At 70.5% G+C, this 55,731-nt stretch carries 52 protein-coding genes and 3 pseudogenes (2 of these 55 only partly in view); 24 read left to right on the top strand and 31 right to left on the bottom strand.

What is annotated here, in order from left to right:
- On the bottom strand, positions 1-547 hold the 5' end (the start) of the coding sequence (locus ACFYY2_RS01490) for an MFS transporter (protein WP_388735469.1). The gene continues 917 nt to the left of window position 1, outside the view; the window shows 547 of its 1,464 coding nt (coding positions 1-547); the start codon lies at positions 545-547; its stop codon lies off the left edge, out of view.
- A 280-nt stretch (positions 548-827) separates the two neighbouring features.
- On the opposite strand from ACFYY2_RS01490, the gene ACFYY2_RS01485 reads away from it, so the two are divergent.
- The 6 genes from ACFYY2_RS01485 (at position 828) to ACFYY2_RS01460 (ending at position 7,114) form a co-directional block, all read left to right on the top strand.
- Positions 828-1,685 carry an RNA polymerase sigma factor SigF gene (locus ACFYY2_RS01485; RefSeq protein ID WP_388736795.1) on the top strand — a complete coding sequence of 286 codons (858 nt, stop codon included), beginning with the start codon at positions 828-830 and terminating at the stop codon, positions 1,683-1,685.
- Positions 1,686-1,886: 201 nt separating this feature from the next.
- Entirely contained in the window at positions 1,887-3,059 is a 1,173-nt protein-coding gene (locus ACFYY2_RS01480; protein WP_388736792.1) for a PP2C family protein-serine/threonine phosphatase, read from the top strand.
- A complete protein-coding gene (locus tag ACFYY2_RS01475; RefSeq protein WP_388735466.1) occupies positions 3,056-4,681 on the top strand; it encodes a CHASE3 domain-containing protein in 1,626 nt (541 codons plus the stop codon). Before ACFYY2_RS01480 ends, ACFYY2_RS01475 begins: the two co-directional genes overlap by 4 nt.
- Positions 4,678-5,121, top strand: a complete 444-nt coding sequence (locus ACFYY2_RS01470) for a response regulator (protein WP_327112058.1) — start codon at positions 4,678-4,680, stop codon at positions 5,119-5,121. Before ACFYY2_RS01475 ends, ACFYY2_RS01470 begins: the two co-directional genes overlap by 4 nt.
- Before the next feature lie 98 nt (positions 5,122-5,219).
- Positions 5,220-5,675, top strand: coding sequence for an ATP-binding protein (locus ACFYY2_RS01465; protein ID WP_388735464.1), 456 nt, complete (start codon positions 5,220-5,222; stop codon positions 5,673-5,675).
- Between the two features lie 251 nt (positions 5,676-5,926).
- Complete coding sequence (locus tag ACFYY2_RS01460; RefSeq protein ID WP_388735461.1) at positions 5,927-7,114, top strand: DMT family transporter; 1,188 nt, start codon at positions 5,927-5,929, stop codon at positions 7,112-7,114.
- Here the strand turns inward: ACFYY2_RS01460 and ACFYY2_RS01455 are convergent.
- Positions 7,084-8,349, bottom strand: coding sequence for a peptidoglycan DD-metalloendopeptidase family protein (locus tag ACFYY2_RS01455; RefSeq protein ID WP_388735459.1), 1,266 nt, complete (start codon positions 8,347-8,349; stop codon positions 7,084-7,086). The genes ACFYY2_RS01460 and ACFYY2_RS01455 overlap by 31 nt on opposite strands.
- Positions 8,350-8,559: 210 nt before the next feature.
- Between ACFYY2_RS01455 and ACFYY2_RS01450 the strand changes: the two genes are divergently transcribed.
- On the top strand, positions 8,560-9,639 hold the full coding sequence (locus ACFYY2_RS01450) for a LacI family DNA-binding transcriptional regulator (RefSeq protein ID WP_388735457.1): 1,080 nt from the start codon (positions 8,560-8,562) through the stop codon (positions 9,637-9,639).
- Between the two features lie 57 nt (positions 9,640-9,696).
- Here the strand turns inward: ACFYY2_RS01450 and ACFYY2_RS01445 are convergent, their stop codons facing one another.
- Entirely contained in the window at positions 9,697-11,040 is a 1,344-nt protein-coding gene (locus tag ACFYY2_RS01445; RefSeq protein WP_388735455.1) for an ROK family transcriptional regulator, read from the bottom strand.
- Positions 11,041-11,183: 143 nt separating this feature from the next.
- On the opposite strand from ACFYY2_RS01445, the gene ACFYY2_RS01440 reads away from it, so the two are divergent.
- From ACFYY2_RS01440 to ACFYY2_RS01420, 5 genes are all read left to right on the top strand, one after another.
- A complete protein-coding gene (locus ACFYY2_RS01440; protein WP_388735452.1) occupies positions 11,184-12,497 on the top strand; it encodes an ABC transporter substrate-binding protein in 1,314 nt (437 codons plus the stop codon).
- 10 nt (positions 12,498-12,507) lie between these two features.
- Complete coding sequence (locus tag ACFYY2_RS01435; protein ID WP_388735449.1) at positions 12,508-13,515, top strand: carbohydrate ABC transporter permease; 1,008 nt, start codon at positions 12,508-12,510, stop codon at positions 13,513-13,515.
- A gap of 28 nt (positions 13,516-13,543) precedes the next feature.
- Positions 13,544-14,383: a carbohydrate ABC transporter permease gene (locus ACFYY2_RS01430; RefSeq protein ID WP_388736789.1), complete on the top strand. Its 840-nt coding sequence runs from the start codon at positions 13,544-13,546 to the stop codon at positions 14,381-14,383.
- A 20-nt stretch (positions 14,384-14,403) separates the two neighbouring features.
- Entirely contained in the window at positions 14,404-15,762 is a 1,359-nt protein-coding gene (locus ACFYY2_RS01425) for a GH1 family beta-glucosidase (protein ID WP_388736786.1), read from the top strand.
- 151 nt (positions 15,763-15,913) lie between these two features.
- Entirely contained in the window at positions 15,914-16,303 is a 390-nt protein-coding gene (locus ACFYY2_RS01420; protein ID WP_388735447.1) for a hypothetical protein, read from the top strand.
- Positions 16,304-16,434: 131 nt separating this feature from the next.
- Here ACFYY2_RS01420 and ACFYY2_RS01415 read toward each other — a convergent pair whose 3' ends face one another.
- The 3 genes from ACFYY2_RS01415 to ACFYY2_RS01405 all read right to left on the bottom strand — a co-directional run bounded on the left by ACFYY2_RS01415 (position 16,435) and on the right by ACFYY2_RS01405 (position 20,867).
- The gene (locus ACFYY2_RS01415) at positions 16,435-17,574 is read right to left on the bottom strand and encodes a DUF1996 domain-containing protein (protein WP_388735445.1); all 1,140 of its coding nucleotides are present in this window, start codon (positions 17,572-17,574) and stop codon (positions 16,435-16,437) included.
- Positions 17,575-18,245: 671 nt separating this feature from the next.
- On the bottom strand, positions 18,246-19,382 hold the full coding sequence (locus tag ACFYY2_RS01410; RefSeq protein WP_388736784.1) for a S1 family peptidase: 1,137 nt from the start codon (positions 19,380-19,382) through the stop codon (positions 18,246-18,248).
- 186 nt (positions 19,383-19,568) lie between these two features.
- Positions 19,569-20,867, bottom strand: coding sequence for a carboxylesterase family protein (locus ACFYY2_RS01405; protein WP_388735443.1), 1,299 nt, complete (start codon positions 20,865-20,867; stop codon positions 19,569-19,571).
- A gap of 204 nt (positions 20,868-21,071) precedes the next feature.
- Between ACFYY2_RS01405 and ACFYY2_RS01400 the strand changes: the two genes are divergently transcribed.
- Positions 21,072-21,719 carry an HD domain-containing protein gene (locus ACFYY2_RS01400; RefSeq protein ID WP_388735441.1) on the top strand — a complete coding sequence of 216 codons (648 nt, stop codon included), beginning with the start codon at positions 21,072-21,074 and terminating at the stop codon, positions 21,717-21,719.
- A 105-nt stretch (positions 21,720-21,824) separates the two neighbouring features.
- Here the strand turns inward: ACFYY2_RS01400 and ACFYY2_RS01395 are convergent, their stop codons facing one another.
- The 11 genes and pseudogenes from ACFYY2_RS01395 to ACFYY2_RS01345 all read right to left on the bottom strand — a co-directional run bounded on the left by ACFYY2_RS01395 (position 21,825) and on the right by ACFYY2_RS01345 (position 35,048).
- Positions 21,825-23,327: a UDP-N-acetylmuramoyl-L-alanyl-D-glutamate--2,6-diaminopimelate ligase gene (locus ACFYY2_RS01395; RefSeq protein ID WP_388735439.1), complete on the bottom strand. Its 1,503-nt coding sequence runs from the start codon at positions 23,325-23,327 to the stop codon at positions 21,825-21,827.
- Positions 23,328-23,639: 312 nt separating this feature from the next.
- Positions 23,640-25,199 carry an ABC transporter ATP-binding protein gene (locus tag ACFYY2_RS01390; RefSeq protein WP_388735436.1) on the bottom strand — a complete coding sequence of 520 codons (1,560 nt, stop codon included), beginning with the start codon at positions 25,197-25,199 and terminating at the stop codon, positions 23,640-23,642.
- On the bottom strand, positions 25,196-26,005 hold the full coding sequence (locus tag ACFYY2_RS01385) for an ABC transporter permease subunit (protein ID WP_388735434.1): 810 nt from the start codon (positions 26,003-26,005) through the stop codon (positions 25,196-25,198). The genes ACFYY2_RS01390 and ACFYY2_RS01385 overlap by 4 nt, the downstream gene beginning before the upstream one ends.
- On the bottom strand, positions 26,002-26,955 hold the full coding sequence (locus ACFYY2_RS01380; protein ID WP_388735431.1) for an ABC transporter permease: 954 nt from the start codon (positions 26,953-26,955) through the stop codon (positions 26,002-26,004). Before ACFYY2_RS01380 ends, ACFYY2_RS01385 begins: the two co-directional genes overlap by 4 nt.
- The gene (locus ACFYY2_RS01375) at positions 26,952-28,544 is read right to left on the bottom strand and encodes an ABC transporter substrate-binding protein (protein ID WP_388735429.1); all 1,593 of its coding nucleotides are present in this window, start codon (positions 28,542-28,544) and stop codon (positions 26,952-26,954) included. Before ACFYY2_RS01375 ends, ACFYY2_RS01380 begins: the two co-directional genes overlap by 4 nt.
- 221 nt (positions 28,545-28,765) lie before the next feature.
- Positions 28,766-29,545 (bottom strand): annotated as a pseudogene (locus tag ACFYY2_RS01370) (class I SAM-dependent DNA methyltransferase); the annotation flags it as partial.
- Entirely contained in the window at positions 29,542-30,816 is a 1,275-nt protein-coding gene (locus ACFYY2_RS01365; RefSeq protein ID WP_388735426.1) for an MFS transporter, read from the bottom strand. The gene ACFYY2_RS01365 and the pseudogene ACFYY2_RS01370, both read right to left, overlap by 4 nt.
- Entirely contained in the window at positions 30,813-31,880 is a 1,068-nt protein-coding gene (locus tag ACFYY2_RS01360; RefSeq protein ID WP_388735424.1) for an enolase C-terminal domain-like protein, read from the bottom strand. Before ACFYY2_RS01360 ends, ACFYY2_RS01365 begins: the two co-directional genes overlap by 4 nt.
- Positions 31,877-32,962: a PLP-dependent cysteine synthase family protein gene (locus ACFYY2_RS01355; protein WP_388735421.1), complete on the bottom strand. Its 1,086-nt coding sequence runs from the start codon at positions 32,960-32,962 to the stop codon at positions 31,877-31,879. The genes ACFYY2_RS01360 and ACFYY2_RS01355 overlap by 4 nt, the downstream gene beginning before the upstream one ends.
- Positions 32,959-33,777, bottom strand: coding sequence for a hypothetical protein (locus ACFYY2_RS01350; protein WP_388736781.1), 819 nt, complete (start codon positions 33,775-33,777; stop codon positions 32,959-32,961). Before ACFYY2_RS01350 ends, ACFYY2_RS01355 begins: the two co-directional genes overlap by 4 nt.
- A 14-nt stretch (positions 33,778-33,791) precedes the next feature.
- Positions 33,792-35,048 carry an ATP-grasp domain-containing protein gene (locus ACFYY2_RS01345; protein ID WP_388735418.1) on the bottom strand — a complete coding sequence of 419 codons (1,257 nt, stop codon included), beginning with the start codon at positions 35,046-35,048 and terminating at the stop codon, positions 33,792-33,794.
- 213 nt (positions 35,049-35,261) lie between these two features.
- On the opposite strand from ACFYY2_RS01345, the gene ACFYY2_RS01340 reads away from it, so the two are divergent.
- The 6 genes from ACFYY2_RS01340 to ACFYY2_RS01315 all read left to right on the top strand — a co-directional run bounded on the left by ACFYY2_RS01340 (position 35,262) and on the right by ACFYY2_RS01315 (position 43,032).
- Entirely contained in the window at positions 35,262-35,720 is a 459-nt protein-coding gene (locus ACFYY2_RS01340; RefSeq protein ID WP_388735416.1) for a DUF5709 domain-containing protein, read from the top strand.
- 427 nt (positions 35,721-36,147) lie between these two features.
- Positions 36,148-37,971 (top strand): ABC transporter ATP-binding protein, encoded by a 1,824-nt coding sequence (locus ACFYY2_RS01335; protein WP_388735413.1) that lies wholly within the window; start codon positions 36,148-36,150, stop codon positions 37,969-37,971.
- Between the two features lie 437 nt (positions 37,972-38,408).
- On the top strand, positions 38,409-39,521 hold the full coding sequence (locus ACFYY2_RS01330) for an LLM class flavin-dependent oxidoreductase (RefSeq protein WP_388735410.1): 1,113 nt from the start codon (positions 38,409-38,411) through the stop codon (positions 39,519-39,521).
- A 218-nt stretch (positions 39,522-39,739) separates the two neighbouring features.
- A complete protein-coding gene (locus tag ACFYY2_RS01325) occupies positions 39,740-40,807 on the top strand; it encodes a Dyp-type peroxidase (protein WP_388735408.1) in 1,068 nt (355 codons plus the stop codon).
- Positions 40,807-41,604 (top strand): family 1 encapsulin nanocompartment shell protein, encoded by a 798-nt coding sequence (locus tag ACFYY2_RS01320; protein WP_388735405.1) that lies wholly within the window; start codon positions 40,807-40,809, stop codon positions 41,602-41,604. Before ACFYY2_RS01325 ends, ACFYY2_RS01320 begins: the two co-directional genes overlap by 1 nt.
- Positions 41,605-41,745: 141 nt before the next feature.
- Complete coding sequence (locus ACFYY2_RS01315) at positions 41,746-43,032, top strand: diaminopimelate decarboxylase (protein WP_388736778.1); 1,287 nt, start codon at positions 41,746-41,748, stop codon at positions 43,030-43,032.
- Positions 43,033-43,383: 351 nt separating this feature from the next.
- Here the strand turns inward: ACFYY2_RS01315 and ACFYY2_RS01310 are convergent, their stop codons facing one another.
- The 3 genes from ACFYY2_RS01310 to ACFYY2_RS01300 form a co-directional block, all read right to left on the bottom strand.
- The gene (locus ACFYY2_RS01310; RefSeq protein ID WP_388735402.1) at positions 43,384-43,740 is read right to left on the bottom strand and encodes a GNAT family N-acetyltransferase; all 357 of its coding nucleotides are present in this window, start codon (positions 43,738-43,740) and stop codon (positions 43,384-43,386) included.
- A gap of 34 nt (positions 43,741-43,774) precedes the next feature.
- On the bottom strand, positions 43,775-44,200 hold the full coding sequence (gene panD, locus ACFYY2_RS01305) for an aspartate 1-decarboxylase (protein ID WP_388735399.1): 426 nt from the start codon (positions 44,198-44,200) through the stop codon (positions 43,775-43,777).
- A 180-nt stretch (positions 44,201-44,380) separates the two neighbouring features.
- Positions 44,381-45,271, bottom strand: a complete 891-nt coding sequence (locus ACFYY2_RS01300; RefSeq protein WP_388735397.1) for an ATP-binding protein — start codon at positions 45,269-45,271, stop codon at positions 44,381-44,383.
- Positions 45,272-45,793: 522 nt separating this feature from the next.
- On the opposite strand from ACFYY2_RS01300, the gene ACFYY2_RS01295 reads away from it, so the two are divergent.
- Positions 45,794-46,234, top strand: coding sequence for a hypothetical protein (locus tag ACFYY2_RS01295; RefSeq protein WP_388735394.1), 441 nt, complete (start codon positions 45,794-45,796; stop codon positions 46,232-46,234).
- 9 nt (positions 46,235-46,243) lie between these two features.
- Here ACFYY2_RS01295 and ACFYY2_RS01290 read toward each other — a convergent pair whose 3' ends face one another.
- From ACFYY2_RS01290 to ACFYY2_RS01280, 3 genes are all read right to left on the bottom strand, one after another.
- Positions 46,244-46,411 carry a hypothetical protein gene (locus ACFYY2_RS01290; RefSeq protein WP_388735392.1) on the bottom strand — a complete coding sequence of 56 codons (168 nt, stop codon included), beginning with the start codon at positions 46,409-46,411 and terminating at the stop codon, positions 46,244-46,246.
- Between the two features lie 74 nt (positions 46,412-46,485).
- On the bottom strand, positions 46,486-46,893 hold the full coding sequence (locus ACFYY2_RS01285; RefSeq protein WP_388735389.1) for a hypothetical protein: 408 nt from the start codon (positions 46,891-46,893) through the stop codon (positions 46,486-46,488).
- Positions 46,894-47,029: 136 nt separating this feature from the next.
- Positions 47,030-47,503, bottom strand: a complete 474-nt coding sequence (locus ACFYY2_RS01280; RefSeq protein ID WP_388735387.1) for a hypothetical protein — start codon at positions 47,501-47,503, stop codon at positions 47,030-47,032.
- Positions 47,504-47,638: 135 nt separating this feature from the next.
- Here ACFYY2_RS01280 and ACFYY2_RS01275 point away from each other — a divergent pair, with 135 nt between their 5' ends.
- Positions 47,639-47,866: a hypothetical protein gene (locus ACFYY2_RS01275; RefSeq protein ID WP_388735385.1), complete on the top strand. Its 228-nt coding sequence runs from the start codon at positions 47,639-47,641 to the stop codon at positions 47,864-47,866.
- Between the two features lie 91 nt (positions 47,867-47,957).
- On the opposite strand, the gene ACFYY2_RS01270 is transcribed toward ACFYY2_RS01275, so the two are convergent.
- The gene (locus ACFYY2_RS01270) at positions 47,958-48,212 is read right to left on the bottom strand and encodes a superinfection immunity protein (RefSeq protein WP_388735382.1); all 255 of its coding nucleotides are present in this window, start codon (positions 48,210-48,212) and stop codon (positions 47,958-47,960) included.
- A 214-nt stretch (positions 48,213-48,426) separates the two neighbouring features.
- Between ACFYY2_RS01270 and ACFYY2_RS01265 the strand changes: the two genes are divergently transcribed.
- Positions 48,427-48,609, top strand: a complete 183-nt coding sequence (locus tag ACFYY2_RS01265; protein ID WP_388735379.1) for a hypothetical protein — start codon at positions 48,427-48,429, stop codon at positions 48,607-48,609.
- A 318-nt stretch (positions 48,610-48,927) separates the two neighbouring features.
- Here the strand turns inward: ACFYY2_RS01265 and ACFYY2_RS01260 are convergent.
- Positions 48,928-49,799, bottom strand: a protein-coding gene (locus ACFYY2_RS01260; RefSeq protein WP_388735377.1) for an IS5 family transposase whose coding sequence is annotated in 2 segments (ribosomal slippage) — positions 48,928-49,421 and positions 49,421-49,799 — 873 coding nt in all. Because the reading frame shifts where the segments join, the coding sequence is not laid out codon by codon here.
- 42 nt (positions 49,800-49,841) lie between these two features.
- Positions 49,842-50,366 (bottom strand): GNAT family N-acetyltransferase, encoded by a 525-nt coding sequence (locus tag ACFYY2_RS01255; protein ID WP_382161049.1) that lies wholly within the window; start codon positions 50,364-50,366, stop codon positions 49,842-49,844.
- A gap of 436 nt (positions 50,367-50,802) precedes the next feature.
- Here ACFYY2_RS01255 and ACFYY2_RS01250 point away from each other — a divergent pair, with 436 nt between their 5' ends.
- Positions 50,803-51,642: an IS5 family transposase gene (locus ACFYY2_RS01250; protein ID WP_388735374.1), complete on the top strand. Its 840-nt coding sequence runs from the start codon at positions 50,803-50,805 to the stop codon at positions 51,640-51,642.
- On the opposite strand, the gene ACFYY2_RS01245 is transcribed toward ACFYY2_RS01250, so the two are convergent.
- From ACFYY2_RS01245 to ACFYY2_RS01230, 4 genes and pseudogenes are all read right to left on the bottom strand, one after another.
- Complete coding sequence (locus tag ACFYY2_RS01245; protein WP_388735372.1) at positions 51,637-52,002, bottom strand: hypothetical protein; 366 nt, start codon at positions 52,000-52,002, stop codon at positions 51,637-51,639. The genes ACFYY2_RS01250 and ACFYY2_RS01245 overlap by 6 nt on opposite strands.
- 236 nt (positions 52,003-52,238) lie before the next feature.
- Entirely contained in the window at positions 52,239-52,610 is a 372-nt protein-coding gene (locus ACFYY2_RS01240; protein ID WP_388736775.1) for a fic family toxin-antitoxin system, toxin component, read from the bottom strand.
- 490 nt (positions 52,611-53,100) lie between these two features.
- Positions 53,101-53,634, bottom strand: a complete 534-nt coding sequence (locus ACFYY2_RS01235; RefSeq protein ID WP_388735369.1) for an SMI1/KNR4 family protein — start codon at positions 53,632-53,634, stop codon at positions 53,101-53,103.
- A gap of 65 nt (positions 53,635-53,699) precedes the next feature.
- Positions 53,700-54,396 (bottom strand): annotated as a pseudogene (locus ACFYY2_RS01230) (DNA/RNA non-specific endonuclease); the annotation flags it as partial.
- A 138-nt stretch (positions 54,397-54,534) separates the two neighbouring features.
- Between ACFYY2_RS01230 and ACFYY2_RS01225 the strand changes: the two are divergent.
- Positions 54,535-55,384, top strand: a pseudogene (locus ACFYY2_RS01225) (IS5 family transposase).
- A gap of 303 nt (positions 55,385-55,687) precedes the next feature.
- Here the strand turns inward: ACFYY2_RS01225 and tatA are convergent.
- Positions 55,688-55,731: the 3' portion of a Sec-independent protein translocase subunit TatA gene (gene tatA, locus ACFYY2_RS01220; RefSeq protein WP_388735366.1), read on the bottom strand. It continues 232 nt past the right edge of the window; only the last 44 of its 276 coding nucleotides appear in the window; its start codon lies off the right edge, out of view; its stop codon occupies positions 55,688-55,690.

The raw sequence follows: 55,731 nt of genomic DNA, 5'->3' as shown, positions 1-55,731 counted from the left end.
GCGCCACCACGGAGAGCAGGGAACCGGCCACCGCCCCGAGCCAGAAACTTCCGTTGATGATCAGGTCCACCCGGCCGCGGTACTTGCTGGGGATCAGTTCGTCGATGGCCGAGTTGATGGCCGCGTACTCCCCGCCGATGCCGAAACCGGTGAGGAAGCGGAAGAGGAAGAACCACCAGGCGGAGAAGGAGACCGCGGTGAGCGCGGTCGCCGCCAGATAGACGGCGAGGGTGATGAGGAACAGCTTCTTGCGGCCGAAGCGGTCGGTGAGCCAGCCGAAGACCAGAGCTCCGCTGCAGGCGCCCGCGACGTAGAGCGCGGCGGCGATGCCGGTGACCTGGGCACCGCTGATGGCCAGTCCGCTCCCCTCCTCGGAGAGCCTGCTGGCGATGTTCCCGACGACCGTGACCTCCAGCCCGTCGAGGATCCAGACGGTGCCGAGCCCGATGACGATCATCCAGTGCCACCGGGACCAGGGCAGCCGGTCCAGCCGCGCGGGAATCCTGGTCGTGACCGTCCTCTGTCCTGCCGCGCCGATATCGCTCACGGCCCCTCCTTCTGCTCTCCGGAAACACCACTGGTGCCCGGAATGAGGCGCTCCTCACACGCCGCCGCGAATCAGCCGGATCAAATCACCTCGAAATACACAGAATCGCTCCGCTCGATGGCAGCACCTGCCGTGGACGGTCCGAGGACGTGGGGCGCCGGAGAAAAACTTCGTGATCGGCAGGCATGAGATCGGCGAAGCCGGGCATGCGCGGATCACCACATCGGGTTCCAGGGAGGGCGACACCATGACGGCAGTGCGAACCACCGAAGCGATCGGCATGGCGGCGACGCAGTGCGACGAGGCGGACAAGGGTTCCGGCGCGGCCGCTCTCCCGTGGATCGAGGACGCCGGCAAAGTGGCCCCGCAGGACGCGCGCGCGATGTCGAAGCTCTTCTTCGACCGGCTGCAGTCCCTGGAGGAGGGGACCCACGAGTACCAGTACGCCCGCAACACCCTGATCGAGATGAATCTCTCACTGGTGCGCTTCGCCGCCTCGCGGTTCCGCAACCGGGGCGGGGACGACACCGAGGACATCATCCAGGTCGGCACCATCGGCCTGATCAAGGCGATCGACCGCTTCGACCTGTCGCGCGAGGTGGAGTTCGCCACGTTCGCGGTGCCGTACATCGTGGGTGAGATCAAGCGCTTCTTCCGGGACACCACCTGGTCCGTGCACGTGCCGCGACGACTGCAGGAACTGCGGGTCGAGCTGGCCAAGGCCAAGGAGCTCCTGTCGGGCAAGCTGGACCGCGACCCGGCGGTCGCCGAACTCGCCGCGCACCTGGACCTCTCGGAGGAGGAGATCATCGAGGGCCTGGTCGCGGCCAACGGCTACTCGGCCGGATCGCTCGACACCCCGAGTGCCGACAGCGAGTCGGGCAGCGACCAGCGCGCCTACGCCGAGCTGCTGGGCGAGGACGACCCGGCCATGGAGAGCGTCGAGAACCTGCACACACTGGCGCCGCTGCTGCAGCAGCTGGACGACCGTGAGCGCAGGATCGTCCAGATGCGCTTCGGCCTGGAGATGACCCAGGCCCAGATCGGCGCCGAACTGGGCGTCTCCCAGATGCACGTGTCCCGCCTCCTGAGCCGGATCGTGACCCGGCTGCGGGCCGGCATGAGCGTCGAAGCCTGATCCCGGGCGCACGTATCCGAATGACTGAGGCCCGGCCTGACGGCGGGCCTCAGTCACATATGCTTCCTGCCGAAACGGCCGTGGGTGTCCCGAGCCGTACGTCGGAGGGGGTGGAGTGTGACCGAGCCGTTGGACACCTCTGCGCGCGTGGGGGAACTCAGCCGGGTCCCCGAGCAGCAGCGGACGTCGGCCCCTGCCGACATGTCCGTCTGGGACATCGACGCGGCGCTCCTGCTGGTCGAGGACGACGCGGGTGACGCGCTCCTCGTCGAGGAGATGCTCAGCGACAGCGAGCTGGACGCCCCCCTCACCTGGTGCAAGACGCTGGCCGAGGCCCGGCGGTTCCTTATGGCCTGCCGCACTCCGGTCTGCGTCCTGCTGGACCTGCACCTGCCGGACGTGAACGGCCCGGACGCGGTCCGCCGGCTCGTCGAGTCGGCGCCCGACGCGGCGATCGTCGTACTGACCGGGATGGCCGAGTCGGGGACCGGACTGTCCGCGGTGGCGCACGGCGCCCAGGACTATCTCGTGAAGGGCCGGATCGACCCCGAGGCCCTCGGCCGCGCCGTCCGCTACGCCCTCCAGCGCAAGCACGCCGAGCGCTCGGCCGCCGCCATGCGGACCAGCAGGCTGATCGAGCAGGAGAACGCCCGGCTCGAACGCGCCCTGCTGCCGATTCCGGTCCTGCACGACGAAGGCTTCCGGGTAGCCGCCCGCTACGAGGCGGGGCGCGCCCACGGACTCCTCAGCGGTGACTTCTACGACGTGGTGCAGACCGCCGACGGTGCGGTGCACGCGGTGATCGGTGACGTGTCGGGCCACGGCGCCGCGGAGGCCGCGCTCGGGGTCTGCCTCCGGGTGGCGTGGCGTACTGCCGTGCTGACCGGGGTCAACCAGCTGGAGAAGATCGGCCTGCTGGAGAAGATACTCGTCGCCGAGCGCTCGGACCCCCACGTCTTCGCGACGGTGACCACGCTGGTGTTCCCGCCGAGCAGGGACCGTGTGTACATCGCGCGCGCCGGCCACCCCGGACTGCTCCTGCGGCGCGGCACGGACGTCGACTGGGTGGAGCCCGACATGGGCATGGCACTCGGACTGCTGCCCGGCGTGGGGCGCTGGACGATCACGGAGCTGGAACTGGCGCACGGCAGCGAGCTGGTCCTGTTCACCGACGGCCTGTTCGAGGGGCGCACGGGGCCCAAGTCACGACTGGGCGAGGAAGGACTTCTGGCGATGGCTTCGAAGAACGGGGCACTGGAACCGCGCGCGTTCGTGGACTCACTGGTCGCGGAGGCCACCGCCGGCGCGGCACCGTACGGCGGACTGGCGGACGACGTGGCCGTGCTCCATCTGGGCTGGAGGGCCACCTCATGACCGAGGGCAAGGCGCCGGGGACACGGCCCGGTCCGATAGCGCGGCTGTCGGTGCAGAACTGGGTCCATCTGATCCTCGCCGGTTTCGTGGTGGTGGTCTGCGGGTGCCTCGTCATCGGCGGGCTCGTCCTCTCCCGCATCTCCGACCGGACCACGGACCTGGTGGACCGCATCCAGCCGGCCCGCTCCTCCTCCTTCCAGTTGCAGAACTCGCTGCTCGACCAGGAGACCGGCGTCCGCGGTTACGCGCTCACCGGCGACCCGTCGTTCCTGGAGCCCTACAAGGCGGGCAGGCAGGCCGAGCGGGAGCGGCTGGCGAGGGTCCGCGCACTGGTCGACCACCAGCAGCCGTACACCGAGGACCTGGACCGGATCGCCGCGGCCGCCCGGGAATGGCGTACCCAGCACGCGGAGCCGCTCATCGCCGCCGTGCGCGCGAGCGGGCCGACCGCTGCGTCGTCCGGCCCGATCCTGCGGAGCAAGGCGGAGTTCGACGCCCTGCGCGTCCTCTACAGGGCCCAGCAGGGTCATCTGGACGAGGCGCGCGACAAGGCCCGTGCCGAACTCGGTGACGCGCGCACGACGCGCGATCGGGTCCTCGTCGCTCTCCTCGCCGGCTTCGTGCTGGCCGTCGTGTCCCTGAGCCTGCTGCTCCACCGCGTGGTGGGCCGCCCGCTGCACGCGCTGACCGCCGCGTCGAACCGTGTGCGGTCGGGTGCCTTCTCGAACAGGATCGAGGTGAGCGGCCCGTCGGACGTCAGGGCGGTGGCCGCCGCTGCCGAGGACATGCGCCGGCGCCTGGTGGCCGAGCTGGACGAGTCCCAGGAGCGGGAGACGCTGCTCGCCGAACAGACCGCGGAGCTGCGCCGGTCCAACTCCGAGCTGGAGCAGTTCGCCTACGTCGCCTCCCACGACCTGCAGGAGCCGCTGCGCAAGGTCGCGTCCTTCTGCCAGTTGCTGGAGAAGCGCTACAGCGCCGAGCTGGACGACCGTGCCAGGCAGTACATCGACTTCGCGGTCGACGGCGCCAAGCGGATGCAGGTGCTCATCAACGACCTGCTGACGTTCTCCCGGGTGGGCAGGGTGCAGCAGACCTGGAAGCCCGTGGACCTGGGGAGCTCCCTGGACCGGGCGATGTCCAACCTGACCTTGGCCATCGACGAGTCCGGGGCCACCGTGGTCCGCGAGGACCCGCTGCCGGAACTGCTCGGGGACTCCACGTCCCTCACCATGGTCTGGCAGAACCTCATCGGCAACGCGGTCAAGTTCCGCAGGCCCGACGTGCCGTGCAGGATCACGGTCGGGTGCGTGCGGGAGGACGAGAACTGGCACCTCACGGTGGCCGACAACGGCATCGGCATCGCGCCGGAGTTCGCCGACAAGGTGTTCATCATCTTCCAGCGGCTGCACGGCAGGGACGAGTACGAGGGCACCGGGATCGGACTGTCCCTCTGCCGTAAGATCGTCGAATTCCACGGGGGCCGGATCTGGCTGGACCCGGCACCCTCCGAGGGCACACTGATCCACTTCACCCTGCCCGTCCTTCCGGAGGCACCCACGCACACCACGGCGGAACTGCTGGCCCCCGCCGCACTGACCCCCCGGTCGGGAGACGCTCCGTGAACGATGCCGTGAAGCCCATCGAGGTCCTGCTCGTCGAGGACGACCCCGGCGACGAACTCATGACCCGCGAGGCCTTCGAGGACAACAAGATCCGCAACACCCTCCACGTGGTGCGCGACGGCCAGGAGGCGCTGGACTTCCTCTACCGCCAGGGCGAGTACGCCGACGCCCCGCGTCCGGACCTGGTGCTCCTCGACCTCAACCTGCCGAGGTACGACGGCAGGCAGGTACTGGAGCGGATCAAGACGGACCCCGAACTCGCGCTGATCCCCGTTGTGGTGCTCACCACGTCCTCGGCGGAGGAGGACATCCTGCGCAGCTACAAACTGCACGCCAACGCCTATGTCACCAAGCCGGTCGACCTGGAGCAGTTCATCGGCGCGGTGCGCCAGATCGACGACTTCTTCGTGAGCGTGGTACGGCTGCCGCCGCGTGCGTAAGATCTGGAGGGATCCCCCGGAGTGGGATCTCTCGACGCGGGTAGACGAACGGCGAGAAGAGGTCCACGACCTCCCCTGCGGCGCCTTGGCTGGAGCACATGAACGAACAGGCCACTTCACGGCCGGATGACGCCTGTCAGAAGTCGCCGTCCTCCGAGGTTCTGCTCACCGCCGAGGTGTTCGACGGTGAGCCGGGGTGCATCGCGCAGGCCCGCGCCCTCGCCGACCGCTTCCTCTCACGACTTGTCGCGGAGTGGCTCGCCGTCGTCGGTGAGCACACGCGAAGCGACCTGATGCTCGCGGTCAGCGAGCTCATCACCAACGCGGACCGCTACAGTCACGGCCCCTACCTGCTGGAGCTCGAGGGGAACGCCCGGCGCATCAGCGTCACCGTGTACGACACCAGCACGGCGCTCCCGGTCCTCTACTCCCCCGACCCCGGACGCCTCGGCGGCCACGGCATGGAGATCGTGGTCGCGCTCTGCGACCGTCTCACCGCCGAGCGGGTGCCCGTGGGCAAGCGCATCCGTGCCGAGTTCCAGCTCAGCACCTGAGGACGCCCCGCTTTCCCGGCTCGCACGCTGCGGATCACGGGATCCGGGGCGATTTGCGTAGGTTTCACATACTTGGTGCTACGGTGCGGCCGCACGGCGTCACCTCCCGCCGGAACTTCTGAGCCCTGGAGCCAGGAGGGATACCGTCGAGAGGAGGACCCAGGAGTGATGTACGTACTACTGGAGCAGTACGCCGAATCGCCGCCTCAGGGACGACGACGCGGCGGCTCCGACGGGACATCGTGGTGTACATGAGTTCCCTCGCGCTTTCCGTGCTGCTGTCACTGGTCTCCGCGGTCGCCTACGCGGCCGGCGCGATCGTCCAGGAGCGCGTGGCCGCGGCCGGCGGCAGCCGCCCGTACGCGCCGTTGCGCAACCGCGCGTGGTGGGTGGCCGTGGGGCTCAACGGCGTCGGTGCGCTGCTCCACGTGGTGGCACTGGCGTACGGACCGCTCAGCCTCGTACAGCCCCTCGGCGCGCTGACGATCGTCTTCGCCCTGCCCATGGCCGCGGTCTTCGTGCACCGCAGGGCCGGCCGCACGGCGTGGCGGGGTGCGGTGATGGCCACGGTGGGCCTGGCGGGTCTGCTGGCCCTGACGGGGAGTGCGGGGTCGCACTCCCTGGCCGGACCGGAACAGTTCATGCTGGCGGCGGGGACCGCGGGCGCCGTGGTCGTCGTGCTCGTCCTGGCCAAGGGGCTGCACCGGCCCATGCCGCGCAGCGTGGTGCTGGCCACGGGCGCGGGGATCGCCTTCGGCATGGCCTCGGTGTTCACGAAAACCGTGGCGGTGGAGTGGACCTCCGGGTCGGTGCGCTCCGGGCTCCCCACCCTGCTGGTGATCGCGGGACTCGCGGCCGCGGGGCTGCTGCTCTCCCAGGCCGCCTACCGGGGCGCGGGGCTCGCGGCGCCGCTTGCGACGGTCACCGTGGTCAACCCGGTGGTCGCCGCCGCGGTGGGCATCACCCTGTTCGGGGAGCAGTTCCGCTACGGCCTGACGGGAACCCTGCTCGCCCTGGCCTGCGGGGCACTGGCCGCGGCCGGCCTGGTGCTGCTGACCACGGAGCGGGTGGACCGGGAGCGGCGCTCGCCGGAGCCCGCGGAGACCGCGGAGACCCCTGTCGCCCGGGCCCCCGCGCCCGCGGAGAGCGGGACGCGTGCGCCCGAGCCGGCGGACGGCGAGGCGGAGGAGGCCGGCGTGCCGGCCGCGGTGAAGCTCCCGGAGCCGGCGAAGCCGTCGGCTCGCTCCGGCACGCATCTGCCGGACCCCTTTCCGGCCCCCACAGCGCTCTCCCTGCCGCTGACGCTCCCCCTGGACCACGGCAGCGGGCGTGTGGAGTTCACCGGGAGACGGCCCGCCGCCGGGGGCCGCTCGCCACGGGGTGACTTAGCGGACCCTGCAGGGGCCGTTCAGACGCTGACGCCGCCGGCCCTGAGGTAGGCGAGGGGGTCGACGTCGGAACCGTAGCCGGGACCGGTACGGATCTCGAAGTGCAGGTGCGGCCCCGTGCTGTTGCCGGTGGATCCCGAGCGCGCGATCCGCTGGCCACCGCTCACCTGCTGGCCCGCGCGGACGTGGAGCGAGGAGAGGTGGGCGTACTGGCTGTACCGGCCGTCGCCGTGCCGGATGACGATCTCGTAGCCGTACGCGCCCGCCCAGCCGGCCGAGACGACCTTGCCCGAGGCCACGGCCTTCACCGAGGTGCCGGTGGGTACGGGGAAGTCCACTCCCGTGTGATAGCCGCTCGACCACGAACCCGCCTGGTGGTACGGGGTCCCGGTCCGCGCCGCCACGGGGGCGGTCAGTCCGGAGTGCGCCCGGGCCGTCTTCTTCCCGCTGCGGGCCGCGGGTTCCGGGGCGGCCTTCCGCGCGGTCTTCGGGGCGGTCCTGGGTGCGGTCTTCTCGGTGGCTTTCTGCCTCGGGGGCGCCTTCTCGGCTGCGGCCTTCCGCTGCGGTGCGGCCGTGGCCCGCTCGGGAGCGGCCTGCGGCGTCCCGGCGACGTCGAGGGACAGCCGCTGGCCCGGGAGGATGAGGTCGGGATCGGAGCCGACCACCGCGCGGTTGGCGGCGTACAGACGCTGCCAGCCACCCCGCACGCGCTCGGCGGAGGCTATGCCGGAGAGGGAGTCCCCGCGCGCCACCGTGTACGAGTCGCGCTTGCCGGGGACCGAGGTCGGGGACGCCTTGGCCGCCGCGTCGCGGGCGGTCTCCGGTGGTGTCCCGGAAGCCTTGTCGCGCGCGGTCCCGACGCGTTCGGCGCCGGGGCGCGACTGCGGGTGGACGTCGGGGGCGTCGCCGCCCCGTTCCAGTCCCGCGCGCACCGAACAGGTGGGCCACGCCCCCGGGCCCTGCCCGTCGAGCACCTTCTCCGCGATGGCGATCTGCTGGCCCTTGGTGGCCAGATCAGCCCGGGGGGCGTAGGCCGTGCCGCCGTAGGCGGCCCAGGTCGACCGGGTGAACTGCAGTCCCCCGTAATGACCGTTGCCCGTGTTGATGTGCCAGTTCTCGGTCGCTTCGCAGGCGGCCACCTTCTCCCACACGTCGGTGGAGGCGGCGCCGGCCGAGGCGGCGGTGAGCAGCGGGAGCGCGATGCCCGCTCCTCCGGCCGTCACCGTGAGCGAGGCACGGTTGATGCGGCTGGGCTGGTATCTGCGGTGCCGTCCGTTCGCGGCCATGATCAGGCTCCCCCACTGGCAGTAGGACACGTCGCAAGCGGCCAACTTATGGGCAGGCAAAGGCCGGTGACAAGTGAACGGCCGGTTCCCGCTCCGCACGCGCCCCGGCGCACGACCCCCGCGGCCGAACGGCTTCACGAGGCCGTCGCCGACGGGCCCTCACGGGAGAGCGCTCTATCCGGGCGGCCGCCCGATGCTATAAATGCGCTCATGACGGATGCTCTGCGGCCGGCCGGTGCGGCGCCCACCCTGGAGGACGTGGCGAAGGCCGCGGGCGTCTCGCGCGCCACGGTCTCGCGGGTGATCAACGGCGTGCGCAACGTCGATCCGGCCATCCAGGAAGCGGTGCGGCAGGCGGTCTCCGTCACGGGTTACGCACCCAACCGCGCGGCCCGCTCCCTGGTCACCCGGCGCACGGACGCCATCGCCCTGGTGGTGTCGGGAGCGGGGGCCGATCCCGACGACGGGGACGGGACCGTGCCGGCTCCGGAGGGGTCCTTCACCGCCCAGGTGTTCGCAGACCCGTTCTTCGGCCGGGTGGTCACGGGAGTCGTCAACTACCTCCGGCCACGCGGGATGCATCCGGTGCTGATGTTCGCCGAGAGCTCACGCGCCAGGGAGGAGGTGGTGTCGTACCTGCGTCAGGGCAGCGCGGACGGCGCGCTGATCGTGTCGACCCACGCGCAGGACCCGCTGCCGGGGCTGATCGCGGACGCGGGCCTGTCCGCGGTGCTGTACGCGCGTCCCGCCCTGCCGGTGGGCATGAGTTATGTGGATCTGGCCCACCGGGAGGGCGCCAGGCTCGCCACCGAACACCTGCTGGCACGCGGCTGTCGCCGGATCGCGGCCATCAGCGGGCCGCTCAACGTGCTCGCGGCCCAGGAACGGCTCGCGGGGTTCCGGGACACGATGGAGCGCCACGGCCACGCGTCGGCGCCCGCCGTCGAGGGGCAGTTCACCCAGGAGAGCGGTGAGGCCGCCATGACGCGGCTGCTCGCCGAACACCCCGATGTGGACGGGGTGTTCGCCGGGAACGACCTGATGGCGACGGGGGCCTGCCACGTGCTGCGGGAGCACGGCAGACGGGTGCCCGACGACGTCGCGGTGATCGGCTTCGACGACAGCAGCGCCGCCGCCGCGTGCAGGCCGCCGCTCACGACGGTCCGTCAGCCCGTCGAGGACATGGCGGCCGAGATGACCGGGCTCCTGCTGGACCGCCTGGCGGCGCCCGACCGCCCCGTCACATCGGTCGTCTTCGAACCGGTGCTGGTGGTACGGGACTCCGCGTAGGCCGCACCGTCCCCGGGCCGGCGCGAGCGAGCCCCGCCGATGCGCCTTCATTGCCGCTCAGCCCGTGGCCGTGCGTCCGCGGGCGCGCATCGTCGAGGCGGGTGGGCGCTCGGGCGCCTCGGCGGCGGGCTGCACGCGGACGGGCGCGGGGCGGGTTCCGCCGCGTGCCAGGAAATCGGACAGCGGCAGGGTCGCGGCCCCCACCGTGACCGCGTCGGGGCCCAGGTGCCCCAGGTCGATCGTGGTGCGGGCCACCGCGTGCCGGAGTGCGTACTCCTGGGCGTAGCGGCGGATGTCCGGAAGGAGATGGGGGCCGATCAACAGGCCGGCCCAGCCGCCGAGCAGGATGCGCTCGGGCAGGAAGAGGTTGACCAGGTCGGCCAGTGCCGCGCCGAGGCATTCCGCCGTCTCGTCCAGGATCGAGACCGCGACCGGGTCCGGGACGCCTTCGGCGGTGTCCGGGTAGGCGGCGGCGAGGAGGGCGGCGAGGGCCGTCTCGTCGTCCGCGTCGGGGGGCAGCGGGCCGCCCGCCTCCTGCCAGCGCTCGCGCATCGCCTCGGCGCCGGCGTAGGCCTCCAGGCAGCCGATGGAGCCGCAGCGGCACCGCCGCCCCCGCAGCTGCACCGTGGTGTGGCCCCATTCCAGCGCGGCGTCGGAGAGGTCCTCGTCGAGGATGTTCCCCCGGTTGACGCTCGCGCCCACGCCGGAGCCGATGAGGGCCACCGCAGCCGCGCCGGCGCCCCGGCCTCCGCCGAACCACATCTCGGCCTGCCCCAGCGTCTTGGCGCCGTTGTCGATGAAGAACGGCACCTCGGGCGGCACGTCCACGGCCTCCCGGAGCATCCGCTCGAAGGGCACGGCACTCCAGCCGATGGTCTGGCCGTGCACGACGGCGCCGGGGCCGCCGAGGGCCTCCGGGGCGTCGCGTTCGATGATGCCGGGCACCCCGATCCCGATGCCCAGCAGCATGCGGGGGTCGGCGCCGGCGTCGCGCAGGACGTCGGACACGCCGGTGCGGACGTGGCTGACGATGCGCTCGACGTCGTATCCGTGCTGGGCGAGCAGGCGGTCGGTGCGGGCGAGCTCCGTGAGCGTCAGGTCGAACAGCTCGATGCGGACCCGCGTCTCGCCGATGTCGATGCCCACGAACAGCCCGCTGTCCGGAGCGATGCGCAGCAGGGTGCGGGGGCGTCCACCGTCGGAGTCCACGATGCCGGCCTCCTCCAGGAGACCCTCCGAGGCCAGCTCGGCGACCACGTTGCTGATGGATCCCGAACTCAGCCCGGTCGCGGGGCCGAGCTCCTGACGGCTCAAGGGGCCGTCGACATACAACCGTTGCAAAACCCTCGCCCGATTGCCCCTTCGCAGGTCACGCACGGTCCGTCTGCTGCGCTCAGCCATGGTGCTCCCTTCGTCCCGGCAACATACCCCGGCCCCAGCACTTGACGCGCACTTTCTTCACCTCTTAAATCACATCTTAAATTAAGAGCGGAAGGGCAGTTCGGCTCCCGAACGCCGCCCTCCCCGGAAAGGGGCCACCTTTCATGCGTCACCTCAGAGCCGCAGCAGCCGTCACCCTCGCCATGTCCGTCGCCGCCGGAGTCACCGGCTGCGGGGGCGGGACGTCGTCGGCGGGAGGCAGCAACGAGTCCCCGAAGACTCTGACGTACTGGGCGTCCAACCAGGGTCCGAGCATCGAGGCCGACAAGAAGATTCTCACTCCCGAGCTGAAGAAGTTCGAGAAGGAGACCGGGATCAAGGTGAAGCTGGAGGTCGTCCCCTGGGCGGACCTGCTGAACCGGATCCTCGCCGCCACCACGTCGGGACAGGGCCCGGACGTGCTGAACATAGGCAACACGTGGTCGGCGTCCCTCCAGGCCACCGGGGCACTGCTCCCCTGGGACGACAAGAACTTCGAGGCGATCGGCGGCCGTGACCGCTTCATCGACTCGGCGGTCGCATCGGCCGGCAAGGAGGGCGAGCCGCCGGCGGCGGTGCCGCTCTACTCGCTGTCCTACGCCCTCTACTACAACAAGAAGATGTTCGCGGACGCGGGCATCACCACCCCGCCCGCCACCTGGGAGCAGCTCGTCACGGACGGCAAGAAGCTCTCCAAGGACGGCAAGTGGGCCCTCGGCGCCGAGGGCGCCAACCTCTCCAACAACATCCACCAGACCTTCGTCCTCGGGCAGCAGCACGGAGCCGACTTCTTCGACGCGCAGGGCAAGGCGGACTTCACGTCCGACGGCGCCGTGGCGGCAGTGAAGCAGTACGTCGACTTCATGGCCAAGGACAAGATCATCGCCCCGGGCAACGCCGAGTACGCCCAGAACCAGTCGCTGACCGACTTCGCCAAGGGCCGGACGGCCATGGTCCTGTGGCAGGCCGCCGCGACGACCTTCGCCGCCCAGGGCATGAAGCCGGAGGACTGGGGCGTCGCCCCGGTCCCCGTCCCGTCGGGAGCGCCCGGCGCCGGCAAGCAGACCAACTCCATGGTGGCCGGCATCAACATGGCGGTGTTCAAGAACACCAAGAACATCGACGGCGCCAAGAAGTTCGTGAAGTTCATGACGAGCGACGACGAGCAGAAGATCCTCTGCAAGACGTACGGGTCGATCCCGCCCGTCAAGGCCGCCCAGTCCGACGCCGCGTTCTCCGCTCCCGAGCTGAAGGTCCTGCGCGACACCCTCGCCACCAGCGCGGCCCCGCTGCCGCAGGTCCCGAACGAGTCGCAGTTCGAGACCGCCGTGGGTACGGCCGTCAAGGAGCTGTTCGCCGACGCGGCCGCCGGCACCCCCGTGACGACCGAGTCAGTCAAGGCGCGCCTCGAAAAGGCGCAGCAGACGATGCAGCAGTGAGGCACCTTTCATGACCGCCGTGACCACCGATCCCAAGGTCGACAAGTCGGACGGGGTGAGGAGCACGGGCACCGGGGATGCGCGCAGGAGACTGCCGCGCATCCCCGACCGGATCCGCCAAGGCGGACTGCCCTACCTCCTGTTGCTCCCCGCCGTCCTGCTCGAACTCCTGATCCACATCATCCCGATGCTCATCGGGATCGTGATGAGCTTCCGTCAGCTCACACAGTTCTTCATCAACAACTGGAGTGGAGCTCCCTGGAGCGGCCTCGACAACTACCGGATCGCCGTCGACTTCGACGCCCCGATCGGCGAGGCCCTGCTCCACTCGTTCCTCGTCACCTGCGTCTTCACGTTCTTCGCCGTCGGACTGGCCTGGCTGTTCGGGATCGCCGCGGCGATCATGCTGCAGGAGAGCTTCCGGGGCCGGGGCTTCCTGCGGGCCGTCTTCCTCGTCCCGTACGCCCTGCCCGTCTACGCGGCCGTCATCACCTGGGCGTTCATGTTCCAGCGCGACAACGGGCTCGTGAACCACGTCCTGCACGACCAGCTCGGGCTGACCGACCAGCCGTCCTTCTGGCTGATCGGTGACAACAGCATCTACGCGCTGATCATCGTCTCCGTGTGGAAGGGCTGGCCGTTCGCCTTCCTCATGCTCATGGCCGGGCTGCAGAACATCCCGCGCGAGCTCTACGAGGCCGCGTCGATCGACGGTGCCGGCATCTGGCAGCAGATCCGCAGAATCACGCTCCCCTCGCTCCGGCCCGTCAACCAGGTCCTGGTGCTGGTCCTGTTCCTGTGGACGTTCAACGACTTCAACACTCCGTACGTCCTGTTCGGGAAGTCGGCGCCGGAGAACGCCGACCTCATCTCGATCCACATCTACCAGTCGTCCTTCGTCACCTGGAACTTCGGCAGCGGCTCGGCGATGTCCGTCCTGCTGCTCCTGTTCCTCCTGGTCGTGACGGCCGTCTACCTGTTCTTCACCTCACGCGGAAGGAAGGGCGCCGATGCCTAGCCCCGCCCGGTCACGCGTCCGGTCCCCCATGGCGGCCCCCCAGTCCTTCCTCTGGACCCGCCGCATCGTCCTCACCCTGCTCGCGGGCTTCGTCCTGCTGCCGGTGTACGTCATGGTCAGCAGCTCGCTGAAGCCGCTCCAGGACGTGTCGGGGAAGTTCCAGTGGATCCCGAGAGACCTGACGATCCAGCCCTACTTCGACATCTGGGACACCGTCCCGCTCGCCAAGTACTTCGTGAACTCCCTGATCGTGGCAGGGGCGGCGACGGCCCTCTCCGTCACCATCGCCGTGTTCTCGGCCTACGCGGTGAGCCGCTACACCTTCCGCGGGAAGCGGGCGTTCACCGTCACGGTGCTCTCCACGCAGATGTTCCCGGGGATCCTCTTCCTCCTCCCGCTGTTCCTGATCTTCGTCAACATCGGCAACAGCACCGGCCTGGCCCTCTACGGCTCACGGGGCGGGCTGATCCTCACCTACCTGACGTTCTCGCTGCCCTTCTCCATCTGGATGCTGATCGGATACTTCGACTCCATCCCGAAGGACCTCGACGAGGCCGCACTGGTGGACGGCTGCGGCCCGATCCGCGCTCTGTTCCGCGTCGTGGTGCCCGCCGCGGTGCCGGGGATCGTCGCCGTGTCGGTGTACGCCTTCATGACGGCGTGGGGCGAGGTGCTGTTCGCCTCCGTGATGACGAACGACGCCACCAGGACGCTGGCGGTGGGCCTCCAGGGATACGCCACGCAGAACGACGTGTACTGGAACCAGGTCATGGCCGCCTCGCTCGTCGTCAGCGTGCCCGTCGTCGCGGGATTCCTGCTCCTGCAGCGCTACCTCGTCGCCGGGCTCACCGCCGGAGCGGTCAAGTGACCTACAAGGAAAGGCAGTCGGTGAACGACCTCAACGCCCTCCCGGCCGACTTCACCTGGGGCGTCGCGACGGCCGCCTACCAGATCGAGGGGGCCGTGGCCGAGGACGGCCGCGCCCCGTCGATCTGGGACACCTTCTCGCACACACCCGGCACCATCGACAACGGTGACAACGGCGACGTGGCGTGCGACCACTACCACCGGGTCCCCGAGGACATCGGGCTGATCAAGGAGCTCGGCGCCGGCGCCTACCGCTTCTCGGTGGCCTGGCCCCGGGTCGTGCCCGGCGGGGACGGACCGGTGAACAAGGCCGGCCTCGACTTCTACGACCGGCTCGTGGACGGCCTCCTGGACAACGGGATCACCCCGTTCGCGACGCTCTACCACTGGGACCTGCCGCAGGCGCTCCAGGACCGGGGCGGCTGGACCGTCCGGGAGACCGCGGAGCACTTCGCGGCCTACGCGTCCGTCGTCGTGGACCGGCTCGGTGACCGCGTGAAGGACTGGGCGACCCTCAACGAGCCGCTGTGCTCGGCGTGGATCGGCCACCTCGAGGGGAAGATGGCCCCGGGACTCACCGACCTCACGGCCGCCGTACGCGCCTCCTATCACCTCCACCTCGGGCACGGACTGGCCGTACGGGCGATCCGCGACCGGTCGCCCGACGCCCGGGTCGGCATCGTGAACAACCTCAGCCCGATCGAGCCCGCGAGCGCCGGAGCGGCCGACCTGGCCGCCGCCGTACGCGCGGACGGCCACGTCAACCGCTGGTGGCTGGACCCGATCCACGGCCGGGGCTACCCGCAGGACATGCTCGACCTGTACGGCGTCGAGCTGCCCGTGCAGCCCGGCGACCTGGAGACGATCGCGGCTCCCCTCGACTGGATCGGCCTGAACTACTACTTCCGCCAGATCGTCACCGCGGACCCGAAGGGACCCGTGCCGCACGCCCGTCAGATCCACCTGCCCGGGGCGCGGCACACCCACATGGACTGGGAGGTCCACTCCGAGGGCCTGGAGCAGCTGCTGATGCGGCTCACCGAGGAATACGGCGCGCAGCGCATCTACGTCACCGAGAACGGCTCGGCGTACCAGGACGTCGTCCTGGCCGACGGCTCGGTGCACGACCCGGAGCGCACCCGGTATCTGGAGGAACACCTGGCCGCCTGCGCCCGCGCCGTCGCGAAGGGTGCGCCGCTGTCCGGCTACTTCGCCTGGTCACTGCTGGACAACTTCGAGTGGGCGTACGGCTACGACAAGCGCTTCGGCCTGGTCCACGTCGACTACGCCACGCAGCGCCGCACGGTGAAGAGCAGCGGGCGCCGCTACGCGGAGCTCATCCGCGGGGTCTCAGGCGACAGGCCGAGCACCGCGGTGTGACTCGCTCGTCGGGTCGAACCCGCGCCCCCGGCCCAGCGGCACGGACCGCTGGTGACCGGGGGCTCCGTGCTCCCGCGCACAGCCGCAAAGCGGTTCGGGCCACCCTCCGGATGCGTGGGGAGCGGGAGGTCCCGGCACATATGCTCACCGTATGGAGCAGAGCGAAGTCCTCAAGCGAGTGATCGGCATCCTCACGGAGGCGGGCGAGATGCAGCGCCAGGCCGAGGAGGACACCGGCAGCGGCGACCTGGACGCGGGCGGAAGCATGGTGACGACCCTCCTCAACGAGACGATGCCGCACATCGCCATTCCCGCCGACGCCAGCGTCGAGGAGATGGCGGTCCTGGTCGGACGCGAGGTGGGCGGAGCCGTCGAGCAGCTCGTCGGCGCCTTCACCCTGGCCTTCATCGCACTGGCGCAGATCCACGACTCCGGGCAGCAGGACGTGAGCTCCACCGATGTGCTCCAGGACCTGGCACTGCGGGCCGAGGAACTGAGCTCCGACGACGAGGGCCCGGAGGGGTCCGAGGGGTCCTCCTGATCCGCCCGATCCGCCCGGCCCGCGGCGCTGGACGCCGGCCTTCGTCGAGCTGACCGTCCTTGGCGGAGAGCGCTCTCCCCGATGGGCGCGGATGATCCACGCCCACCGGGGAGACTCAGGGGGTCGGTGGGTCAGGGCAGTTCGTAGTCGGCGTTCAGCGCGGCTCCGGCGCCGGGGTTGTTCTGGTCGTAACCCCGGGCGTCGCACTGGAGTCCGCCCACGACGCAGTGGCGGACCATGGCGGCCAGCGTGGCGTCGTCCCAGGCGTTGAAGAAGTCGTAGTGGAAGGAGTGGCCGGTGCCGCTGGCCAGCCTCACCTGCGACATGTCACCGTTGACCGGCCAGGCCATCTTGAACTCGATCATCGGCAGGGCGACCGGGTGACTGGCGGGGCACACGTCCTGGTTGGCGCCCATCACGATCGGATAGGCCATGTGGGCCTGGTGGTTCGGCGTGTCCAGGTGCTTGCCGTCCCAGCAGCTGGGGGCCTGCATGCGCAGGTTGAGTTGCGTGTCCCGGCTCGTCGGGCACGTGGCCGGGAAATCGAAGTTGTGGTAGCTCTCACCGCACTCGTAGCCCTCGACCGTCCCCGGGTGGTCACGGAACTGTTCGACCGTCTGGGTCGGACTGCCGACGACGAAGCGCAGCCCCTTGGGGAACGGCCGCACGGTCCTGTAGTCCGTGACACCGGCCTTGTAGTAGATGGTCTGCGGACCGACCGGCCGCACCTCCTGGTCTCCGTTGTAGAGGGTGGGCATCCAGTACGCGGACCGGTCGCCCGGCGCCCTGCACACGGTGCCGCCGGCATCGAGCGACGCGGTGGTGCTGCTCTCGTTCGTCGTCGTGTTGCCCATGAAGGTGTGGTTGTGGGACTTGCCGGTCTGCCCCGGATAGACGATCGGGTCGACCGCTCCGGTGTGGTTGACCGAGCAGTTCGCCTGGAACTCGTGGAAGTAGCGATGAGGCGGGATCTCGGTGGACGGCACCACGCCGGTGACCGGCGGGATCGCCGGGATGTAGCCGTCACCGTCGGGGTCGTCACCGGAGGGAACGGGGGCGGCGGCGGCCATGGCGTGGCCCTGCGCGTGCTGTCCCGACCCCCCCTGCGCGACCTGTGAGACGGCAGCCGGTGAACCGGCTGCCGCCCTGGCACCACCGGATGCTGTCGCGCCGGCGTCCGTGATCGCGGTGAGACCCATGACCACGAGGGCCAGGGACGCGACGACGACGAGGGCGGACATCAGGGTGGTTCTGCTGAGTCTTTCGGCCATGCGGACCTCCGTGCCGCTCTGCGTCCGCGCACATCGGGTGCGCGGCGGGGGGAGAGTGGAGCTGGATGCTGCGTCGCGCGGGAGGCGCGCCCCAGGGGGTGCACCGCCGCGCGAGAGCCGGCTTGCTGAAAGCGCCTGGAGAGAACGCGCGACTGGAGAGCATGCCTTGCGGATACTGCGGGAGAGCGCTCTCCCAGGCGTTGCCAGTGTTACGTCGCTGCTGAGAACATGTCAAGAGTGGGTGAACTGAGGCCCCGCCGGGACGCAGGGGAAGCGCCGCGACTGCGGGCGCACGAAGGGACGTCACAAGGGCGGAAGGGAAGGGCGCCAACGGGGGAACCGTCCGGGCCGCGTCACCGGATGAGTGGCCGTCGGGGCGGGGACCGCGATGGGCGACGCGGGATCTCCGACGCCTCCACTCGACTCGGGGGTCGGGGCCCAGGGCACTGCGCCGGCAGCAACCGCGCAGGCGGGCGACGGAGGCAGCCCGCGCATGGGTCTGCTGCGGCAGGGGGCCACCCTGCTGCCGCAGCAGACCGGTCACGTCCGTCGGTTCGTCCGGAGCCGGCGGAGTCCTTGCGTCAAGCGGTGGTGCGTGAGGCGGTGGTGCGACGAGCGGTGGTGCGACGAGCAGTGGTGCGTCGAGCGGTGTCGCGTCAGGCAGATGTGCGTCAGGCCGTGTGGAGGGTCAGACCGTAGCGGTTGAGGATCTCGTTGACGGGCTGGTGCCACGTCTCGCCGCCGCCGCTGCAGTTGCCCCAGCCGCCGGAGGTGACGCCCTGCGCCTGGTCACCGCTGATGAACGAGCCGCCGGAGTCGCCCGGTTCGGCGCACACGCTCGTCTTGGTCATCTGGCGCACGGCGCCCTGGCTGTAGTTCACGGTCTCGTTCTTCGCGAGGACGTTGCCGCAGTGCCAGTGCGTGGTCGAACCGGAGCGGCAGATCGAGGCGCCGATCGGAGCCTCGTTCGAGCCGCGGACCAACTGGTCGGACACGGTCCCCCAGCCGAGGACCACCGGAACCGTCCACCAGCCGCTGCCCACGTTCACCCAGGCGTAGTCGTTGTCGGGGAACGACGAACCCTGGAAGTTACCGATGGCCGAGCCGTCCCAGCCTCTGACGGCTCCGCCCGCCTGGCCGCAGTGCCCCGCGGTGACGAATCCGCCGTGCACCGAGAAGCCTATGGAACAGCGGACGTTGCCGGTGTAGTACGGGTCGCCGCCGACGGTGCCCGCGGCGAAGGTCTGCGGGGCCTCGGCGGTCCGCTCCACCGTCACGGGGCCGGCTTCGCGGGCCTTCGCCACGAAGGCGCGGACATCGTTGTCACCCTCCTCGGACGCGACGACGTTCACCACGACCGTGTTCGCGCGGGGGTCCACGTGCCAACTGCTGATGCCCTTGGGTGCGGAGAGGGCGTCCAGCCGGCTCTTGACCGCGTCGAGCCGACGGGCCGTGTGGTCGACCACCCGGACCTCGGCCCCCGTGGCCCGGACCGCACGCGCCGTGGCGCCGTCGGTCACCGCGACCGTCAGCTTGCCGCTGCCCGAGTCGAACCAGGAGCCGCCGTACGCCGCTCCGGCAGCGGCGCGTGCCGTGCCCTCCAGCGCGGTCGCCGCCTTCTCGGCGGTGAGCCGCGTCTGCGCCTGGCTCTTCGTCAGCCCGAGGTCGCGCTGCATCGCTTCGATGATCCCCGCGGAGGCCTGCGGTTCGGCGGCGGCCGAGGGGGAGTCCGCCGCGGAGGCCTGGGTGAGGCCGGCCGCGGCCCATGTACCGATGATGAGCAGTGCGGAGAGACCGGTCCGCACCATCGTCGTGTGTCTCAAGGGAGTTGCCCCTTCTGTTGTTCCAGCTTCGTGGGGGTGGAACAGGAAGCACCCGAGAGCGCTTTGAGAGCGCTCTCAGAAGTGCCGCTACGGACTGTAGTGCAGTTCGATAGGCAGGTCCATGCCAATGACACGGGCGGATTCGGCGGACTTCGCCGCTCGGGCGGGCGCTCAGGGTGCCAGCAGCGGCAGCCCCGCGGCCAGCCAGGGTGCGCGAAAGGCGTCCGACTCGCCGGACGGCCCGGCCGACGTGTCCCAGATGCGCGTCCGGCCGTCGGACGGGGTGTACGGGGGCCACCCGGGATCACCCGTCTCCACGAAGGCGGCCCACGCCCGTGTCAGGCGCGCCGACAGCGCGTGGTCGGCGGGTCCCGGCGGGCCGCCGACGAGGAAGTGGAGGCTCTCGTCGCCGAGATTGCCGAAGGCGAACGGGATGTCGGCGCAGTGCCAGGCCCTCACCCTCTCGCCCCGGCCGCCGCGCTGCCGCACGAAGCGCGACAGGTGGACCCGGCCGCCCGCTTCGGCATGGGCGTCCGCGAGCCGGCTGCTGTATTCGCCGAACAGCATGTCTCCGTACACGGCCAGGTAGATGTCGTGAACCGGCGCGCCCGGCCGGAGCGCCCGGTAGCCGTCCATCAGGGCGCCGGGCAGTCCGAAGTCCGCCGCGAACCGGGTGAGCCGATCCTCGCTGTCCACCCGTGCGCAGCTTCCGACGGCATCGAGAAGCCAGTATTCCTCGCTCGTATGGCAGACCATCAGGTCGATGTCCCGGGCGGCCCCGCCGTACCGGGCGGTGAGGGGTTCGAGGGGCAGTGACGGCACTCCGGCCACCGGCCCGTAGATGGCCGGGCCGTAGTGGCGCTGCCCCGATCCGGCGTCCCGCCGGTAGCCGTCGGCCACCCGGTCCGACGCGTCGACGAGGACCCGCGGCGAGGCGGACAGCAGTCCCTCGTACGTCGCCGGGACCCCGGCCGCCACGGCGACCTCGGCGGTGGTGCCGCCCGCCGACCCGGGCGTGGCGCAGGCGTTCACGGGGCTGTGGAGGATGGCGCGGCGGAAGAGGCCGCGCGCTTCGTTGAGCGTGACGATGATGATTCCGTGGCCGGCGAGGGCAGTGCCGTCGAAGTCGGGCTGAGCGGAGGAGCCGAAGACGTAGGCGCCTCCGTGGATCCAGACGAGCACGGGGAGCGGGCCGTCGCCCCCGGGCACCCAGACGTTGAGGCTGAGGACGTCCTCGTCACCCGGAGACCACATCGGGGCGCCGGGCAGTCGCGCGGACTGGGGCGCCACCGGCCCGAACTCCGCACAGTCCCGGACTCCCTCCCAGGGCTCCGGCGGACGCGGGGCCCTGAATCGGTTCGCTCCGAAGGGCGGAGCGGCGTACGGGATGCCGCGCAGTACGACGACGTCCGGATCACGCTCCGCCGGCCGGCCCGCGACCGATCCGGCCTTCGTGCTGAACACCTTCATCCCGCTCCCCCGTTCGCCCCTGCCGTTCCCGCTTGAGCATCACATCGGGCGGGTACCGCCGGCCAACACCTGAGCGGCACCCATTGACGCACCTGCGATGTGAATCGCCCGGGTGGCGCCCGGCCTGTCGGCCCCGGGCCCGGCGCGCCGGTCGCCGATCCTGGAGGGAGTCCGGATCATTCGCACAGGAAGCCCGGTGACACCATGCTGACCGATCCGCCCCCGGTAGCCGGCGTACGCGTACCCGACACGAAGCTCGCGGTCGAGGCGACCGAGCTGGTACGGGACACGACCGATGACCTCGTCTATCACCACTCGCACCGCGTCTATCTGTTCGGTGCCCTGCGAGGGCGTGAATGGGACCTCTCCTTCGATCCTGAACTGCTCTACGTCGCGGCCCTGTTCCACGATCTCGGCCTCGGTGAGCGCTTCCGCTCCAGCGGCCGGCGCTTCGAGGTGGACAGCGCGGACGAGGCACGCCGCTTCCTGCGGTCCCACGGGGTTCCCGAGGACAGCGTGCGCCGGGTGTGGACCGCCGTCGCCCTCCACACCACGCCCGGGATCCCCGCCTTCATGGAGCCGGAGGTCGCCCTCGTGAGCGCGGGGGTGGAGTACGACGTCCTCGGTCTCGGCTACGGGGAGGTCTCCGACGCCGACCGCGCCGCGATCGTGGCGCTCCACCCCCGGCCGGACTTCAAGCGGCGGATCCTCGCGGCGTTCACCGACGGCATCGGGCCGAAACCGGAGACGACCTTCGGCAATGTGAAGGCGGACGTGCTCCAGCACTACGTCCCGGGTTTCGAGCGCGGCGACTTCGTCCGGACCGTCCTCGACTCACCCTGGCCGGAGTGAACCGCACCGGGCGTGTGGCAGAAGGGACGAGGCGCGGCCGCTTCGGCACGGAGTGAGGTGGGTGCCCCGGGCAGCACGACTGCTCGGGGTTCTGGTCACACTCACCTACCGTGGGGAGGGGAGACGCCGAGCCGCGCTGACGGTGGCGAGTTCCCGCACCGCGGCCATGTCGCTGAAGGGCAGCAGGGCGTCACCGACGATCTGGTACGGCTCGCTGCCCTTCCCTGCGATCAGGACGACGTCCTCCGGGCCCGCGACCGAGAGCGCGAAGGCGATGGCGCGTCGGCGGTCCGCCAGACGCTCGTACGGGGTACCCGTCCCCTCGATGCCCGGTGCGACCTGGTCCAGGATCGCCTCTGGGTCCTCGTTGCGCGGATTGTCCGAGGTCAGGACGCACAGGTCGGAGTACGTCCCGGCGATCGCGCCCATCTCGGCCCGCTTCGTGGTGTCCCTGTCCCCGCCGCAGCCGAAGACCGTGATGATCTTGCCCTGGGCGAAGCCGCGGATGGTGCCGAGTACCTTGTCCAGGGAGTCGGGGGAGTGCGCGTAGTCCACGATCACCGAGGTGCCACCGGAGGTCGTGACACGTTCGAAGCGGCCCGGGATCTGCGGCATGCGTTCGAGCGCGGAGACCAGCCTGGCCAGATCGTGCCCGAGGAAGTGGCAGGCAGCCACCGTGGCCAGGGCGTTCGCGACGGAGAACCGGCCGGGGGCCGGGATGGCGGCGGGGTACTTACGGCCGCCGTGGTGAAGCGTGAAACGGGTTCCCGAAGCGTCCACGACCAGATCGGTGGCTCGGTAGTCGGCCTCGGCGTCGAGGGCGTACGTGGTCACCCCGCCTGGCATCATCGTCGCGATGCGAGCACCCACCGGGTCGTCGGAGTTGACGACGGCGTGCCGGCAGAGTCCCTGGAAGAGGCGGAGTTTGGCGTCACGATAGTTCTCCATCGTGCCGTGATCGTCCAGGTGGTCCTGGCTCAGGTTGGTGAAGACACCCACGTCGATGAAGGTGCGGTCGACCCGGTGGGTCAGCAGGCCCATCGATGTGGCCTCGAGTACCACGGTGCCGACCTCGCGATCCCGCATGCACCCCAGAAGGTACTGCAGGTCAGGGGACTCCGGGGTTGTCAGCACCGAGCGGGGCATCGGGATCAGTTCGTCGCCGATCCGGCTTCCGGCGGTCCCGATGACCCCGGCCCTCACACCTTGGGAGATGCGCAGCACGGACTCGACCATGTACGAGACCGACGTCTTCCCGTTGGTGCCCGTGACAGCCACCATGTCCATGCGCCGCCCCGGTTCACCGAAGAAGCGGGACGCGACGACGGCGGCTGTGGACCGGACGTTCGGCACCTGCACCACACAGGCCCCTTCCACCGTCCCCGGCAGCACATAACCGTCCTCCACGATGACCGCCGCCGCCCCTCGGGCCAGGACGGGGGCGACCGTGCCCGGACCGCCTTCCAGGTGGCCGGGCACCGCTATGAACAGCGAGCCCGGCACCGCCCGGTCCGCGTCGAAGGCCGTTCCTGCCGTGATGTGCGTTTCCGCGGGGTCGCCCTGAAGGATGCGGTGGTTCTGTCCGGCCAACAGTTCGCTCAGCTTCACAATGGTCCCTTCGAGGGTGGCTCGGGCCGTGCTGCGGCCGTCGCCCGAGCGCGGCAACGGCGGTACGCCGAGCTGCGGTGGTGACGTAAAGCGGGTACGACGTCGACGCGTTGTTCACGAGGAGGGCGCGGGGCACGGCGGAAGGGCAGGGCGCCGGGTGAGTGACCTCGGAAAGTCGCTAGCCGTGCCCGTGGAGGGCGGTACGGCGGTCTGCGAGCACGCCGGGGGCGGCCTGGTGCAGGCCCTTCCCACTGACGGCGGTGCGACTCATGTCGCCGAGTGTACGTCCGGAAGGGCGTGTGGGATTCCGCTTCAGGATCGGGCGGCCGCCCCCAGCATGCCCGCCGCTTCGAGCAGGGCAAGGGTGAAGGAGTGGCGGGGGGTGGTCAGGATCTGCTCCCGCGGCCCTTCCTCGACCACCTTCCCACCGTCCATGACCACGATCCGCGTCGCCCGTGCGGCCGCGCCGAGGTCGTGCGTGATCAGCACGACGCTCAAACCGTCCCCGTCCCCGTCGCCGGCGCCGGCGATCCCGGCGAGCAGGTCCAGCAGTGAGCGCCGGGTCACGGGGTCGAGTCCGGAGGTGATCTCGTCGCAGACCAGCACCCGGGGCCGGGCCAGTAGCGCCCTGGCGAGGGCGGCCCGCTGCAGCTCCCCACCGGACAGCTCGCCGGGTGGCCTCCTGACCACCGACTCGTCCAGTCCGAGGCCGGCCAGCGTCCGCCCGGCCTCCGCCGCCGCCTCGCCGCGCTCCGCGCCACGCAGGCGTACGGCCGTGCGGGCCACCTGGTCCAGGACGGATCGGTGTTCGTCGAAGGCGGCCCGGGCGTCCTGGAAGACGTACTGCACGGCTGCGATCTGTTCGGTGCTTCGTTCCCGCACACCGCGGGGCAGGGCGGCGCCGTCGAGCCGTATCCGGCCCGTGTGGTCGCGGTGGAGACCGGCGAGACAGCGGGCGAGCGTCGTCTTCCCGCTGCCCGAACGGCCCACGACGGCCAGCCACTCACCGTTGCTCACGCTCAGACGGCCGATGTCCAGCACCTGGTCACGAGTTCCGCTACTGCGGTGATGGGCTTTCAGATCCGTGACGGACAGGACCTCTTGACCCACCCGACCGGGAACCGCGTACGGATCCGCCCCGGGTTCGGAGAGCAGTTCCCTGGTCCACGGATGGGCCGGTGCGTCGAGCACCCGGGGGGCCGCTCCCTGTTCCACGACGCGTCCGCCGCGCATGACCACCACCTCGTCCGCGAGTCCGCGTACGACGTCGAGGTCGTGGCTGAGGAGCAGGACCGCGATGCCCCGGTCCGCGAGCGCCTTCAGCCGGGCGGCGACCTGACGTCTCGTCAGTGCGTCCTGTCCCGTGGTGGGTTCGTCGGCCACGAGTACGCGGGCGCCGGCGAGCAGGGCCTGTGCCAGGACCACGCGCTGCTGCTGTCCGCCGGACAGCTGGTGCGGATAGCGCCTCAACAGGGCCTCGCCGTCGGGCACCTGGGCGTCGGCGAGGGCCGAGGCGATGCGTCGCCGCGCGGCGGCGCGACGCTGCGAGCGGGGCAGTTCGCGCACCTGCTGCCGGGCCAGGTCGTACAGGAGGGCGCCGGTGCGGCGGGCCGGATTGAGTACGGCGGCGGGATGCTGGGGGACGTACCCGACCATGCCGCTGTCGACCGACACCTCGCCCGTCACCCGTGCGCCGGGCGGGTACTCCCCCAGCAGGGCGAGGCCGGTCGTCGTCTTGCCGCTGCCGGAAGCCCCGACGAGCGCGGTGACGGTGCCGGCCGTGAGCCGGAGCGAGACCCGGTCGAGGAGCAGCTTCGTGCCGACCTCGACGGTCAGCCCCGTGACGGTGGCGAGCGTGGGGGTCTGGTTCATGGGTGACGGGACTTCCTGCGAGCGGAGCGGTTCTCCAGGGCGGCGTCGACGAGCAGGTTGGCGCCCATGGTCAGGGCGACGACGAGCAGCGCGGGCACGACCACGGCCCATGGCTGGATGAGCAGTCCGGGACGGTTGCGGTCGACCATCACGGCCCAGTCGGAGGCGTCCGGGGCGACTCCGATTCCGAGGAAGGCGGCCGTCGCCACCAGGTAGAGCACCCCGGTCAGCCTGATCCCGGCATCGGCGGCCAGGATGCGCAGGATGGACCGGCCGACGTACCCGACGGCGATGCGCCACCAGCTCTCCCCCTGCATGCGCAGGGCCTCGACGGCCGGTCTGGAGGCCACCTCGGCCGCGGCCGCCCGCACGATCCGCGCGGCGTCGGGGACGGAGACGAACGCCACCAGCAGTACGAGCCCGGAGGCGCCCGGCGGGAGGGCGGCGGCGACCAGCAGGATCATCAGCAGCGACGGCACGGCGAGGAGGACGTCCAGCGGCCGCATGAGCAGTTCCTCCAGCCGGCGTCGCCGGGTGAGCGCGCTGATCAGTCCGAGCGGCAGCGCGACGGCATACGCGAGGGCGGTCGCGGCCAGAGCGACGAGGACGACGGACCGGCCGCCGAGCAGCACCTGTCGCACGACGTCCCGTCCGACGAAGTCGGTGCCGAGCGGATGCCCCGGGCCGAGGGTGAAGGAGGCCGACCGGGCCGCGGATTCCCCTACGAGGAGAGGTCCCGCCAGCGCGAGGCCGAGGGGGACGGCGACGAGGGCCGCCCCCGCTCCGTATCCGGCGAGGCGCTTCACGCGGCCACCGCCGAGCGCGGCGCGAACCGGTGGGTGACGAGGTCGGCGCCGAGGTTGAGCACGACCGTGGCGAGACCGAACACGACCGCGAGGCCCTGGACGACGGGGATGTCGCGGTCGGCCACGGCGTTCATGAGGACGGTGCCGAGTCCCGGGATCACGAACAGGGACTCCACGACGACGACGCCGCACAGCAGCCAGTCCACCGTCCGGGCGAGTTGCTGGGCGGCCGGGGCGAGGGCGTTGGGCAGGGCGTGCGCGTAGTGCACACGGGTGCGAGGGATTCCGTACCGCTCCGCCTGGGCCGTGCAGGGAGCGGCCAGGGCCTCGATCATGCCGGCCCTGACCAGCCGTGCGAGGGAGCAGACCGGCCGGGCCAGCAGGACCAGGACGGGCAGGACGAGCACCTCCGGCTGCGCGAGCACCCCGGGGCCGTGACCGAGTGCGGTCGGCGGGAGCCAGCCGAGCCGCAGCGCGAACACGCCCACCAGGAGCACCCCGAGGGCGAATTCGGGCACGGCGTAGACCGCGAGCGTCGCCGAGCTGATCACCCGGTCGGTGAACCGCCCTTCGTGACGGGCCGCGAGGACACCGAGACCCACGCCGACGGGCACGAGGAGCGCCACTGTGACCGCGGCGAGGAGGAGTGTGGGGGCGTACCCGTCCGCGAGGAAGCCGGACACAGGCCGTCCGGAGGTGAGCGAGGTGCCGAAGTCGCCGTGTGCGAGGCCGAGGACCCAGTCGCCGAGCCGTTCGTGTGCCGGCCTGTCGAGCCCCATCGCCTCACGGACGGCCGCGATGCGCTGCGGGTCGGGCTGGTCCCCGGCGAAGGCGACGGCCGCGTCGCCCGGCAGGGCCTCGGTGAGGGTGAAGACCAGCAGGACGACCGCTGCCGTCTGCAGGACCCCGAGGAGCAGCCGCCGGGCGATCCAGGAGCGCAGCCCGTTCACGCGAGCCAGACCTTGTCGAAGCGCGCCCAGTCCAGGGTGTTGGCGGGTGCGTCCCGTGCCACCCCGTGCAGGCTGCGCGCGGTACCGAGGATCCAGTCGCCGAATCCCCAGACGAGGAAGCCTCCCTCGGCGTGCAGTCGACGCTGCATCCGCCCGTAGAGCGCGGCCCGGTCCACCGTGTCCCTCGTCGACTGGGCCTGCCGGTAGAGGTCGTCGAAGGCCGCGTCCCGCCACTTGGTGGCGTTGGTGGTCGAGTCGGTGAGCAGCCGCTGGGAGATGTGGGTCTCGATCGGCATGGCGCCCGAGCGGTAGCAGCACAGGGTGCCCGAGTCCAGGACGTCCTTCCAGTACGAGTCCTTGCTCCCCATCCGTACGGTGACGGTGACGCCCGCCTCCGCTGCCTGGTCGCGGAGGATTCCGGCGGCCTCGGTGAAGCCGGCGGCGACGGCCGAGGTGTCGAGGGTGACCTTCAGGCCGTCCGCACCTGCCCGCCTCAGGAGTTGGCGCGCGCGGCCGATGTCCTGTTCGCGCTGCGGGAGTTCGTCCGCGTAGTACTCGTATCCCCGGCCGAAGAGGTCGTTGCCCACCTCTCCGGCCCCTGACAGTGCCCCGTCCACGAGTTCCCGGCGGCCGGCGATGTGGAAGAACGCCTCGCGGACCCGGGAGTCGTCGAAGGGCGGACGGTCGGTCTTCATGGCGAAGGCCTGCATGACGCTGTTGCGCAGCCTGATGATGTCGACGGACCCCGACCTCTCGTGGGCGCGCCCGGTGGCGGGATCGAGTTCGTGGGCGTACTCGATCTGGCCGCCGATGAGGGCGTTGATCCGTGCGGACTCCTCGTTGGCCACGAGGAGTTCGAGCTCGTCCAGGTGGGGGGCGCCGTCCCAGTGGGCGTCGTTGCGCCGCAGGAGGGTGGACCGCCCGGGCACGAAGGAGACGAGGCGGAACGGCCCCGTGCCGATGGGCTCCCGGTCGAAGCCGGTGGCACCGTCCTGGACGATGAACGTCCCGAACGCGGCCATCACGTTGGGGAATTCGGCCGTCGGCCGCCTGAGCACGAATTCGACGGTCCGCTCCCCCGTCGCGCGGCTGGCCGCGAGGTCTATGGGTTCCAGGGAGGCCCGGGCCCGGAACGCCTTGCGGGGATCGGCCATCCGACGGTAGCTGTACAGGACGTCGGCGGCCGTGACCGGCTTGCCGTCGTGGAACTCCGCCCGGCGCAGGGTCACCGACCAGCGGTCGAGGCCGCTGTTCGGCTCCCAGGTCTCGGCGAGCCTGGGCACGGCAGAGAGGTCGGCGCCGTAGTCGGCGAGCTTGTCGAAGAGCGCCTTGCCTCTGGCCGCGTCCGCGAAGAGGTTGCCGAGGTGGGGGTCGAGGGTCTCGCTCGCGCCGCCGCCCGCGAACGCGGCCCGTAGCCGCCCGCCGCGCCGGGGGGCGGCCCCCTTGTCCGCCGCCGGTCCGCCGGCGTCCGGCCCGGTGCACCCGGCGAGCGTCAGGGCGCCGAGACCGGCGGCTCCCCCGGCGGCGGCGAGGAAGCCGCGCCGGTGCAGGCCGGGGAAGGTGTGGTGTCTGTCGGCCGGTGCGGTCATGGCTGGTCTCCTGTCGCGGGGGCCGTCGGTGACGTGGTGGGTGTCCCGGCTGCCGGAGCGCGGGAAGGTCGGTGCCGCCGGGGCTTCGCGGCCGTCGTGGGTTCCCGGGTCGGTGCCGGTCGCCCGGACACCGCTGCTTCCCGGGTCGTCGCCGGTTCTCCGGGCTCCCCGGGTTTGCGCGGCTCCCTGGGATTCCGTGGCCTCCCGGGATTCCGCGGCCTCCTGGCGACCAGGTGGAGCCTGTCGCCGTCGGCGGCGCCGCCGGGTTCGTCGCCGGGCCTCCACGCCGGATCGGTACGCGGGCCCGGGCCGTCGTGCAGGGCCAGGACTTCGAAACCGTGGAGGCCCAGGAAGTGGCGCAGTTCCTGCGGCAGGAGCAGCCGCCACGCGGAGTGCTCCTCGACGGGCCCGCTGCCGTCGTCGGCGGTCCAGCGGCGGCTGCGCCTCAGCAGTTGCGCGGCACGGTCGACGCTCAGTGCGGTGGTCGAGGTGTAGGTGGTGCCGAGCCAGGTGAAGCGGGACACCGTGGGCCTGGCGGAGGGCTCGTCGCGGCCGAGGAAGTAGGCGCCGTTGCGCATCTCCGCGATCAGCAGACCACCGGGGGCAAGGGCGCGGCGGCAGGACGCCAGGAAGCCGTCGAGCTGCTCGTTCGTGTGGCAGTACAGCAGCGAACTGTCCAGGCAGACCGCGGCGTCGAAGGTGCGCGGACCGAGGTCGAAGCCGCGGAGATCGGCGTGGATGTAGTCCGGTCCGGGATGGCGGGCGCGGGCATGGGCGAGCATGGGGGGCGAGAGGTCCGCGGCGGTGACACGGCGCCCGGCGTCGTGGAGCCAGGCGGCGTCGCGGCCGGTGCCGCAGCCCAGGTCGAGCACGGCGGGGCCGGCGCCGTACCGTCGCAGGAGGTCTTCCGCCCAGCGTCCGGCCAGGTGTCCGGGATCGGGGAACCTGGCCTCGTAGAGCTCCGGCCGGTCGGTGAGCAGGTTGGCCGTCCGGTGTCTCACGCCGTCACCGCCACGGGTGCGGGCCGGGTTCCCGGGAGTGTTCCCGTGCGGTGCAGCCGGGCCACCGCGGCGGCCGAGACGAGCCCGGTGGCCAGGCAGCAGGCCCAGGGAAGCAGCGCGAGGACCGTGCTGTCCGCCCCGCCCTCACGTGCGATGTCCATGGACCACCCGACGGCCGTGTTGCCGAGGGCCGCCGCGATGCCGGAGAAGGCGTAGAAGACACCGAAGTAGGTGCCCGTCAGGCCCGGCCTCCCGAAGGCCGGGATCAGCTCCATCACGAAGGGCTGGGCGGTCATGACCCCGAGGTGGAGCAGCAGCGCTCCCGCCAGTACGGGCGTGAGGCGCAGGACCGCCCCGGAAGTGCCGCCGGGATCGGCCGGTGCGGCGACGAGCATCGGCGGTACGAAGGCGAGCCCCATCAGCACGAGTCCCGCGGCGATCCACCCGCCTCTGCTCCCCCGCGCCTTCAACGAGCGAGTGATGCGCAGTTGCAGGGTGATCCCGGCGACGGTTCCCACGACGAACACGAGGCCCGCGGCGCCGTCCCAGCCGGTCGCCCGCCGGGCCGTGTCGGGGAGCAGCAGATAGAGCTGGTTCTCCAGCGTGAACATGCCGACCATGGCCAGGGCGAAGACGAGGAAGTCGCGGTTGCCGACGGCCTCCCGCCAGTCGGAGGCGACGCTGCCGGTGGCCGGACCGGCGTCGTGGGGCGGAAGCACCAGGGCCTGGGCGAGGGTGAGCAGGGCGAAGATGCCGGAGGCGGTGAGCGCGGCGGCGCGGAAGTCGACCAGCAGCAGTGCACTGCCCAGGAGCGGACCGACGAGGGCGCCGGTGGTCGCGAAGACGTTGAAGAGGGCGAACGCCTCTGCTTTGCGTTCCCCGGACTCCTGGGCGAGGAAGGTGCGGACGGCGGGGTTGAAGAGCGCGCCGGCCACTCCGCTGAGCACCGAGGCGGCCAGCAGGACGGGCAGCCCGTCGCCGAACGCGAAGAGGGCGAAACCGGCCGTGCGTATCGCGCAGCCGGCGATGATGACACCGCGTGCCCCGAGCCGGTCGGCGGCGGAGCCGCCTATGAGGAAGAGCCCCTGCTGACTGAGATTGCGTACGCCGAGGACGACGCCGACGACGGCCGCCGACAGACCCAGGTCGTCGCCCAGGTGTGTGGCGAGGTAGGGGATGAGCAGGTAGAAGCCGGTGTTGACACCGAGCTGGTTGACCAGGAGCAGCCGGATCGCGAGAGGAAAGGCGCGGACCTCGTGCAGGATCCTCATGAGGCCTCACTCCATGCCCCGGCCGCCTCACGGGGCCGTACGCCGAGGCCGGGCCGCCCGGTGGCCCGGACGAAGCCCTCGTGGCCGCCGATGCCCGTCCACGGGTCGTGGGCCAGCAGGAGGTGCCCGTCGAGGTCGGTCCAGCGGGCGCGGTCGGCGATGTGGACGGCGGGGGCGATTCCCAGGGTGCTGGCGGTGAGGCAGCCGAGCATGAGGTCGGTGCCGCTGCCCTCGATCAGGGCGGCGATCCTCAGGGCCGCGTGCACGCCTCCGCACTTGGCGAGCTTGACGTTGATGCCGTGGACCCGTCCGGCGAGCCGGCGGGCGTCCTCCTGGGTGACGGCGTCCTCGTCGGCGATCACGGGCAGCGGTGAGCGGGCCGCGAGCCGGGCGAGGGCTTCGGGGTCACCTGGGGCGACGGGCTGTTCGACCGCTTCGATGCCAAGGTCGGCGTACCGGGGAAGAAGCCGTCTCGCCTGCCCCACCGTCCAGGCCCCGTTCGGGTCGAGGAGGAGGCGGGCGGCCGGTGCCGCCGCGCGGACGGCGCGCACCCGGTCCAGATCGGACTCGTGGTCCGGGTCGCCCGCCTTGATCTTGATGACGGAGAACCCGGCGTCGGCGAGCCTGCGCGCCTGGGCCGCTGCCCGGCCGGGCGAGGTGAGCGAGATCGTGCGGGCGGTGGCCGCCCTGGGGGGCACGGGAGAACCGAGGAAGCGGTGGACGGCCGTGGCGGTGCGCCGGCCCACCAGGTCGAGCAGTGCCGCCTCGGTCGCCGCGGTCACCGCCGCCGGGGTGCCGGCCGGGGTGAGTTCACCGGTGCGCAGGGCGTGCAGTGCGGTCTCCGGTCCGGCGAAGCGTGCCAGGCGCTCTCCGGTGCGGGCCGCGAGGCGTTGCAGGGCAGGGGTGTCGAGTCCGTAGAAGACGCTGGTGACGGCCTCGCCGTGGCCGCGCAGCCCGTCGTGCTCGATGGTGAACCACACGGCGTCGCGTGCGGTCATGGTCGAGCGGGAGATGCGCAGCGGCTCGGTGAGGGTGAGCCGGACGGTGCGCTGGGTGAGTTTCACGGCTGTCCTTCCGGGCGCTCGGCCAGCGGGTCGGTCACGGTGGTGCATCGGGCCCAGCCCCCGGCGTGTGCGGCGCGTGCGTGCGGGATGTCGACGGGGCCGACGGCGGCGAGGCGGGGGTCCAGTTGGTGGGCGGTCATGAAGTCGTCGTCGTAGACGCTGCCGAGGTAGCGGTGCGGTCCGTCCGGGAACACCGTGGCGACGGCCGCTCCGGGGTGGGCATCGGCGGCCCAGGCGGCGACCCGCGCGACGGCGCCCGTACTCCACCCGCCGCTGACGAAGTTGCCCCGGGCGAGGCGTCGGCAGGTGTCGACGGCCTCGGCCGGGCCGATCCAGTGCACCTCGTCGAAGGCGCCGTGGGCGACGTTCCGCGGGTGGATGCTGCTGCCGAGTCCGCGCATCAGGCGGGGAGCCGCGGCCTGCCCGAAGATGGTCGACCCGGTGGAGTCGACGGCGACGAGGCGCAGGGCCGGCCAGTGCCTGCGCAACGGCCCGGCGATCCCGGCACTGTGCCCGCCGGTCCCGACGCTGCAGACGAGGATGTCGAGATGGTCCAGCTGCGTGGCCAGTTCCGCCGCGAGGGAGGCGTAACCGGCGGTGTTGTCGGGGTTGTTGTACTGGTCGGGCCAGTACGCGCCGGGGAGACTCCCGAGGAGGTCGTGCAGCCGCTCCAGGCGGGCACCCTGCCAGCCGCCCTGATCCGCGGGTGTGTCCACCAGCTCCAGGCGGGCGCCGTAGGCCCGCAGCAACTGGCGCATGGAGGGTTCCAGTTCGGTGTCGCCCACCAGCACGACGGGATGTCCGAGCGCCTGGCCCGCGAAGGCGAGACCTATCCCGAGGGTTCCGGAGGTCGACTCCACCACCGGTGCTCCGGGAAGGAGTTCGCCGCGTTCCTCGGCGCCCAGGAGCATGGAGACCGCGGCCCGTGCCTTCATGCCGCCGACGGCATGCCCTTCGAGCTTGGCCCAGAATCCGGGGTGGCGCCGGGGCAGTGCCGTGGTGATCCTGGCCAGCGGGGTGCGGCCGATGAGCGCGAGCAGCTCGCGGTTGGGGGCGAGGGTGGGAAGGAACGCCGTGGTCACCGGGCACCTCCGTCGTCCGCGCGGTAGCGGTGGACGACGCCCGGTCCGCCGTCGAGCCAGAAGAACGGATAGGGCTCCGCGCAGACCGCGCTCACGCCGGCACCCAGGAAGCGGGGCAGTACGGCGCTACCGGTCTGGGCGAACATGGTGAGGGGTTTCCCCAGCTCCAGAGCGCGGCGGCGGAGCGGGTCGAAGGTCCCGTTGCCGAGGGTCATGCCGGAGGCCAGCACGGCGTCGCAGCGGTCGGTCCCGGCGAGGGCGTCCGTGAACACGGGCTCCCCCCACTCGGTGACGCCTCCCTTCAGATCGCACGGAAGCGCCGTGAATCCGCGGGAACGCAGCTCGTCCAGAAGGGAGTTGACGACGCCCACGACCAGCACGGCGGAGCCGGGCGCCGCGTCCAGCAGATCGACGACAGCGGCGGCTCTGGCCCGCGAGCGGTCCAGCGAGCTTCCGGAGGGGACGGTGACCGGCTCCGCGCCGGCGGCGCTGTGCGGCTGTACGTCCATCAGATAGGCGTCCAGCGCCGCGACCCGCACCGGCAGCAGCGGGTGGGCGAGGAGCGCGGCGACGTCCGCACCGGCGCACTCCTCGACGGTCCCGGCGGCGAGTGTTCCCGGCTCCACCGAGCACGAGCCGACGGCACGGCCGACGCGCAGGCTGAGGACCTCGTTGCGGTATCCGCCTCGCCGCCCGTCGTGCCGTGCGGCCTGGGCCGTCGTGAAGGCCACGGTGACCCGACGGGTACGGGGCGCCGGACCGAGCTCTCCGGCCAGGGCCTGGCCGACGAGGGTGCCGAGGGACGCGGGGGGCATACGGGTCGCCGTGTTCACGCGCTCACCAGCCGGGGCCGCAGTCCGGCGAGCAGCGTCTCGACGTGGCGGCGGGCGCCGAGTCCCGCGGAGTCGCCCGCCATGACGTGTCCCAGGTAGGCGTTGTTGCTGTCCGCGGCCTCGACCGCGCGTCCGGCTTCCGCGAGTTGTACCTCCAGCACGCCTTCGGCGTCCCGCACCCGGTCCGCACCGTCGACCGAGGCGAGGGTGCCTGCGGCCTCGGGGACGAGGAACGCGATCGCGGCGCTGCGCAGTCCGGTGTCGCACCGGCGGAGGTCCGGCGCCCGCCCGAGGGCCACGTCGGCACACGCGGCGGCGAGGTCGATCCCCGTGACATGGCGGACCAGTTCGGTGATGCGGTTCCCCGCGGGGCGCGGGTTGACCTCCACGACTCGGGGGCCGTGGGGCGTGAGCTTGATCTCGGTATGCGCGACGACGGTGTCGAGACCGAGCGCCGCCCCGGCGCGGACCGCCGCGTCCGCCGCGGCAGCGAGATCATCAGGGGTGAGGTCGGCCGGGAACATGTGCCCGGTCTCGACGAACGCGGGGGCCCTGCCGACGCTCTTGTCCGTCACTCCGACGACGTGGGTGACGCCCTGGAAAGCCACTGTCTCCACGCTCACCTCGGGACCTCGCAGGTACTCCTCGATCAGGATCTGCGGGGCACGTCGCTGTCCCCGGGCGTTGAGCGGGAACTCCGCCAGCGCGCGGCAGGCGGAGGCGAGCTGCGCGTCGTCGTCGACCCGGCGCACGAACATGCCCCCGCACAGGTCCACCGGCTTCACGACCAGCGGGTAGCCGATCCCGCGGGCGGCGGCCAGGGCGCCCTCCTCGTCCGCGCAGACCGCGAACCGCGGCCCCGGCACCCCGGCCGCCGCGAGCACCCGCCGGGTCGCGTCCTTGCGGCAGGCGTTCTCGATCGCCTCGGGCGTGGGGCCGGGAAGGCCGAGGCGGGCGGCGATACGGGCCACTGCGGGCAGGTAGTAGTCACAGGATGTGATCACACCGTCGAAGGCCAGCGCCGCGTGCAACAGCTCGACCTGCGGAAGCAGCGCCGTGACGTCGTTTGTGGGCCCCGTGACGACGTTACGCGCGGTGAGCAGCGGGTGCGCCGCGCCCTCGGGAGCCGCCCGGAGGTAATGCATCAGATCACGGGTGAGGAACGTGAAGTGGTGCCCCTCCTCCCCCAGGGTCCGCGGCAGCAGTCTGCTCATCGAACCGACCCAGCTCTCGACCACCAACAGGTGAGCCATGAACTCCCCCTTCTCACAGTGCCTTCGGGATCGCGGGCATGCGGACGCCACCCATGCGGAGGGGAGTCCGGCCCGACACCACACACGTTATCGACAATCGTTTTCATTGTCATCTGAACCGGCGTCATCCCCGTCGGTGAACTGCTTCCGTTGCGTCTCCCGCCCGACCGGAGTGGAATGACGTAGAGGGGCACCCGGAGGAAGGGGCACGCCATGACCGACAGCGACCGGGGGGACGACGTCTACCAGCCGCAGGAGCCGGAGGCCTCGGACCCCGATGACCTGCTGGACGTGGAGGACACCCTGGACAACTCCGGGATCACGGACGTCCTGGACGAGGGGTACTCCCCGCCCGAACGGCCCTGGGCGGTCGACGACAAGGGCACGACGGCAGCGGAGCAGCAGTCGGGCGAGTCCCTCGACAGCCGCCTGACCAGGGAGGTTCCTGAGACCTCGGACCTCGGGGACGGCATCGGCGACCTCGAGGGCGGCGACGGGGAGCCCTACGACCTCGAGGTCGGGACCGACCGGGCGGGCCGCCTCACGCAGGAGGGCGACGGACACGTGGCCTCCACCCTCACGGCGCAGGACGTGGGGATCGACGGTGCGGCGGCCTCGGCCGAGGAGGCGGCCATGCACCTGATCCCCGAAGAGGAGGATCTGTTCGGGTAGGACCTGTTCGGACTGGACCCGACCGGCTCTCCCCTCCGGATCCCGCCTACCGCGTCCTGGGGGCTGCGCGGAGGGGCGTGCCGGGGGCTGACGGCCGCGCGCCGCCTCCCGGCCAAGCCGCAGGGGTTCGGGTTCGCACAGAGGTGCGTGAGGGGCGTGCTGCGCCGCGGAGAACCGCACGCGGGCACGCCGTGCGCGGCGCACCGGGGGGTGCGGGGGCGCGCGGGCGACCAGGCCGAAACACACCGGTGTACCCCGAAAACACTTGGACGCCGGACGCACGGTCACGGAAGACTTCCTCCCCCGGACACCTCGCCACGCACGCACCGTGAGCGCGTGTGCCCGGTGGTTCGCTGCGCCCCGGGGCGGAGGCCGGCCACCGCGGCGGGGCCCGGCGCAACTGCCCGCGCAACGACATGAGGTCGGCATGGGATCGCAGCACGCACGAGGCACCGGACCGGACAGGGGCCCGGTCCGGCTCGCACTCCGCCACTACCTGAACGAACTGTCCCGCCAACGAAACCTGTCCCTTCCGGCTCTCCTGCTCCCCGCACTGGGCAACATCGGGATCACCTACGTCGCGCCGCTGGTCGTCGCCAAGCTGGTGGGCCGGATCGCGGAGGAAGGGGCCATCGGGTTACACGACGCGCTCCCCTACGTCGGTGTGTTCGCCGGAGTCCTGCTCCTCGCGGAGACCCTGTGGAGGCTCGGCCTGCACTGCCTGAACCGGGTCGACGCCCGCGGCATCGAGCATCTGTACGTCACCGGCATGGACGCCCTGTTCGCCAAGGACGCCTCCTTCTACCAGGACAACTTCGCCGGTTCCCTGACCAAGCGGGTGCTGAGTTTCGCCGCCCGCTTCGAGGAGTTCGTCGACACGCTGACCTTCAACGTCGTAGGGAGCCTGGCGCCGCTGCTGTTCGGCACGGTGGTCCTCTGGCACTACGACCCCCTGCTCGTCGCCGGCCTGCTGACGATGATCGTCCTGACCGCGTTCTGCGCCGCGCCCCTCATCCGCCGCCGTCAGCAACTGGTCAACGAACGCGAGGAGGCCATCGCACGGGTCTCGGGACACGTGTCCGACGCCCTGATGAACATGGACACCGTGCGCGCGTTCGCCGCCGAGGAGCGCGAGGCCGCCGAACACCGGTCCCGCGTCGCGGAGTCGCGGAGACTGACCCTGCGCTCGTGGGACTACGGCAACCTCCGCATCGACACACTGGTCGCCCCCATGTCGGTGCTGACCAACGGCCTCGGCCTGCTCCTCGCCGTCTCCTTCGGCGCGGGCGGGGGCAGCGTGGAGGCGATCGTGGTCGCGTTCACCTACTACACGGGCTCGACGCGCATCATGTTCGAGTTCAACCAGATCTACCGTCGGCTCGAAAGCTCGATGACGGAAGCCGCGCAGTTCACCGAGCTGCTCGTCGAACCGCCCACCGTGCTCGACCCACCGGCCCCGGAGGCGGTCCGTCCGGGATCCGCCGACGTCCGCTTCGAACACGTCCGCTTCGCACACGCGGGGAGCCGGCCGATCTTCGACGGGCTCGACCTCGACGTGCCCAGCGGCACGAGGCTCGGCCTCGTCGGACGCTCGGGCGGCGGCAAGACCACGCTCACACGGCTGCTCCTGCGCATGGCCGACGTCCAGTCGGGACGCATCCTGATCGGGGGTCAGGACATCTGCCGGATGCGCCAGTCCGACCTGCGGAGCCTCATCGCGTACGTACCCCAGGAACCGGCGATGTTCCACCGCACGCTCCGCGAGAACATCCTCTTCGCCCGCCCGGGGGCCACCGACGCGGAGATCCGGGCCGCTGCCGACGCGGCGCACGTCACGGAGTTCGCCGATCAGCTTCCTGCGGGCTTCGACACGATGGTCGGGGAGCGCGGCGTCAAGCTGTCCGGCGGGCAGCGCCAGCGCGTCGCGCTCGCCAGGGCGATCCTGCGCGATGCTCCGGTCCTGTTGCTGGACGAGGCGACGAGCGCACTGGACTCGGAGAGCGAGACCCTCGTCCAGCAGGCCCTGTGGCAGCTCATGGAGGGCCGGACCGCGCTGGTGGTCGCACACCGGCTGAGCACGGTCGCGGCGATGGACCACCTCATCGTCCTCGACCACGGCACCATCGTCGAACAGGGCACACACCACGAACTGCTGCTCACCGACGGCGCCTACGCCAAACTCTGGCACCACCAGTCCGGCGGTTTCCTCGTCGACACGGCCGCGGTTCAGCCCGCTGCCGCCACCGAATAGGTCTGCCGTCCGCGCGGCCCCGGCCCGGCACGGGCCGGGGCCGCAACGTCCCCTGTAGCCACCGGGCTTCATTGACAATCCGGACGATCACACCGAGACTCGACCGCATGACCGAGGTTCAGCCCCTTCCCAGCGAGCGCTGTCCCCACGTCGTCCGCGCCTTCGGCGCCGGGTGTTGACCTTCACCCACCCCTTCACGCGGCCCCGCCCGCACGTCCGCCTCACGGCCGCGTCCTGACCGTTCACGGCGACGTTCCGGCCCGCGGCAGGTCGTAACGCGTCCAGTCCCGTACGCCGCCGTCCCTGACCGGACGCGGCCGGGCAACGCCCCACCGCCCAGCGGCCCGGGCCTCGGCAGGAACCGTCCCCTGCCTCCTCCACACCAACGGCCCGCCCGCGTCGCTCCGGTCCGGGCCGATCAGTGATCGGAAGACACGATGAGCCCGAAGTTCCTCTGGTACGTCCCCAACACCGTCGAACCCGGTCACCGCGGCGACGACACCGCGTCCGGCTGGGGGTCCGTCGAGTACTCCACCGACCTCGCGCGCACGGCGGAGGCGCACGGCTGGAGCGGTGCCCTGATCGGCACCGGGTGGGGGCGGCCGGACACCTTCACCGTCGCCACGGCCCTGGCGGCCCGGACCACCGCGTTCGAGCCGTTGATCGCGGTCCGCCCGGGCTACTGGCAGCCCGCGCAGCTCGCCGGCGCGGCTGCCACCCTCGACCAGCTCAGCCGGGGGCGCGTCCTCCTCAACATCGTCAGCGGACGGGACGACGTCGGCGCGTACGGCGACACCACCGTCGACCCCGCGGGGCGCTACGCCCGCACCGAGGAGTTCATGCACCTGCTGCGGCGCCTGTGGACGGAGGAGGACGTCACGTACACCGGTGAGTACTTCCGTGTCACCGGCTCCACCGTCGCACCGCGCCCCTACGCGACCGGCGACCGGCTCCACCCCACGCTCTACTTCGGCGGCGCGTCCCCGGCCGCCGAGCGCGTGGCGGCGGCCGAGGCGGACGTCCAGCTCTTCTGGGGTGAACCCCTCGACGGGATCGCCGAACGCGTCGACCGGCTGAAGGCACTGAGCGAGCGCACCGGCCGCCGTCATCGCCCCCTGGAGTTCGGACTGCGGATCACCACACTGGTGCGTGACACCACCGAGGAGGCGTGGCGGGCGGCGGAGGCGAAAGTTGCGGAGATGGCCCGTACGGACGGGGTCCACTGGGCGCCGAACCAGCGGGACGCGGTCGGGCAGCAGCGGCTCCTCGGCCTCGCCGCCCGGGGTGAGGTGCTCGACACCTGCCTCTACACCACTCCCGGCAGATTCGGCGGTGGCGGAGCCGCGACCACCTGGCTGGTGGGCTCCCCGGACGAGGTGGCCACCGCGCTGGAGAACTACCGCAAGCTCGGGGTCACCCACTTCGTCCTGTCCGACACCCCCTACAAACAGGAGATCGCACGCGTCGGCGGCCACCTGCTCCCCAGGCTGCGCGAACCGTCGGCCTCCGGGCTGCCGCACCCGCCCTCGGACGGCTCCGGCAGGACGTGAGCGCGCCCGCGCGGAGCCTCCTCGACGGGACGGGCGGCCCCGCGGCGACGGGTCGCCGCCGCCGCGCACGGCCGGGGCGAGGTGCTGAACATCCGGCGGCCGGGTCCGTGAACCCGCCGGCCGCCGGATCGCCCGACCGGACCGGCGTGGGATGCGGGCGGAGCCGTGGTGTGGATGAGTGGCAGGGAGTTCCGTCCACGACCCACGGGAGTGCGCGCATGTCCGAGGCAGTACCGGACCCCGTCGCGGTCCAGCCCGTCGTCGCACCGCTGACCAGCGCCGCACTGGTCCTGGTCGCGACGATCGAGCCGGGCGGCGAGCCCGCCGTGCGGGACGTCCTGCCGGACCTCGCGGCGTTCGCACGGTCGGTCGGCTTCCGGGTGCCGAGCGCCGGTCTCGCGTGTGTGACGGGCTTCGGCTCGGACGCCTGGGACCGCCTCTTCGCCGGTCCCCGGCCGGCCCGCCTCCACCCGTTCCAGGAGTTGCGGGGTCCGCTGCACCACGCGCCGGCCACGCCGGGTGATCTTCTGTTCCACGTGCGGGCCGAGCGGATGGACGTCTGCTACGAGTGGGCCTCGCACCTGCTGGACCGGCTGGCCGGCGCCGTCAAGGTCGTCGACGAGGTCCAGGGCTTCCGCTACTTCGACCACCGGGACCTGCTCGGCTTCGTCGACGGCACGGAGAACCCGGTCGGCGACGATGCCCGCAAGGCAGCCGTCGTCGGAGCCGAGGACCCGTGCTTCGAGGGGGGCAGCTACGTGATCGTGCAGAAGTACCTCCACGATCTGCCCGGCTGGAACCGGCTCGGCACGGAGGAGCAGGAACGGATCATCGGGCGCACGAAGTTCTCCGACATCGAGCTCGCCGACGACGTGAAGCCGGCCGACTCGCACGTCGCCCTGAACACCATCACGGACGCCGACGGCACGGAACACGACATCCTGCGCGCCAACATGCCCTTCGGCAGCTTCGAACAGGGCGAGTTCGGAACGTACTTCATCGGCTACGCGGCCGACCCCGGCGTCACGGAACAGATGCTCCGCAACATGTTCCTGGGCAGCCCGCCCGGTACCCACGACCGCATTCTCGACTTCTCGACCGCCGTCACCGGCACCCTCTTCCACGCACCCAGCGCCGACTTCCTCGACGCCCCTCCGCCACCGCCCTCCCCCGTCGCGGCCGCGGCCGCACCCGAGCCGCAGACCATCACGTCACGGCCCGGGAACCAGGCGGCGGCGCGCGACGGTTCGCTGCGCATCGGCAGCCTGCAAGAAAGTGCCCCGTGATGAACAACCTCCACCGTGAGCTCGCCCCCGTCACCGAAGCCGCCTGGGTCCAGATCGAGGAGGAGGCCAGGCGCACGTTCAGCCGGCACGTCGCGGCCCGCCGGGTCGTGGACGTGTCCGACCCGCAGGGCCCGGAGTTCTCGGCGGTCGGTGACGGACATCTGCGCGACATCGACCCGCCCACCCCCGACGTGATCGCCCGCGCCCGCACCGCGACCCCGGTCATCGAGTGGCGGGTGCCGTTCACCGTCTCCAGAGCGGCCGTCGACGACGTCGAACGCGGCTCCGAGGACAGCGACTGGCAGCCCGTCAAGGACGCGGCTCGGACCTGCGCGTTCGCCGAGGACATGGCCGTCATCGACGGGTACGCGGCCGCCGGCATCACCGGACTGCGCGACGGTTCCTCGCACACCCCGCTGCCACTCCCCGCGGACGCACGCGACTACCCCGCCACCGTGAGCCAGGCGCTGACCCGGCTGCGGCTGGCGGGCGTGGACGGGCCGTACCGGCTGTTGCTCGGCGCCGAGGCGTTCACCGAGGCGACCGAGACCTCCGACCACGGCTATCCGGTGGCGACCCACCTGGCGCGGATCCTGGAGGACCCGATCCTGTGGGCGCCCGCCGTGTCGGGCGGTGTCCTGCTGTCCACCCGGGGCGGTGACTTCGAACTGTGCCTGGGCCAGGACCTGTCCATCGGCTATCTGGACCATGACGCCGGAAACATCCGGCTCTACTTCCAGCAGGCGTTCACCTTCCGGATGCTGACCCCGGAGGCTGTCGTCCCGCTGATCGCCTGAGGGCACAGGCCGACCTGGGAGGCTCCCATGGACGAGACAGGCCGTATCCCTCCGGACCCCGCACCGGGCCGGGGCCCCGGCGTCGACGCACAGCGCTCTGCCAGGTTCGCCGAGGCGCTCCGACTGGCCGTCGCCGAGGGGATGCTCGGCGAGACGCGGCCCCTCGCCGGGTTCCTCGACGCGGACGGGGTGCGCGCCTCGGTCGCCTCGCTGCGGGACGCGTTCGCGGCGGAGCCCCACGTGCGGGTGCTGCACACCTTCGCCGCCAAGGCCGCCTCCCTGGTCCCCGTACTGCGGCTGCTCGCCGACTGCGGCATGGGGTGCGAGGTGGCCGGTCCGGGCGAACTGCGCCTCGCGTTCGAGGCGGGTTTCCCTCCCGAACGGATCGTCCTGGACTCACCCGCGAAGACCCGTGACGAACTGCGGCTGGCGCTGGCTCTCGGCGTGGCGGTGAACGCGGACAGCTTCGGTGAGATCCGCCGCATCGACGGGCTCCGCTCCCCCGGCTCGGCCTCCGTCCTCGGACTACGGGTGAACCCCCAGGTCGGAGGCGGTTCCATCGGAGCCATGAGCACGGCGACGCCGACATCGAAGTTCGGCGTGGCACTCCATGACCCGGGCGCACGCGAGCAGGTCGTACGCACGTTCACCGAGCGGCCCTGGCTGACCCGGCTGCACGCCCACGTCGGGTCCCAGGGGTGCCCCCTCGAACTCATCGCGGCGGGAATCGCCGAGACCTACGCCCTGGCCGAGGAGATCAACGCCGCGCTGGGCACACGCCGGGTCACGGGGATCGACATCGGGGGCGGGCTGCCCGTGAACTTCGACGACGACGAGACCCGGCCCCCGTTCTCCGAGTACGTCGCGGCGCTGCGCGCGGCCGTCCCCGGGCTCTTCGACGGGCGGTACGACCTGGTCACCGAGTTCGGCAGGTCCCTGCTCGCCAAGAACGGCTTCATCGGCGCCCGCGTGGAGTACACGAAGGACGCCGGCGGGCGCCGCGTCGCGCTCACCCACGCGGGCGCGCAGATCGCCACCCGGACCGTCCTGATGCCCGACGCCTGGCCGCTGCGGATCGGCGCGTTCGACGCACAGGGCCACCCCCGGAGCGGGCCGCTGATGGTCCAGGACATCGCGGGGCCGTGCTGTTTCGCCGGGGACGTGGTGGCGCACGCCCGGGAGCTGCCGGAACTCCGGGAGGGCGACTTCGTGGCTCTGTACGACACGGGGGCGTACTACTTCTCCACCCCGTGGGCGTACAACAGTCTCCCCCGGCCGGCCGTGTACGGCTTCGCCGGGGAGCCCGGTGGCCTGCGCTTCGCCCCGGTGCGCGACGCGCAGTCCCTGGACTCGGTGGCGGCGGAGAGCGGCCTCGGGCACGCCGAGGCGCTGACCGCGCTCTTCATGCCGGCCGGGGACCGCCCCTAGGCAGGCCCCGCGGGCTGGGGTGAGGGCTCGGGCTCGGGCACCGGATCGGGATTCGGGCCCGGCGGCTGCGGGATCGGATCCGGTGCGGGACCGGGCGGGACCGGACCCGGCGGTACCGGCGGCGGGGAGGGCACCGGTGTGGGCGGCCCCGGCACGGGCGGGGGCGTCGGCGCGGGCGGTACGGGATCGGGATACGGATGCGTCATGTCGTGCCTCCAAGTGCATCGGACAGGACGAGTGGATCTCCTCTCCACCGTCTCCCCGTGCGGCTGCCCTCGCCTGCCGAGTCCACACGTACACGACGTCGGACCACGCCCGGACGGGTGCCTCAGAGCAGCTCGGACGGGTGCCTCAGAACAGCTCGCGGTGCGCGCCGAGCTGCAGCCCGGCGCTCCGCACGAGCTCCTGGGACACCGGTGGCGCCTGCTCGGGATGGCGCTGCGCCCATTCGGCGGCGTAGGGGCAGAGCGGCACGACGGGCACCCCTTCGCGGGCCGCCATGGAGTAGAACTCACGTACGAGAGCGCTGGCGATGCCTCGGCCCTCGTATTCCGGCTCCACGACGGTGTGCACGGCCACGAGGGCGCCCGGCCCGGGGTCCATCACGAAGTACGCGACGACCCCGGCGGCGGCCCCGTCCAGGTAGGCGACCAGCCTGCCGCTCTCCCGGTCGTCCCGGATGTCGACTGCGGCCCGCTCTGCTGCCATGACGGGTACTCCTCGCTGCTGCGTGCGGAGCGGGTCAGCTCCGCGCGGGAACGGCGTGCGGACTGCGCTCGGTACGCGTGCCCGGCACGGGCGCCGACGCGTCGGCGCCCAGCTCGACGATCCGGTTCCGGGCGTCCACATGCACGACACTCGGCACCAGCGCACGCGCCTCGGCGTCGTCGACCTGGGCGTAACTGATGAGGATGACCAGGTCACCGGGGTGGACGAGGTGGGCGGCGGCGCCGTTGATCCCGATGACGCCCGAACCTCGCTCCCCCTCGATGACATAGGTCTCGAGCCGCGAGCCGTTGTCTATGTCCACGATATGCACCAGCTCACCGGGAAGCAGGTCGGCCGCGTCCATAAGATCGGCGTCAATGGTCACGGATCCCACGTAGTGCAGGTCGGCCTGGGTGACGGTGGCCCGGTGAATCTTGGACTTGAACATGGTACGCAGCATCGAAGAACTCCTGGCTCTGGGCTCCCTGCCTGCGTTTTTGCAGGTCAAGGGCGACCCATCGAGAGTACAACGAGTCGCATGTTCAGGCAGGGGTCAGCAGGTTTTTCAGGACTGATGCTGACCCAATGCTGACTTTCCTGACACTCCGTCAGACCCGTCGCGAGGCTTCCGCCTGCCGCCTCACCGGCTTCGAGGGAGCACACGGCGCAGGCACTCCAACCGTGGACGTACGCGGTCCACGGCTCCGCTGCGGCGACCTCCGGTGCCGCCATGTGGGCTGGCGAGGCGGTAGGAGTCGGTGCCGGTTTCGATGATGGTGCCGTAGAAGGTGAGGCGGTCGACGATGGCCGCGCAGAGGCGGGGGTCGGTGAAGGTCTTGGTCCAGCCGCCGAACGACTCGTTGGAGGCGATGGCGACGCTGTTCTTCTCCTCGCGTTCGGTCAGGACCTGGAAGAGGAGCTCGGCGCCGTGGCGGTCGAGTTCCACGCAGCCGAGTTCGTCGATGCAGAGCAGGTCGACGCGGCCGTAGCGGGCGATGGTCTTGTTCAGCTGCTTCTCGTCAGCGGCCTCGGCCAGCTCGTTGACCAGGTTCGTCGCGAGGGTGTAGCGGACGCGGTAGCCCTTCATCGCGGCCTCGGTGCCCAGCGCGATGAGCATGTGGGAGTTGCCGGTGCCGGAGTCGCCGATCCGGCAGAGAGGCTGGCTCTTCTTGATCCACTCGCAGCTGGCGAGGGTGTGGATGGTGGCCGGGTCGATGTTCGGGTGGGCGACCTCCACGTTCTGGTCGTAAACCACCAGGTGAGAGGCGTGAAGGATGACCCTCACCCGCTTGCCGATCAGCCGGACGGAGACCGAGTAGCGGTTGGTGCGGACCGGGATCTGGCCGTAGCGGTCGACCCTCGGGGTGAACAACCGCCCGGTCTCGACCGGCTCCTCCGGCAGCGGCAACAGCAGCGGCTGTTCGAGCGCGAACTCTTCGGCGATGGTCCTGGACCTGGAGCCGATCCTGCCGGGGTCGTCCTGCCGGTCCCACTGCTCGCCCATCTCGTTCAGCTCGGCGAGCCAGGACACCTCGGGGACCGGGACGAAGTGGTTGCGGCGGAAGTAGCCGATCTGTCCCTCGACTCCGCCCTTCTCGTGGGCGCCTTCGATGCCCGGGCGGCAGTAGAAGCTCTCGATGCCGATCTTCCGTGGGTGCAGGAAATCTGAAGGCTCTGCAGCGCAAACTCAAGGGCTCGAAGGCGGTTCTGCCGCCTCGAAGGGGCCGGTTGCCACAGCGAACGGGACTGGGCGAAGGGCCTGGATCCGGCTCAGACGGAGAATGGCCGGGCCCATGATCGCGATCCGGCGGCATTCTGCGCGAAACTGTGGTGTGCCTACTTCCAGATCGCTTGCAGCCTCCGACGAGATACGTGTGTATCTCGTCGAACAGTTGAACCTGGCCTTGTGCCGTCCCGGAATGTACGGGAAGGAGCTGGCCTTCCGCATGCTGATGGATCACTTGCTGTTCGTGGAGGCGAGCCCGAGGCATTGGTCGACCAGCGGCGCATTTGGGACGATCGCGGCGCCGGGTCCAGCACCGGCCTCGCGGGCATGTTCCGTGACCTGATCCCGGACCGATGTCACGAGTACGTCATTGCCTCGGTGTATGCCGAGTTCGCGCACCACCGTGGCTGGCTCAAGCATGACCGTGTACTGGACCCTGAGGAATACGCAGTCCTGCAGGGTTCGGTCCGCCAGTGGGCGGCTGAGGACCGTGTGTGGTCGGACGTCGTCGCCGAGTTCGGCACCCCGTCCATGCTGTTCGGCGGCAACAACCCCTACTACGGAAAGACCCTCGGCTACCTGACGGAGAACCCGGAGGAACCGATGGTGTCCTTCGATCTCTGGAACGGCAGTGCTCCGGGAGCCGAGCAATCATGGCCACCTGAGCACGAGGAACCCCTCCTGCTTGCAGTGCGCTTCGGAACTGGGCCCTTCCGCCAGACCTTCACCTTCACCCCGGAGGGCCGGCGACGGCTCCCTGCGGAGTAGAGCTCAAGATCAGCGGGTGTTCGGTTCCTGCTCCGCTTCCGGTTCGGTCACTGCGCTGGTGCAGCGGAGGCTGGCCTTGGCCCCGAGGGAGAAGACGTGTGCGAGGTGGAGGGGGTCGGCGCCGTTGGCAAGGGCTTCATCAAGGATGCGGTCCTGCCTCAGTCGGTCGACGCCCACGGGCAATCTCCTGACCAACTTGTCCATCCAGAACGTGCCCACAGCCGTCGCGGTGGTGGCGGTGTTCCTGGTGATCAGCAGATGTGGGTTGGTGCTGCTGGGCCATCGCCGGTGGCTATAGGCGAGGTACTCGCTGATCGCCTCGGCGGTGTAGTCGCCAAGGGGACATCCAAGTCCTCGGGGTCGAGTCGCCGTCCCGGCAGGTCCACGAGCTCGACCAGCATCGAGCGAATCTGGCGGGCCGGCAGCGCGTGCATGCCAGACAGGGCCACGACCACTCGAAGGGCCGGATCCTGCAGTGCGGCAAGTACGACGGACTCCACCTCGTCCGCAGCGAGTGATGCGGGGATCTTGATCGGCACCTTGCCTCCCTTGATGCCTCGCATCGGGTCGGCGAAGATCAGCCGCTCGGCCTTGAGCGTGCTGAACAGCGAACGCAAAGCACTGGCTTCGTATGCGCGATAGGTCCGGTTGCCGAGCAAGCCGGTGATGTCGTCGCGGGTGGCCTGCGCAGGGTTGTGTACTTTCCGGCGTACTCCGTCAGGAACGGCAGGACGTTCCTCAGGTTCGTGACGACCGTTGCACGGGCACGAGGCCGGCGGCGTGAGGTCCCGTGTCTCAGGATGTCAGTCCAGACGTCCAGCTCAGTTCGGACAGCTGGTGCAAGGAACGACAGGTGTCCAGGTGGCTGGCGCCCAGGATCACCGCGTGGTGCTTCAGCAGGTTCTCCTCAGCGGCGTCGAGCAGGTCGGCGTGGACGGCCCTGTCGGTCCACCGCTGGAACCGCTCGGCGAGCGAGGCGCCGACGGCTCCGCCCTGGGGCATGGCGGTGGCTCGGTGCAGCTTGCCCAGCACGTTCCCAGCCTTGTGGTGGGCCAGCTCCTCCTCGGGCGAGCCCGGAGCGAAGGTATCCGCGCGGGCGCCTGCGAGCGCGGTGAGCAGCAGGGTGCGGGTGGCGTCATCCCGGCCGACCAACTCCGCATCATGGCCGCTCAGATGGGTGCCCCACGCCCAGTAGGCGTGGAGTTCTCCGGCGTACCGGTCTCGCTCCGCGTGCTGCTTCGCGATGAACTGACGCCCGTCGCCGGCCACCAGGCGTACGACGTGGGGGTGGGAACGCGGGGTCCGCTGCGATGTCGACTGCGCCGAGGCGGTGGTGCGCCAGTTGTATCCGGGGGTTGCGCGAGGTCGCGATCACGGGGTCGGCTCTGGCATGAGGAGACTGAGGTGCTCGGTGTCGTTGTGCCGGTCGAGCATGGCGTACCCGAGGTTGGTCAGGCCGGTGCAGGTGCGCGGGCCCCCGACGGCTTGGCCGCGCGGCTGGACCGGACTCACGGCGGCGCGTGGATATGGGAGCGGGCCGTCACCGACACCCGAGCCGCGTACGCCACCGAGCTGGACCAGGACGAGCACGAGGGGCAGCGGCCGACGTTGAGGCCGGAGTGGAGGGATTAGTGACCAGCTCATGGCGTGCCTGGTCGCTGCGATGTCCGGTGGCCCGTCGCAGCGACCAGGCGGAGTGGTAGCCGAGCTGTGGTTTGTTGTTTTATCCCTCGGCCACGATTCGGGGACCGGAGGCGTTCCGGGGCGTGACGTCAGCTGTCCGGGTCCGCATGGTCATCGCCATGTACAGAGCCACGAACCAGAGTAGGCCCGTGGTGCCACCGATCAGGCTGACCACGACGACCAGCCACAGGCGTTCCACCTTCCTGCGGTAAGCAACGATCGTCGGAACAAACAGGAGGAGCAACGCCACTGGCACAAAGACCAGCAGCTCGAGGGGAGTTAGGTTCGCAAGCATCCCATGAGCGTATCCGCACCTGTGAACACCTGTTCACCTGCGGCGCACACCGGGCCGCCCCAGCCCCCGTGAGGCCAGCGCAGCGCCGCCCGGCCCCCGCTGCCGACGGACCAGCCCCCACCCCGCCCACCTCCATATCCAGAGCGGGCAGGCCAGGAGCCAAGAGGAAGTCTGAACACTCACGACGCGAAAACCGGCGGCTTGACCTGCGGTTGTGCAGAGACCGGCTCCGAGCAGCTGTCGGCCATCGGGTCGGGCATGGCTGCTCGCCATCCACCACCGCACCGACCTGCGCATCGCCGCGCCCTCCACTGCCGTCAGCCGGCTGTTCAGCATCGTCGGCGCCGACACCATCCTGCGGATCTACCCCACCGTGCAGACCGTGCTCGCCGCGTAACCACTCGCGGGCCCTCCCCGCCGCCGGACACCCCAGACGCGACACCGTGCGGCCCTCGCCCACGAAAGTCGTTGGGCGGTCTCGGGCCACGCCGCCACCATCAGGCCAGCGATCGACGGCACATTGGTCCCCTATGCGTCTTCACTCGCTCTGCTGGCACAGCGCCCCGCGGTGCCCGGGTCGGTGCGGTGACACCATCATCCGGGTCACACGAGGGTCAGCGGCGGGCCGGCGACCGGCTGGCGAAGACGAAGCGGGCCAGCCGTCTGGCTCCACCCACAACGCGCCTGCGACTAGGGGGTGTTTTGAAAGCGCTGGTCACAGCCACTCGTTGATGACGGCGATAGTGACTGTGGCTTCGTAGCGGACTGCGAGCTTGTCGTACCTGGTGGCCACCGCGCGGTGGCGCTTGAGTCGGTTGATCCCGCACTCCACCGCGTGGCGCTCGCGGTAGTCGGTTTTGTCGAATTTGGGCGGCCGCCCGCCCTGAGCACCGAGTCTCTTGCGGTTCCGGATCTGGTCGACCTTTTCCGGGATGGTGCAGTGGATCCCGCGTCGGCGCAGGTAGGCACGGTTGGCGCGGGAGCCGTACGCCCTGTCGGCGCGGATCCTGTTCGGCTTGGTGCGGGGGCGCCCGGAGCCGATGCGCGGGACTCGGATGCGCTCCAGCACGGGCCGGAACTGGGGCGAGTCGCCGCGCTGGCCAGCGGTGACGATCAGCGCCAGCGGCTTCTGGCCCTGCTCGACCGCGAGGTGCAACTTTGTGGTCAGGCCGCCACGGGAGCGTCCGAGTCCGTGGTCGGCAGGCTCGTCGATGCCGCCGGGTTTGTCCCGCTGCAGGTCCCCCTTTTGCGGGCCCCGGCTGCGTGCTGGTGGGCACGGGCGACTGTGGAGTCCACGCTCACATCCCAGGTGATCAGGCCCTGCGCGTCTGCCACGGTCTGAAGCTGGGTGAGGATGCGCTTCCAGGTGCCGTTGCGTTGCCAGCGCCGAAACAGGCCGTAGGTCGTCTCCCACTCACCGTAGCGGGCGGGCACATCGCGCCAGGGGGCACCGGTCCGGGTCCGCCACCGTATGCCGTTGATCAGCTGCCGTTTGGACCAAACCGGCGGCCGTCCCGGCTTCTTACCCACCGGCAATAACGGCTCCAGTTTGGCCCACTGCTCGTCCGTCAAATCTCCGCGCCCCACGAGTGGATCATGACAGATCTTGATCCACTTCCAAACCCGGGCTCAGCAGAGCTCGCCCGCCAGCAGCCCCATCGTGAACATGTCGTACCACTTGCCGTCACGGCGGAAGACCTGACGAAGACGGCCCTCCTCAACGAAGCCGACCTTCTCGTAGACCCTGCGCGCGGCATGGTTCTCGGTAACCACGGTCAGCGTTACCTTGTGGAGGCGCATGTCCTCAAAGCCGTAGCGGCAGATCGTCCGCACCGCATCGGTGGCGTATCCGCGGCCCCAATACGCCTTCTCGCCCAGGTAGATATCGAGCTTCGCGATGCCCTTCTCCGGGTCCGCGTCGTGCAGCATGACCAGGCCGATGAGCTGGCCGTCGGCCAGCGCCTCAATGCCAAGGAGCAAGTCGCCATAGGCGTTGCGGGGGCGCTCCTCCAGCCACTTGCGGACGCGCTCCACCGGCTGGGCATACGTGTCGTCCATCCACCGCATGACCTGAGGGTCGTGGTTCCAGCGCCAGAGTGCGTCGGCGTCCGCGGGACCCATCGCCCGCAGTTTCACCAGTTCTCCAAGCGCCATGCTGACCGACCCCTTGTGTGTCTTGTGATCATCTTACGAATCACGAAGTGGTACCACGGTCGGGATCGCACGCTCAATCGGTTTCGGCGGTGCCGAAACCGGGTCCAGGGCATGTTCGGGAGGAAGCGCCGGCTGTGAGGGGACCATTCCACAGTGTGGGCAGCTACCAGTTGCAGTTGGGGGAAGCCGAGGAGGTGGGACTTCTAAAACACGCCCTAAAAGAGCGTTTTGTCCCGGAGAGGGTGTTCGGTGGGCTCTTGGACGAGTGGACTGCCTGTGAAGGTTGGGGCTGGCGGTCACTTTCGTGGCATCTGTGACGGGTGACGACGGTCCATGGTCCGTTTGAGCCCCTTCACTCCTGTCTGATCCCAAGGCGCCCCCACTCACACCTGTTTGCGCCCTGTGGTGGGATGTCGCTCGACGGAACTATCGAAACATGTCTCGACAGCGGCCGTATCCGAGTGACCTGTCCGATGCCCGATGGGAACTGCTTGAGCCCATTGTGTCGGCCTGGCGGGCAGAGCGGCGAGGGAAGGGCCTGGATATCGGGCGACCGCCTGAGCACGACCTGCGCCGAATCATGGACGCGGTGTTGTACGTGGACCGGACCGGGATTCCCTGGCGCTATCTTCCCCACGACTTCGCGCCGTGGGAAACCGTCTACGGATACTTCGCCGCCTGGCAGAAGGACGGCGTGTTTGACCAGCTCAACGGCCTGCTGCGCCGACGTGTCCGGGAGGCCGCAGGCCGGGACGCCGAACCGAGCGCATGCGTCCTGGACGCCCAGAGCATCAAGACGTCCGCCAACGTCCCGGCCACCGGCCAGGGCATCGACGCGGGCAAGAAGATCGCGGGCCGCAAGCGCCATATCGGCGTCGACACCCTCGGCCTTCTCCTCGCGGTCTGGGTCACCGCGGCCGGTGTCTCCGACAATGTCGGCGGGATCCACCTGCTCTCGCGCATCGCCAAGGCCCACCCCAGAATCACCAAGGCATGGGCCGACAGCGGCTATCGAACCAAGGCCATCGACCACGGCGCCGCCCTCGGCATCGATGTCGAAGTCACCCGCCGCGACCCTGGCCAGAAGGGCTTCAAGGTCATCCCCCGGCGCTGGGTCGTCGAGCGGACATTCGGCTGGCTCATGAATCACCGCCGCCTCGCCCGCGACTACGAAACCCACCCGCACCGCTCCGAAGCGATGATCCGCCTCGCGATGATCGACCTGATGAGCCGCAGGCTCACACGAGAGTCCACTCCGAACTGGAAGGACTCATAGCTGCCGAGCCACGCTGACCCGCGCGTCCTCGCCCCTCAACGCCTGCGGCCAGCGGCCATCGATGACACCCGCCATATCCCGGCAGGCGTTACAGGCGTTCTCCCGCTCTGGCAGCCACCAGTAATCCGACGGTGACATGCCGGCCACCTGGATTCCGCACAGTGTCCTGTCGAAGATGCCGAAAGCATGGGAGACGTCGGCGGTGAGGCCGTCCGCGACGGCCCGCTCCCAACGCATGTCCAAGGGCAAGTACGGCGGTCGCGAGACCTCGAACCACTCGCCCCCCACATGGGTGGAGGCGTGACACCAGGGGAACAGGACCAGATCTCCTCTTCCCAGGCTGTCGGCAGTGTCGGCCATTGCCACATCGCACGTCCACACACATCGCACTCCACGGACGGATCCTCACACACCTCCGCGTGTCCCCCAACCCGCCTCACAGCGCGCGACATATCAAACACCCCCGTATGGACAAAACGCTCTTTAACAGACCCCGGCACCACACAATGTGCCACCAGCGCGGCCCCAGGGTTGGAGAGCCGCTGGACCCCCATGGTTCCTGGACGCGCCAAGTGCCCTATCGGCGGCGTGCTACGTCAGTCCTGCCAGGTGCGCAGCCGTTCGGCGATACTCACCGCAGTCGAGCGAGGATTGTACAGATCTGCGGTCAGGGCAGCGAGCTGGTCGCGGTCAGGGTCGACCGGGATACCGCTGGCATTGAGGTACATGACCGCAACCGCGCAGGCGACGCTGAGGTTGGAGCGCTCCAGCCACCGGCAGCGGCCCAGCGTATGAACGAGGGCTGCGGCCCGGGCGTAGGGGCTGCCGTAAACCGGCTGCTCGAGGAGTTCCGCGCGGTGGCGAGCCACTGCGGCCAGGGGAACGCCGAGGTCCTCGGGTGCGGGGTCGCGCTTGCCGGCACGTTCGGCGACTTCGAGGGTCCAGGACAGGTCGACGTGCAGGGACATACTCACGCGGCGGCGCCCGGGTTTCGGGACGTGGGGGTGTGCTGGGCGTCGAGGTCGGCCCCCCGGATCCTCGGGAAAGCCCCCGTGCGTGTCGATCATGCGTTGGGCAGCTGCCATACCTGCCGCGCGGGCGCCGGTCGTTCCTTCGGAAATGAGGCGTTCTACGTACTTGTGGAAGTCCAGCCCTCTTGCGGCCGCGGCGTCTTTCCCTGCGGCAAGGAGGTCGGGGGCGAGGCGGAGTTGGGTCTGCTTCCTGTCGCTACTCATACCTCATGGCAGCTGGGTGGTAGCAGCCTTTGCACTCCCCCTGACGCGGCGCGAGCGCGATCAGCCCCTGCAGCGCCGTCACGACCTTTCCCTGTTGCGCTTCATCGCCTGGCGCAGCCCTGTCACCCAGGGCCTTGCCGTTGCTGTCCGCCACCGGGCTGTTGACTATCGCGACCTTCACCGCAGCCCCGTTCACGCACTGCGCCAACTGAATACTGAATCATCACGCCGGACCGAGTTGGCGGGATTCATGCGCACTTCGAGGGAAGAGGGACGAAAGAATGTTTGACTTGAGTTCTCCGTCGAGGGAAGAGGCGAGGAATTGGGTGCAGGACACGGAGAAGTGCTCCCAGCGGTCGCCTCGCGCCTCGTTCACCATGACGGTCCACTGGTCTGCTTCACGGCCTGGTAGAAGTAGCCAGTATAGACACTCGCCGTTGTCCGTTGTCGCCCAGGGGATGACCCGGGATCCCTCGGTCTCCAGTTCCGCGGGCTTCTTCTCGAATTCCCAGAGGTCTTCGAGGTCTTCAGCTTGGTTTGCTGCCCAGTCGATGAGGTCGTAATTGTCATTCGGGCAGTCAGGCTCTAGGACGTACAGGTAGTCGTCCCAGTTGCTTCCTCCGTAGACGCGGATCAGTTCCTTGTAGTCGGCGGGCAGCGCGATCCCAAGGTTGCGCTCGGCCTCGCTCCAATCCTTTCGACGGGGCTCACCCGGCGCCGGGACGATGTCGAGAAGTCGCGTAAGGGCACTGGCCATGGGGATCCTCCATCTAGGGCTGAATTTTGGATGTAATGACGATGAATACTGTTTAATCGCCTGTGTTAGCTACCCCTCTTCCTGTTGGGCATGAATGCCGTATTTCCCGACTCGGTTATGCCGGTACTTCTGTGCTGAGTGAACTCGAACCCGTCCGATCCGTAGGCTTCGATGTAACCGCCCGTGGGAATCGTGTCGCTCCCATCGTATCGGGGGGGACGCTGTACTGGATCGTCTCCCCGGACTCGACTGCCGCCCTGACCTGCTTTTCGATGTGCCGCATGACAGGGGAATTTGCGCAGGAGTGCATGGTGACGAAATTCGCCGGATTGTAGTTGTATCCGCCCAGCTGTGCGCCAAGGAGATGGGCTCGGTTGTACCCCTTGCCCTTCTGCCAGCCGGGGGGGATCAGGCCGATTCCGGATCGTAGTAGCGGAAGTAGTTGTAGTGGAGACCGGATTCGACGTGGAAGTACTGGCCCGGGAAGCGGAGCGGGGTGTATGCCGTGGCATCCCGGTTCCATGTTGTCGTGCCCCAGAGGGTGGTGCGGGTCCTCCAGGCCAGGCCGCCGCGTTCGTCGACGAGCTCCGTCGGAGTGCCGATCAAATCGGTGACGATGGCGAAGAAGCGCTCGTCGTCTGTGTCCATGCGGCGTTCTGTTTGCGACAGGGGGCGTTGGCCCGCATGGTTCCAGGTCAGGACGACGTTCGCCGTCATCTGCTCGCAGAGGGTGGTGCCGTCCCAAGTGGAGTGCACCGTCTCGGATGGGGACTGCCTCTCGGTAGCTCGGGGGATGCGAATCTGGCCAAGCAATGCCGGGAGGCCCTAGTGTCGTTGTTGTACGCGTCCGAGTCGGTCGAGATCAAGTCGGCTGCTCCATCGTGTGATTGCCTCGCGCACGTGTACGGCAACGCGGCCGACCATCCGGACCGGGTGCGCCGGTATCCGTCGGACGTGACAGATGCGGAGTGGGCTGCTGTCCGGCCGTTGCTGCCGGTGCCTGCATGGCTTCAGGGCCGGGGCGGGCAGCCGGAAGGCTACTGCCACCGGCAGCTGCTGGACGCGATCCGCTACCTGGTCGCGGGCGGGATCTCCTGGCGGGCGATGCCCGCGGACTTCCCCGCATGGGCACGCGTCTACGCTTTCTTCCGCCGCCGGCGTGAGCGCGGGCTGATCGCCGAGTTCCACGACCGGCTGCGCGGGAGGGTGCGGGAACATGAGGGCCGCGATGCCGAGCCCACGGCGGGAATCATCGACGCGCAGTCGGTGCGAGCCGCCGCGACGGTGTCGGCGGCCTCACGCGGCTACGACGGCGGGAAGAAGGTGCCCGGCCGCAAACGGCACATCGTGACCGACACCCTTGGCCTGCTCCTGGCCGTCGCGGTCACTGCCGCGAACATCGGGGACCGGGACGCCGCGACGGGCCTGCTGATGCGGCTGCGCCGCCTTGCACCGCGATGTCACCCTGGCCTGGGCCGACGGCGGCTACACCGGTGGCCTCGTCGACCGGGCGCGAGAGAAACTCGCCCTGACCCTGGAGATCGTCAAACGCACCGACGACATGACAGGGTTCGTCGTACTGCCCAGGCGCTGGGTGGCGGAGCGCACGTTCGCGTGGCTGATGCATTCGCGCCGCCTTGCCCGGGACTACGAGACGCTGCCGGCAACCAGTGACGCGATGATCCGGTGGTCCATGATCACCCGGACGAGCCGGCGTCTGGCACAGCCACGGGCTGCCTACCGGCACTGAACGCGCCCGACGCCTCCAGCCGGAGCCACCCGCCCCCGGCCAGACGCCGGGCCTTCGAACGGACCCCCTCTCCGGGCCAGCCGCCAGATCTCCGCGGACCCGGCACCTCACTCGGACCCGCACACGCTCAACTGAGCGCCCAGCGTGATGCACAACGCGCCGTCCAGATCACACCTGGACGGCGCGTCACTACTGGGCGAACGTTGCCTGCCACAGCACTGGCGGGGCCGACCCTACGCGCGCCCGCGCCGAATACCGCACCCCAGCTGGGGGGTTCCGACAGAGCAGCACCGCCGCCCGCCGTCAGTTGGCGCCGGCGGCACCCTGCTGGGCGGTTCGAGCCTGAG

It is taken from the genome of Streptomyces sp. NPDC001822, assembly GCF_042892135.1.
In the GTDB taxonomy this organism is placed as follows: Bacteria; Actinomycetota; Actinomycetes; order Streptomycetales; family Streptomycetaceae; genus Streptomyces.
Note: the sequence above shows the minus strand (reverse complement) of the source record. Positions and strands in the feature narration are given on the sequence as shown.

Coding starts and splice junctions, on each gene's coding strand:
- ACFYY2_RS01460 (WP_388735461.1), top strand. CDS start 5,927: ATGAGTTCCCTCGCGCTTTCCGTGCTGCTGTCACTGGTCTCCGCGGTC.
- ACFYY2_RS01335 (WP_388735413.1), top strand. CDS start 36,148: ATGGGATCGCAGCACGCACGAGGCACCGGACCGGACAGGGGCCCGGTC.
- ACFYY2_RS01405 (WP_388735443.1), bottom strand. CDS start 20,867: ATGAAGGTGTTCAGCACGAAGGCCGGATCGGTCGCGGGCCGGCCGGCG.
- ACFYY2_RS01310 (WP_388735402.1), bottom strand. CDS start 43,740: ATGGCAGCAGAGCGGGCCGCAGTCGACATCCGGGACGACCGGGAGAGC.
- ACFYY2_RS01325 (WP_388735408.1), top strand. CDS start 39,740: ATGTCCGAGGCAGTACCGGACCCCGTCGCGGTCCAGCCCGTCGTCGCA.
- ACFYY2_RS01400 (WP_388735441.1), top strand. CDS start 21,072: ATGCTGACCGATCCGCCCCCGGTAGCCGGCGTACGCGTACCCGACACG.
- ACFYY2_RS01445 (WP_388735455.1), bottom strand. CDS start 11,040: ATGGCTGAGCGCAGCAGACGGACCGTGCGTGACCTGCGAAGGGGCAAT.
- ACFYY2_RS01375 (WP_388735429.1), bottom strand. CDS start 28,544: ATGACCGCACCGGCCGACAGACACCACACCTTCCCCGGCCTGCACCGG.
- ACFYY2_RS01340 (WP_388735416.1), top strand. CDS start 35,262: ATGACCGACAGCGACCGGGGGGACGACGTCTACCAGCCGCAGGAGCCG.
- ACFYY2_RS01365 (WP_388735426.1), bottom strand. CDS start 30,816: ATGAGGATCCTGCACGAGGTCCGCGCCTTTCCTCTCGCGATCCGGCTG.
- ACFYY2_RS01295 (WP_388735394.1), top strand. CDS start 45,794: ATGTTCCGTGACCTGATCCCGGACCGATGTCACGAGTACGTCATTGCC.
- ACFYY2_RS01420 (WP_388735447.1), top strand. CDS start 15,914: ATGGAGCAGAGCGAAGTCCTCAAGCGAGTGATCGGCATCCTCACGGAG.
- ACFYY2_RS01435 (WP_388735449.1), top strand. CDS start 12,508: ATGACCGCCGTGACCACCGATCCCAAGGTCGACAAGTCGGACGGGGTG.
- ACFYY2_RS01330 (WP_388735410.1), top strand. CDS start 38,409: ATGAGCCCGAAGTTCCTCTGGTACGTCCCCAACACCGTCGAACCCGGT.
- ACFYY2_RS01390 (WP_388735436.1), bottom strand. CDS start 25,199: ATGAACCAGACCCCCACGCTCGCCACCGTCACGGGGCTGACCGTCGAG.
- ACFYY2_RS01485 (WP_388736795.1), top strand. CDS start 828: ATGGCGGCGACGCAGTGCGACGAGGCGGACAAGGGTTCCGGCGCGGCC.
- ACFYY2_RS01450 (WP_388735457.1), top strand. CDS start 8,560: ATGACGGATGCTCTGCGGCCGGCCGGTGCGGCGCCCACCCTGGAGGAC.
- panD (WP_388735399.1), bottom strand. CDS start 44,200: ATGCTGCGTACCATGTTCAAGTCCAAGATTCACCGGGCCACCGTCACC.
- ACFYY2_RS01430 (WP_388736789.1), top strand. CDS start 13,544: ATGGCGGCCCCCCAGTCCTTCCTCTGGACCCGCCGCATCGTCCTCACC.
- ACFYY2_RS01240 (WP_388736775.1), bottom strand. CDS start 52,610: ATGTCCCTGCACGTCGACCTGTCCTGGACCCTCGAAGTCGCCGAACGT.
- ACFYY2_RS01440 (WP_388735452.1), top strand. CDS start 11,184: ATGCGTCACCTCAGAGCCGCAGCAGCCGTCACCCTCGCCATGTCCGTC.
- ACFYY2_RS01480 (WP_388736792.1), top strand. CDS start 1,887: ATGTCCGTCTGGGACATCGACGCGGCGCTCCTGCTGGTCGAGGACGAC.
- ACFYY2_RS01415 (WP_388735445.1), bottom strand. CDS start 17,574: ATGGCCGAAAGACTCAGCAGAACCACCCTGATGTCCGCCCTCGTCGTC.
- ACFYY2_RS01350 (WP_388736781.1), bottom strand. CDS start 33,777: ATGCCCCCCGCGTCCCTCGGCACCCTCGTCGGCCAGGCCCTGGCCGGA.
- ACFYY2_RS01320 (WP_388735405.1), top strand. CDS start 40,807: ATGAACAACCTCCACCGTGAGCTCGCCCCCGTCACCGAAGCCGCCTGG.
- ACFYY2_RS01455 (WP_388735459.1), bottom strand. CDS start 8,349: ATGGCCGCGAACGGACGGCACCGCAGATACCAGCCCAGCCGCATCAAC.
- ACFYY2_RS01315 (WP_388736778.1), top strand. CDS start 41,746: ATGCTCGGCGAGACGCGGCCCCTCGCCGGGTTCCTCGACGCGGACGGG.
- ACFYY2_RS01410 (WP_388736784.1), bottom strand. CDS start 19,382: ATGGTGCGGACCGGTCTCTCCGCACTGCTCATCATCGGTACATGGGCC.
- ACFYY2_RS01270 (WP_388735382.1), bottom strand. CDS start 48,212: ATGCTTGCGAACCTAACTCCCCTCGAGCTGCTGGTCTTTGTGCCAGTG.
- ACFYY2_RS01255 (WP_382161049.1), bottom strand. CDS start 50,366: ATGGCGCTTGGAGAACTGGTGAAACTGCGGGCGATGGGTCCCGCGGAC.
- ACFYY2_RS01465 (WP_388735464.1), top strand. CDS start 5,220: ATGAACGAACAGGCCACTTCACGGCCGGATGACGCCTGTCAGAAGTCG.
- ACFYY2_RS01345 (WP_388735418.1), bottom strand. CDS start 35,048: ATGGCTCACCTGTTGGTGGTCGAGAGCTGGGTCGGTTCGATGAGCAGA.
- ACFYY2_RS01250 (WP_388735374.1), top strand. CDS start 50,803: ATGTCTCGACAGCGGCCGTATCCGAGTGACCTGTCCGATGCCCGATGG.
- ACFYY2_RS01475 (WP_388735466.1), top strand. CDS start 3,056: ATGACCGAGGGCAAGGCGCCGGGGACACGGCCCGGTCCGATAGCGCGG.
- ACFYY2_RS01235 (WP_388735369.1), bottom strand. CDS start 53,634: ATGGCCAGTGCCCTTACGCGACTTCTCGACATCGTCCCGGCGCCGGGT.
- ACFYY2_RS01245 (WP_388735372.1), bottom strand. CDS start 52,002: ATGGCCGACACTGCCGACAGCCTGGGAAGAGGAGATCTGGTCCTGTTC.